Source organism: Mycobacterium sp. IS-836 (assembly GCF_001954275.1).
Lineage (GTDB): Bacteria > Actinomycetota > Actinomycetes > Mycobacteriales > Mycobacteriaceae > Mycobacterium.
The window spans coordinates 1-54233 of the sequence record NZ_MBEU01000026.1 but is presented as its reverse complement, the minus strand read 5'-3'; the positions used below and the strand labels follow the sequence as shown (position 1 = coordinate 54233).

The window sequence follows — 54233 nt, the reverse complement described above, 5'->3', positions numbered from 1 at the left end:
ACGTTGTGGTAGCGCAATGCGACGACCGAGCCGCCCGTCGACTCCGACCACGCCAGCGCGTAATGCTCCTGCGCGGTCTTGCTGGCCGCGTACAGGCTGCGCGGTCGCAGCGCGGCGTCCTCGTCGACCAGCCGCCACCCCAGCTCCTCGCCGCCGACCGGGCAGCGGTGCTCGAAGATCCCGGCGTCCAGGTCCGCGCGCCGCCGCGGCAGCGGGTCGACGGGCCCGTGCTCGGGGCAGTGATAGCGGCCCTGCCCGTAGACCACCATCGACGAGGCCAGCACGAGACGCCGCACGCCCCCGGCGAACATCTGAGCCAACAGCACGGTGGTGGCGAAGTCGTTGTGACCGCCGTAGGCGGGCGCGTCGGCGGCATCCACGCCCGCGCCCACCATCGCGGCCTGGTGGCAGACCAGGTCGACACCGCGCAGGAGCGGGGCCAGCGCGTCGGCATCGCGGACGTCGACCCTTCGGCATCCCGGCGGTAACACCGGGTTCGGCCCATGGGCGGCGGGCAGCAGCGCGTCGACGGCGATCACTTCGTGGCCGGCCGCGCGCAGCGCAGCGTCCACCCGCGATCCGATGAACCCGGCCGCCCCGGTGAGCAACACCCTCACGGCAGCTCCACCGGCAGCGTCACCCCGGCGTGCGCCAGGCAGTGCGTGCAGCCGCGTTCGGCAGTGACCCGGCCGATCGCCGAGGCCACCAGCTTCTTGAACGGCCCGATGTTCTTTTCGAATTGGGCGAACACATCGGTGGCCTTCACGCCCTCGCCCGTCGTGACACCGGCATCCAGATCGGTCACCAAAGCGATTGCCGCATAGCACATTTCGAGTTCCCGAGCCAGCACCGCCTCCGGATATCCGGTCATGTTGACCAGGCCGAAGCCGGCCGAGGCGAACCATCGGCTTTCCGCCCGGGTGGAAAATCGCGGCCCCTGGATCACCACCATGGTCCCGCCGTCGACCACACCGGGCAGGCCGGTGACCGCCGAGCGCAACGTCGGGCAATACGGGTCGGCGAAGTCGACATGGACGGCGCCGGAGTCGAAGTAGGTGTCGGGGCGACCGGTGGTGCGGTCCACCAGCTGGTCGGGCACCACCACGCTGCCGGGCCCGTAGTCGGGGTTCAGGCTGCCGACCGCGCATGGCGCGAAGACCCGCCGCACCCCGAGCTTGCGCAGCGCCCACATGTTGGCCCGGTAGGGGACGGTGTGCGCCGAGTATTCGTGCTTGGCGCCGTGGCGTGGCAGGAATGCGACCTCGTGTCCCGCGACCGCGCCGACCGTGACCGGGGCGCTGGGCTCGCCGTACGGGGTGTCCACGTCGATGTCGCGGACGCCGGACTCGAAGAACGTGTAGAAGCCGCTGCCGCCGATCACTCCGAGCATCCGACCATTGTGGTGCATAGGGCAGGATGCCCTGGTGGCCAGTTTCGCGCAGTGGATCTCGGGGGCTCGGCCGCGAACGCTGCCCAACGCGGTGGCACCGGTGGTCGCGGGCACCGGCGCGGCGGCGTGGCTGCACTCGGCGGTGTGGTGGAAGGCGCTGCTGGCGCTGACCGTCGCGGTCGCGCTGATCATCGGCGTCAACTACGCCAACGACTACTCCGACGGCATCCGCGGCACCGACGACGAGCGGGCCGGCCCGGTGCGGCTGGTCGGCTCGCGGCTGGCCAGCCCGCGGTCGGTGCTGACGGCGGCGGTGACGGGCCTGACCGTCGGCGCGGCGGCCGGCCTGGCGCTGGCGCTGGTGAGCTCGCCGTGGCTGATCGTGGTGGGCGCCGCCTGCATCGCCGGAGCGTGGCTGTACACCGGCGGGTCAAAACCCTACGGGTACTCCGGTTTTGGCGAGGTCGCGGTGTTCGTGTTCTTCGGCCTGGTCGCCGTGCTCGGCACGCAGTACACCCAGGCGTTGCGGGTGGACTGGGTGGGACTGGTGCTGGCGGTGTCGATCGGGGCGCTATCGTCGTCGGTGTTGGTGGCGAACAACCTGCGAGACATTCCGACCGATGCGCAGTCCGGCAAGATCACCCTGGCGGTACGGCTGGGCGATGCCCGCACCCGGCTTCTGTATCAGGCATTGCTGGCGATCGCCGGGGTTATGACCCTGGTGCTGATGCTCGCGACACCGTGGTGCGCAACGGGATTGGCGGCCACGCCGCTGGCCCTGCGCGCCGCGCGGCCGGTCCGATCCGGCCGCGGCGGGCCCGAGCTGATCCCGGTGCTGCGCGACACCGGGCTGGCGATGATCGTGTGGGCGATCGCGGTGGCGGCGTCGTTGGCTGTGCAATCAGGGCTTTGAGTGTGCGCCCAGGGCGCCGCGCGTCGGCGTGTCGCCGCCGTGGATGCACACTCGATGCGAAGCGAGCGGGCCTAGGCGGCCTTGTCGAGCAGCTCCAGGATGGCGGCGCGCAGCTGCGCGGTGTAGACGTGCTCGGTGATCAGGCCGACGGCCGGCTTGTCGCCGCTGCGCATGATGCCCAGTAGGAGATGCGCGCAAGCGATCTCGTTGTCCTTGTGGTGCAACGCTTCTCGCACGGCCAGCTCGACGCATTTCTTCGCGGCGCGGCTGAAGGGGATGTGCCCGCGACGGCGGCGCCGCCGGCCCGAGCGGGGCAGCGCGTTGTCGAACGCGTCGGCGCCGAACGTGCGCGCCACGCTGTCGCGCACCGCGCCCAGGTCGATGCCGATGGCCCGCAGTGCCTCGGCATCCTCGTCGAAGGAATCGTCGGTGCTGGGGGCGGCCTCAAGCAACCGGGCGCGAACGCCGTCGGCGGTCAGGCCGTAGCCGCTCAGCACCCCGGACAGATCGCTGCCCGCGGCCTGCAGGACGCCGAGCAGCAGGTGCTGCGGGGTGATTTCGCGGGTCCGCAGCTCACGGGCCTCCTCCTGGGCGAGCACGACGGCGACCCGGGCTTGACGGGTGAAGCGCTCGAACATGCGTCATCTCCTCCGGTTGTACTTCTGGTGCACGGCCTGCCGGCTCACCCCGAGCGCCTCGGCGATGGCCTGCCAGCTCCAGCCCCGCTCGCGGGCGTTGGCGACGTGGATCGCCTCGAGGCGCTCCTGCAAACGCTGCAGCGCGCGCACCGCGCGCAGGCCTATCGCGGGGTCGGCGTTACTCGCCGCATCGGCGGCCGGCCCCAGGTCGGGCAGGTCGGACAGTTCCGTCATAGACGTCAATGTAACTTGACACAGCGCAGACGTCAATAAAGCTTGACAAAACCGATCCCGGCGCTCATCGATTCCAGCGATCCGATAACAATGAAGGACCGGCGTTGGATCGAGGACTCCCATGAACCAGATCACCACGACCAGTGGGCCCAAGAGCATCGGCTTGCTCAGCGTCGGGGCATACCGGCCCGAGCGCGTCGTCTCCAACGACGAGCTGTGCCGCAACATCGACTCCTCCGACGAGTGGATCCAATCGCGGACGGGAATCAAGACGCGCCGATTCGCCGCCCGCGACGAATCCGCCGCGTCCATGGCGATCGAGGCGGGCCGGCTGGCGATTGCCAACGCTGGACTGGCGCCCAGCGACATCGACGGCGTGATCGTCGCGACCAGCACCCATTTCCTGCAGACCCCGCCCTGTGCCCCGGAGGTCGCGACGGGCCTGGGCGCTGCCGGTGTGCCCGCATTCGACATCGGGGCGGGGTGCGCAGGCTTCGGCTACGCGATCGGCGTTGCGGCCGACATGATTCGGGGTGGCAGCGCCGCCAAGATGCTGGTCATCGGTTCGGAGAAGCTGTCGCCGACGATCGACATGCAGGACCGCAGCAACTGCTTCATCTTCGCCGACGGCGCGGCCGGCGTCGTGGTGGGCGAGACGCCCGTCCAAGGCATCGGACCGACCATCTCGGGCAGCGACGGTGAACAGGTCAAGGCCATCCGCCAGGACATCGACTGGATCGACTACATGGACGAACCGACCGGCCCGCGCCCCTTCCTGCGGCTCGAGGGCAGCGCGGTGTTCCGCTGGGCCGCATTCGAGATGGGCAAGGTCGGCCGACAGGCGATGGACGCGGCGGGAATCCGACCCGACGAGATCGACGTGTTCATCCCGCACCAAGCCAACAGCCGAATCAACGAAGTCCTCGCCAAGAACCTGGACTTGCGCCCGGACGCGGTGATCGCCAACGACATCGAGCACACCGGGAACACGTCCGCGGCGTCCATCCCGTTGGCGATGGCCGAACTCCTGGAGACCGGGGCGGCCAAGGCCGGCGACCTCGCGCTGCTGATCGGCTACGGCGCGGGCCTGTGCTATGCCGCGCAGGTCGTCGTGATGCCCAAGGGCTAACCGCGGGCTCACTCGTCGTGGTCGGCGTCCGCCTCACCGCGCAGCCGGGCCTGCAGCTGTTCTCGCTCGCGGTGGCGGCGTTCGCCCGCGACAGCCAGCGCGGCAGTGGCGCGCCGGCGCAGCGGGGCGAACAGCCAGATGCCCAACGGCATCGCGATGATCAACGCGAACAACGCCGCAACGACGACGGGGAACTGGGTGACCCCGAGCAGACGAGCGATTCCATAGATCGCAGCCGCGACCGCGACCACCAACAGCAACCGCGCGGCCGCGTAAACCAGGACGTCGACGACGACGTGATTTCCGGTGCGCTCGCCCGCACCGGGCCTAGGGTCTTCTGACACAGTGCGAGCCTACGGCGCGGGTATATTCGCTCAAAGGAGGTGTTGAGTGCTCTACCTGCTGCTCGTCCTGGTTTTGGGGACACTGATCTACATTGGCTGGCGCGCGGCGCGGTCCCAGACCCACCGCCCGAAGAGCCGCGTCATCGGACCCGATGACGACCCAGAGTTCTTGCGGCGCTTGGGAAACGACGACAACAACCCTCTGTAGAACCCTCTGTAGCACCCTCCCTAGGCGACGCCCGGGTTGCGCTCGCCGGGGAAGCCATCGGCCACCACGGCCGCCAACTCGGTCAGCGCTTCGCGGGTGGGGCGCCGCAGCTGATCCAGAGCGATCTCCGCGCCCTCTTCCAGATGGGGGTCGAACGGTATCAGCCGCACCGCGCGGCAGCGCCGGGAGAAGTGGTCGACCACCTTGTTCATGTCGACCTTGCCGGTGCGTGACCGCACCGCGTTGATGACCGCGATCGAATTGCGCACCTTCTCCTCGTGACCGTGGGCGTCCAGCCAGTCCAGGGTCGCCGAGGCGGTGCGCGCGCCGTCGATGGATCCCGAGCTGACGACGATCAGCAGGTCGGCCTTGTCCAGCACCGACGACATCACGGAATGCAATAGGCCGGGACCGCAGTCGGTGAGCACCAGGCCGTAGAACCGATCCAGGATGTCCAGGGTGCGGGTGTAGTCGTCGGCGCTGAACGCATCGGAGATCGACGGATCGCTGTCCGACGCAACGATTTCCAGCCCGCTGGGACCCTTCGACGTGTACCGGCGGACGTCGCTGTAGCGCTCGATGGTTCCGGCGTCGTGCAGCAGCTGGCGCACCGTGGCCGACGTCTCCAGCGGGATCTTCTGGCTCAGCGTGCCGTGGTCGGGGTTGGCGTCCACAGCCACCACCCGATCGCCGCGGATCGAGGCGAAGATAGATCCCAGCGTCGCCGTGATCGTGGTTTTGCCCACCCCGCCCTTCAGCGACAGCAGCGCCACCCGATAGGAACCGCGCAACGGCCGGTTGACCTGCGCCACCAGGTTGTTATAGCGGGCGGCCCGCGGGCTCTCCCCCAGGTTGATCAGCTGACCGGACAGCACATACAGCAGCCGGCGCCAGCCCTCCGACGGCGGCGGTTTGACGGGCCGCAGCAGCATGCCGGTGGACAGTTCCGGATAGGGCGTGTGCGGGACATGCTCCGGGCGGTAAGGGGTTTCTTGGCCTGTCAACGGAGGCGCATCGGGCGCGCCGTTGTAGTAGGCACCAAAGGCGGTCGGGTCGACGCGCGGAATACCGGTGACGGGCGTGGGATCCCAGGGCGGCATGCCCGCCGGGGCCGCCGCCGTGGGCGGAGCCGTCTCCTGCCGCTCGGGCGCAGGCACCCGCCGCTCGGTGCGGAACCCGGCGAACGCCCGGGTCGGCGCTTCACCGGAATCCGCCGACGATTCGCCGGCCGGCTGCGCGGACGAGTCCGGGGACCGCAACTCGGTGGTCGGATGTTCGGGCGCCCCCACGCCTGGCTGGTCGGACACGTGCAATCCCCCTTGCTGCAGTTTTATTTGGGTCGGTCGCTAGCTGTCAGCCCACCCCGGCGTAAGAATGCAGGCCCACGGTCACCAGGTTAACGAAGAACAAATTGAAGACCATGGCGACGAAGCCCACCACGTTGATCCACGCCGCCTTTCTGTCCCGCCAGCCCGCGGTCGACCGCGCGTGCAGATACGCCGCGTAGACCACCCACGCGACGAAGGAGACCGTCTCCTTGGGGTCCCAGCCCCAATACCTGCCCCAGGCTTGTTCGGCCCAGATCGCGCCGAAGATGACCCCGAAACCGAACACCGGGAACGCGAAGATCGTTGTGCGATACGCGATGCGGTCCAGGGTCTGGGCGTCGGGGAATCGCCGCACCACGCGTGCCAGCGTGCCTTCGGCCTCGGGGTCACCCAGCCGCGAGGTTCGCAGCAGAAAGAGGATGCTGGCGATGCCGGCAACCAGGAACACGCCGGAACCCAGGCTGACCACCGACACGTGGATGGGCAGCCAGTAGGACTGCAGCGCCGGCATCACCGGGGCGGCGTTGGTGTAGAGCCAGCGCCCGGAAACGGTCAGCAGGATCAGCACCGGCAGCAGCAGGAAAACCCACAGCGGCCGGTACTGCGGGCGGCGCAGTATCACGGCGCCGGCCACCAGGCCGCAGAAGCAGGTCAGGTTGATGAACTCGTACATGTTGCCCCACGGCACCCGCACGGTGGCCAGGCCGCGCAGCACGATGCACGCGAGCAGGAGTCCGATGCCGAGATAGAGCACTGCCAACCCGGCCCGCCCGACGCGTTCGTCGAGCGGCCGCTGGGGGGCGTCGTCCACGATGCCGGGGCTCGCGCTGTCTGCGGCGACCGAACCGGCCAACACCTGCGCGCGGTGGTCCGCGCGGCGGCCGCCGGCTCGGTCGGCTCGGTAGGCCAGCTCGACGGCCAGCAGCAACAACGCGACGACCAGGGCCACCACCGCCGAGGTGAACGCCCAGTCGGAGTAGCGCGCCAGGCCGACGTTGACGTGCAGCGTGTTCATGTGACGTCCACCTGAGAACTCCTTCTGGACGCTGGCTCGCCCAGTCCGTCAAGCAACCGCTGGGTCAATCGCTCGAACTCGTCGCCCCACCCTGAGTTGTCGGTGCGCGCCAGCCCGCCCAATTCGACGTTCACGGTACCGGCCGCGTCGTCGCCGGCCTCAGTGAGCCTGACCCAGACCCGGCGCCGGCGCACCAGCAGCGACACCAACAGCCCGGCCATCATCGAGATGGCGAAAACCAGCACCCATCTCTGGCCTGGGTCGTGGGAGACCTGCAGGTTCACGAATGGCACGGCGCCGTCGAATCGGACGACGGTGCCCGCCGCCGGACCGTGGTCGATCCTGACCTCTTGCCCGGCGCGCAGGTTGACCCTGGCTTCCTTGGTCAGCCGGCCCTGCTGGATCAGCCGCGGGTCGAGGGTGAACAGCGATTGGGGCCGGCCGGTGTCCAGGCCGGTGTCGCCGCGGTAGATGTCGACGGCGACGGCGGGGGCGTTCAGCGCCGGGAACCGCGACGACAACAGCGTGCCGTCCAGCTGCTCGGTCGGCGCCAGCAGGCCCTGGATCGCGATCTCGTGTTGGCGGCGCTCGGCTGGATTGGGGTAGCTGCCGGCGGGCGGGTCGATGCGCACCACGCCCGACGAGAGCAGGGTCAGCGGGTTGTCGGGTCGCCATTGCACGGTCGACGTGCGCGTCTGCCCGTCCGGGAAGGTGACCGTGAAGGTGGGCGCGTAGCCGTGGCCCTGCAGGTACACCCGGTCACCGCCCACCCGCAGCGGGTGGTTGACCTCCAGCCGGTAGGGCCGCCAGCTGTTGGCCGCCAGGTCGCGGCCGGCCTGATAATCGATGTCGGCGGCGAACGAGGTGGCCTGCCCCGACTGCAGGTAGTGCGCCTGAAAGTCGTTGACCCGGATGCACATTGGGTGCAGCGACGTGCCGTCGACGGTGTTGCCGGCGCGGAAAGAGTCGAACGCCGCGGGCGACGCCGAGCAGAAGCCGGGGCCGCCGTCGGCGATGACGATCACGTTGCCCTCGTAGCCGAACAGCTTGCCGACGGCCACCGCGACCAGCAGGCCCAGCAGCGAGAAGTGGAAGACCAGGTTGCCGAATTCGCGCAGATACCCCTTCTCGGCCGACACCTCGACGACTTCGCCTTCATGCCGGATGGCCGTGCGCCAGCCGCGCAGCCGGCGGGCGATGGTGTTCGCCAGCCTGTTCAGCTCCGCGGGCCCGGCGACGATCCGGGTTTCGCCGTGCTTGGGCAGCCGGGCGAGGTTACGTGGGGCCGCAACGGGGGTGGCGCGCAGGCTGCGGGCGTGCTCGATCGTCCGGGGGGTGAGGCAGCCGACCAGCGACACGAACAGCAACACGTAGATGGCGGTGAACCAGAAGCTGGAGAACACGTTGAAGGCCTGCAGCCGATCGAGCCACGGACCGATCACCTTGTGGGTGGCCAGGTACTCGTCGACCTTGCTGGCGTTGAGGTTTCGTTGCGGCAGCAGCGCACCGGGTATCGCGCCGAGCGCGAGCAGGCACAGCAGCACCAGCGCGGTGCCCATCGACGTCAGCGCGCGCCAGGTGTTGCGTGTCCAGGCGAGGAGTTGCCTCAAATCGGCAGCCTCACGTCGGAGACGAACGCGTCGCGCAGCCAGGAGACGAAGTCGTTCCACACCCCGGTGACCAGTAAGGCGCCGACCGCGATCAGCAGCGCGCCGCCGAAGATCTGGATGGCCCGGGTGTGCCGGCGCAGCCAGCCCAGGCCGGCCACCGCCCCCGCCGAGCCGAACGCCAACAAGACGAACGGAATCCCCAGTCCCAGGCAGTAGGCGATCACCAACGCGATGCCGCGCGCCACGTTCGCACCCTCGGTGGCCGAGGCGACGGTGATCACGCCGGTCAGCGTCGGCCCGAGGCACGGCGTCCAGCCGAGCGCGAACACCGCGCCCAGCACCGGCGCTCCGGCCACCGTCGTGAACCGGCGCGGGCTGAACCGGGCCTCGCGCTGCAGCACCGGGACGAGGCCGACGAACACCAGCCCCATGACGATGGTCAGCACGCCCCCAACCCGTTGCAGCGCAAGCTGATTGGTGATCAGCGTGGTGGTCATGCCGAGGACCGCGACGGTGCCGAGCACGAAGACGGCGGTGAACCCGGCCACGAACAGGGCCGCCGACCCGGCGACCCGCCACCGGGCGGCCGGCGGGGCTTTGACGCCGCCGGGCCCAGGCTCTTCGTCCACCCCGACGACCGCGGCCAGGTACGACAGGTAGCCCGGCACCAGCGGGACCACGCACGGCGAGGCGAACGACACCAGCCCCGCCAGCAGGCACACCCCCAGCGCCACCAGCAGCGGCCCGGCGGCGGCGATCTGGGTGAATCCGTTCATCGTTCCTGCGCCACGCGCTGGACCACCGGCCGCAGGTCGTCGGCCAGCAGCTCACGCAGGAACACCGCCGCGACCCGGTGTTGGCGGTCCAGCACCAGAGTGGACGGGATGACGGTGGTGGGGTACTTGCCCCCGAAGGCGATCAAGGTACGCATCGCCGGGTCGTAGATCGACGGGTAGGTCACGTGCCGGTCGTCGACGAAGTCCAGGGCGGCTTGGCGATTGTTGTCGCGCGCGTCGATGCCAAGGAAGGACACCCCGGAGCCGCGGGTGGCGTCGTACACCCGCTGCAGTTGATCGACCTCGGCCCGGCACGGCCCGCACCACTGCCCCCAGACGTTGACGACGACGACGTTGCCGGCGAAGGTTTGGTCGGCCAGCGAGATCGTGTGCGCCGGATCCGCGAGGTCCGGCCCGGTCAGCGGGCCCGGGCGGCCGCGGCTTGCGGGCGGGTCGTAGAAGATGTCGGTCTTACCGCCCGGCGACACGAATTCGAAGGTGCCGCCCTGGGCTACCGCGTCGCGGCCCGAGCAGCCGGCCAGCAGCATGGCGACCAAGCCAGCCACCACCGCCCCGGCCATTGCCAGCCACCGCACGCTCAAGAGCTCTCCGGCTGGAAGTATTCGACGTCGACCAGCCGGTCGCCGTCGTAGACCAGCGTGGTCACCGACGCCAGCCCGCATTCCCGCCGGCGCGGGTCGTGCCAGAGCCGCCTGCCGGTCAGGTGCAGCCGCAGCGTCCACACGGGGAGTTGATGGCTGACGCACACCACCTCGTGGCCGGCGCCCCGGGCCCGCGCCTTGTCCACCGCGGTAGTCATCCGGGCCGCGATCTCGGTGTACGGCTCGCCCCAGGACGGGGTGAACGGGTTGCGCAGCTGCCACCAAAACCGCGGGTCGCGCCAGGCGCCGTCGCCGGGGCCGACGCGCCGTCCTTCGAAGAAGTTGGCCGATTCGATCAGGTCGGGGTCGGTGTCGACGGGCAGGTTGTGCTTCGCGGCGATGGGCGCGGCCGTTTCCTGGGCCCGCTGCAATGGGGAGGAGATCACCGCGACGACGTCGCGGTCGGCCAGCGCGTCGGCGACCGCCTGCGCCTGCGCCCGGCCCGTGTCGGACAGGTGAAATCCGGGCAGCCGGCCATAGAGGACCCCGCTGGGGTTGTACACCTCGCCGTGCCGCACCACATTGACGCGGGTCTGCTCGGCCATCAGGGTCCGTCCTTCCGGGCGGCCGCTTGGGCGGCGGTCGGCAGCGCGGCGGCGATCCGGTCGAACGCGGCGTCGTCCAGAGCCGCCGAGACGAACCACGCCTCGAAGGCACTGCACGGCGGGTAGACGCCGGCGTCCAGCAGGGAGTGGAAGAACGGCGGAAACCGCCAGGTCTGGCTGGCGCGGGCGGACGCGAAATCGGTCACCGGGGTATCGGAGAAGAACACGCTGAGCATGTTGCCGGCCCGCGGAATCTGATGCGGCACACCGGCTTCCGTCAACGCCTCGGAAAGCAGGCCGGCCAGCCGGTCGGCGTTGGCGTCCAGAGTGGCGTAGACCGCGGCGTCGGCGGTGCGCAGCGTGGCCAGCCCGGCGGCCATCGCCACCGGGTTGCCCGACAGCGTGCCGGCCTGATACACCGGTCCCAACGGCGCCAGCCGCTCCATCACCTCGGCCCGCCCGCCGAACGCGGCGGCCGGCAGCCCGCCGCTCATCACCTTGCCGAACGTGAACAGGTCGGCGTCCACGGGATCGATTCCGTACCAACCACTTCGGCTGACCCGAAACCCCGTCATCACCTCGTCGACGATCAGCAACGCACCGTTCTGGGCGGTGATCGCGCGCAGCGCCGCGTTGTAGCCCGGCGCGGGCGGCACGACCCCCATGTTGCCGGGGCTGGCCTCGGTGATCACCGCCGCGATCTGGTCGCCGTGCCGCGCGAACGTGTCGCGCACAACGTCAATGTCGTTGTAGGGCAACACGATTGTGTCGGCCGCGGCGGCGCCGGTGACCCCGGGCGAGGACGGCAGGCCCAGCGTCGCCACCCCGGAGCCAGCGTCGGCGAGCAACGCGTCGACGTGCCCGTGGTAGCAGCCGGAGAACTTGACGATCTTGGCCCTGCCGGTGAAGCCGCGGGCCAGGCGGACCGCGCTCATGGTGGCCTCGGTGCCGGAGTTCACCAGCCGGATCCGCTCGACCGGCGTCACCCGGCCGATGATTTCGGCGGCCAGCTGGGTCTCGGCCGGAGTCGGCGCCCCGAAGGACAGTCCGTTGGCGGCGGCCTTGGCGACGGCGTCGACGACGGCCGGGTGGGCGTGGCCGAGGATCATCGGACCCCACGAGCACACCAGGTCCACGTAGCGGTTGCCGTCGGCGTCGGCGAGCCAGCATCCGCGCGCCTCGGTGATGAAGCGCGGCGTGCCGCCCACCGCCGTGAACGCGCGCACCGGCGAGTTCACCCCGCCGGGAATGACCGCGCACGCATCGTCGAACAGAGCCGCCGAGGTCCTCACAGCCCCTCCAGTCTGAGGGGCGGCCTGGTCAGTGCTGCCCATGGCAACCAGTGTTCCAGCCTCCGCGCGCAGATCAACTACAGGGTGTAAGAGTTGGCTCCGCCACAATCGACTGGTGACTCGGGAGACGGCCGTCGAGATCGCCCGTGGCAGGGTTGCCGCGGTCCGCGACGACCCGGATGCGCGGCTGGCGCTGATGCGCGAGCTCTACGAAGTCCCGCGGCGGGTGGACCGGGGCCACCTGCCGTATCGGCTGGCGGCCTCGGCCTTTATGGGCTGGCAGCTGCGACGCGGGCTGCTCAACCCGCCCGACGGGTCCGCCCCGGGCAGCCCCTGGTGGCGCGCGATGAACGAACGCCTGCTGTGCGACGGCTGGGAAGCCCGCGCCCTGGCGTTCGGGCATGCCGGCGATCCCAGCTCCCCCGCGGTCGCCGCAACACTCGAGTTCATCCGGCGCCCGTCCGCGCGGCGCTGGTACCGGGCACACAACATCAGCGTCGTCAGCGCCTACCTCGACCACCGGGATCTCGCGTCGCGCGAGTCCCGCGTGGAACGCTTCTTCATCAACCTGGTGCTGATGCGGGTCCTCTACGCCCACGCGCTGGTCGCCGCGCCCCGGCTCGCGCTCGGCTGGCTGGCGTTCGCGGGTCGGCCCCTCGGGGATCCGCGATTGGGCATGACCGGCATCTTCCTGTCGCTGTCGCGGGTGCTGCCCGACCGCTACCCGCTCGGCGACGACCTGGCTCCCTATCTGCGGGCCGAACACGGAGTGGCGCATCTGCTCGACGTCGGGGTCATCCAGCCCCGCGTCGAGCCCCTCTACGACTGGTCCGCCGGCGCCCTCGCCATTCCGGGGCTGCGGCGGCTGCTGACCGACGGGACGCCGTGCTACGCCTGGCCCGCGGACGACCGGCAGCCATGGCATCCGCCGCCGTCGCGGCCGGCTCGGTTGGCGCGCACGCTGGTGCCCGCGCCGCGCCGCATGGGTTGAAGTCGGCCGTCGGGGGCGGGTTGGATGGTGGCATGCAATTGCCACAGCGGCTCGCCCGCTTCAACCGTCACGTAACCAACCCCATTCAGCGGATGTGGGCCGGCTGGCTGCCGCCGTTCGCGATCGTCGAGCATGTCGGACGGCGCTCCGGAAAGCCTTACCGCACACCGGTGAATGCGTTCTACACCAGCGTCGACGGCAAGCCCGGGGTAGCGATCGTGCTGACCTACGGCCCGGATCGCGACTGGCTGAAGAACCTCGACGCGGCCGGAGGCGGCCGGATGCGCCGCAATGCCAAGACTTTCGGCATCACCGACCCGCGAGTCGTCAGCAAGGCCGAGGCGGCCCCGCACGTGGAGGGCGCATGGCGGGCCGCTTTCGCCAGGCTGCCGTTCGAGCAGGCGGTGCTGCTCACGAAGACTGACTGACGGGACCGACTAACGGGACCGACCGAGCTATTGCGCTGCGCGCGCGGCGATTCGGCCGCGGGCCCGGGCGGCGATGTACAGGCCGATGACCACCGCCCACGACAGCAGCGACAGCCAGAGCTGACTGCGCGCCGAGCGGTCGAACGCCATCTGCACCAGCACCGCGGTGATCCCGGCGAGGGTGAAAACCGATAGCACCGGGAAGAGCCACATCTTCACCCGCAGCTTTTCCGGCGGTGTCCGGCGGCGCAGGATGATCTGTGACAGCGCGATCAGCCAGTAGACGAACAAGATGACGGCGCCCGACGAGTTGAGCAGGAACAGAAACACCGTGCCGGGCGCCAGCCACGCCATCACGACGCAGCCGAATCCGATGGCCGACGAAAACAGGATGGCGAGGTGCGGCACGCCACGCCGGCTCAGCCTGACCAGTCGAGCCGGCGCCTCATGCCGGTCGGCGAGGACGAACAGCATCCGCGACGCCGTGTAGAGGCCCGAGTTGAGGCACGACAGCACGGCGGTGAGCACCACCGCGTTCATCACCTGACCCGCGGCGGGCAGACCCATGCGTTTGAGCGCGGCGACATACGGCGAGGCGCCCACCTCGACCGAATTCCACGGCAGGATCACGACAAGAAGAAAGACCGAGCCGACGAAGAAGACCGCGATGCGCGCGACGACCGATCGCGTCGCCCGCTGGACGGCGAGCTCGGGATCGCGGCTTTCGGCGGCGGCGACGGTGACGATCTCGGCGCCGACCATCGAGAAGATCACCACCACGATGGCTGCGAAGACCGCGCCCACGCCCTTCGGGAAGAATCCGCCGCGCGACGTGAGGTTGGAGAAGTCGGCGTGGTGGCCGGGGAGGAATCCCAGCGCGAACACAGTGCCGACGACGAGGAACACCGCGATCGTCGCGACTTTGATTCCGGCGAACCAGAATTCGAATTCGCCGAAGGACGTCACCGAAAACAAGTTCGTCGCCGTCATCAGCAGCATCAGGCACAGCGACAACAGCCACAGCGGCGCGTGAAACCAGTAGCCCAGCACCTTCCCGCCGGCGACCGCCTCGAAGCCGACGACGATCACCCAGAAGTACCAATACAGCCAGGCGACCGAAAAACCCGCCCAGCCGCCCAGCGCCCGCCCCGCGTAGTCGGCGAACGATCCGGTCGACGGGTTCGCGGCGGCCATCTCCCCCAGCATGCGCATCACCAGAACGATCAGCAGACCGCACAACGCATACGTCAGGAACGCGGCGGGCCCCGTATCGCGGATCACCACGCCCGACCCGACGAACAGCCCGGCGCCGATCACCCCGCCGAGCGCGATCATGCTGAGCTGCCGTTGCGACAACCCTTGGCGCAGTTGCGTTGTGCTGGCCATGGTTAACCACAGCACATCGGTGGGCAGGGCGGCAATCGGGCCGGCCGGCGACGCGTCAATGGGGTTCGTCGTCGTCTTGGCCGCGGAGGAATCGTTCAGGGTGATGAAACGCGTTGGTTCGGGGCTGGCCACGATCGAGGTGTGCCGGCGGTAGCCATTCCGTGCAGCCCCTGGCGTTGGTGCGGGTGGTCCAGCCCTTTTCGACGAGCCGGTTATCGGGTCCGCAGGCCAAGGTGAGGTCATCGATGTCGGTGCGACGCGTTCTGGCCCAGCCGCGGACATGATGCACCTGGCTGTGGTAGGCCGGTGCGTCGCAGCCCGGCCTCGTGCACCCACGATCCCTGGCGTACAACATGATTCGCTGCGCCGGGGAGGCCAACCGCTTGGCGTGGTAAAGCGCCAGCGGTTTGGCGTTATCGAAGAGCGCCAAGTAGTGATGGGCGTGGCCGGCCCAGCGGATCACATCCGACATCGGCACCAGGGTTCCCCCACCGGTGAGCGCCTTGCCCGCGGCTGCCTCCAGTTCCTGCAGCGTGGCGGTCACGACGATCGACACCGGCAGCCCATTGTGCTGGCCCAGCTCGCCCGAGGCGAACAGGGCGCGCAGCGCGGCCAGCAAGGCGTCATGGTTGCGTTGGGCTTGGGACCGGCTCTCGCGGCGCACCGCATCCTCGTCGGGTTCCTGGTCGACGACAGGGATTTCGTCTTCGGGGTTGCAGGTGCCCGGAGCGGCCAGCTTGGCCAGCATGGCCTCGATGGCCGCCCGCAATTCCGGGGTGACCATGCCGCTGAGGCGCGACATCCCGTCGTATTCCTGCTTGCCCAAGGTGATGCCGCGCTTGCGGGCGCGTTCGGCCTCGCTGAACTCCCCGTCGGGGTGCAGCCAGTCCATGATGCGCTGGGCGTATCGGGCCAACTCATCGGGGCGATAGTCGCCGGCCTTGGCCGCCAGATCGGCATCGGCGGCCTCGCGGGTGCACACGTCCACCTCGGCGGGCAAGTGGGCGAAGAAGTCGCGGATCACCCGCACGTGTCCGTCGCCGATCAGCCCCGCCCGCTGGGCGATCGCGGTGGCATTCAATCGCGGCGCCAACGGCTCCCCGGTCAACGCCCGCCGCGGCCCGAGATCTTGGGCTTCCGCGATGCGCCGGGCCGCCTCGGCCTTGGTGATGCGCAGCCGGTCTGCCAGCGCCGAGCGCAGCGTGCCGCCCAATTCTTCCGGGCCGGCTTGGGCGCCGACTTGGTTGATCAGCGTGTGCTGCGGGGCCCGCAGCCGCCGCACCACCCGCTCCAGACGCCCGACGGCGCGCAACACCTCCGGGCTGGTGAACGCGTCAAAGGATAACTCGCACAAGCGATCCAGGTCGGCATCAAGCGCGTCGAAGACCTCGACGATCTCCTCACGCGTGCTCGAACCCATACCGGCATCCTAGGAACGCCCACCGACAAGAAACGCCGTCCTGGGACCACTGAAACCAAAGTGACACAAGGGATTACAACAATATCTACGGCGAACCGAAATCCCGGCGATGCGCCCCCGCCCTGTGGACAAACCCGCGACTGTGGATTGTTCGTCGCCGCACAGACGGGCCGACGGTCCCTTGTCCGCCACCGCGAAACCCGCGCGGCGCGAGGCGGGCTCAGAAATGCAAGTCGCGCTCGCGGATCAGCGCGGTGGCGAGCACGCTGATCGCCGCCGTCGCAACGAGATACCCGCATGCCAACCACGGCTTGCCACCGGCCGCCGCGATCAGCGCGGTGAGGATCATCGGGGTGACCCCGGAGGCGTAGATGCCGGACACCTGGTAGACGAACGACAAACCGGTGTAGCGAGTGCGCGTCGGATACAGCGCGGAGTACAGCGTGCCCTGCGCGCCGTAGAGCAGCGCGTGCACCACACCGAAAACCACGACCATCGCCAGCCCGAACCAGAGCAGGTTCTTGGTGCCGAACAAGGCGAACGCGGGAAAGGCCGCCAGGCCGTAGCAGATCACGCCGGCGAGATACACCCGCCGCGCGCCGTAGCGGTCGGTCAGAACCCCCGATACGGGTAGCAGCACCGCCATCAGCAGGGCCGCGATGGTCACCACGACCAGGACCGACACCCGGTGCAACCCCAACGCGCCGGTGGCGTAGCTGATCGCGAATACGCCCCAGGTGTTGAACGCCGAACCCTCCGCCCAGCGCGACAACAACCCGAGCACGGTGTTGCGCCGAGACCGCGGTTCGCGGACGATCTCGCGGATCGGCACGCTGGATGCGGCCTCGGCCTCGGCCAGCTCGCGGAAAGCCGGGGTTTCCTCGACGCGCAACCGCACCACGATCCCGATCACGACCAGCACCAAGCTCAGCAGGAACCCGATCCGCCAGCCGTAGGCGAGGAACCGGGCCGAACCCAACACGATCTGCAGGTACGCGAATATGCCTGTGCCCAAAGCCAATCCGAGCGCCAGGCCGACCTGGGGAACCGCGCCGAAGCGGCCGCGCCGGTGCCCCGGGCTGTGTTCGACGGCCAGCAGCACCGCGCCGGCCCACTCGCCGCCGAGCGCGAAGCCCTGCAGGATGCGCAGCACCAACAGCAGGATCGGTGCCCAGGCGCCGATCTGCGCCGCGGTGGGCAGCACCCCGATCAACGCCGTCGCGCCGCCCATGATCAGCATGGTCAACGCCAGGCTGCGCTTCCGGCCGATCCGGTCGCCGATGTGGCCGAACACCAGCCCGCCGATCGGGCGCATGACGAACCCGACGGCGAACGTCGCGAACGCCAGCAGGGTGCCGACCAGGGAGCTGGCGTCGGGAAAGAAGACCTTGTTGAAGACCAGGCCGGCCGCGGTGGCGTAGAGGAAGAAGTCGTACCACTCGACGGTGGTGCCCAGCAGGCTTGCCGCGATGACCATGCGCAGCCGCCGTCGTCGCTGGACGTCGGATTCGTCGTGACTTACCGGCGCGGCGATCCCCGCGTCGGGCAACGTGGTTGCCATCGCTAGTGCGCCGATGCGATCGCGAACGGCGTCGTCGCGGCCGGCCGTGACTGTCGGCTGGGATGCTTCCACATGCCCATCCGCTCCAGCAGCGGCAGCACGCCCTCGCCGAACCAGTAGGCCTCTTCCAGGTGCGGATAGCCCGACAGGATGAAGTGGCTGATGCCCAGCTGCGCGTACTCGGCCAGCCGTTCGGCGACCTCGGCGTGCGACCCGACCAGGGCGGTGCCCGCTCCGCCGCGGACCAGCCCCACCCCGGCCCACAGGTTGGGCCCGACTAACAGCCGGTTGGTGCTGCCGCCGTGCAAGTCCAGCATCCGGCGCTGACCCTCGGATTCGCTGCGCGCCAGGCTGGCCTGCACCCGTTCGACGTCCGCCGGGTCGACGGCCGCCAACAGCCGGTCGGCCTCAGCCCACGCTTGCTCGGAGGTGGGACGGCTGATCACGTGAATTCGCAAGCCGTACCGCAGAACCCGGCCGGCATCGACGGCCAGCCCCCGAATCCAGTCCAGCTTCTGCGCGACCGCCGCGGGCGGCTCACCCCAGGTGAGATAGACGTCGGAGTACTTGGCCGCCACCGGCCCGGCGGATCCCGACGATCCGCCGAAGAACACCGCGGGTATCGGGTTGGGTGGGTTGTTCAGCTGCGCGCCCTCGACGCGGATGTGGTCGCCGGCGAAGCTCACCGGCTCGGTCGAGGTCCACAGCTGGCGCACCACATGCAGGAACTCGGCGGTGCGGGCATACCGCGACTGCTTGTCCAGGAAATCCCCGTACGCGCGCTGCTCGTGCGGTTCGCCACCGGTGACGACGTTGAGCAGCAGCCGTCCATCCGAGTGCCGCTGGAAGGTCCCGGCCATCTGCGCGGCCAGGGTCGGGCTGAGCAGCCCGGGACGGAACGCCACCAGGAACTTCAGCGCGTCGGTGCCCTCGATCAACGTCGCCGTCGTCAACCACGCGTCCTCACACCACAATCCGGTGGGCGTAAGCACCGCCTCGAAGCCGTTGTCCTCGGCGGCCGCGCAAATCTGGTGCAGGTAACGCAGCGTCGCAGGCCTGTCGCCGTGCATCGCGGTGCCGTGCCCGCCCGCGACCAGATTTCGGGAATCGCCGTAGGTCGGCAGAAACCAGTGAAATGCCAGGCTCATTCAATCCTCTTTCGGTCAGCCGTCGGCCCATGCACGAAAGCTTCATCGTGTAAAACCTCGGCGGGCCATGCGAGGGTTGAAACCGCGGAGATCGCAAGTGGCGGTGGCGCAAGTCGGCACAAAGTCAGCAGGGAAGGTAACCGCTTCGTGTCCGAGTGATCACACGAGATCACACAATGCTTCCAATACGGCGTGGCTCGGCCGGTAATACCCGCTCAGCGCGGCATCATTGCGACCATGCCTCACCTGACCCGTCGCGCCATCTTGCGAATGGGCGTCGGAGCCAGCGCGGGAGCCGCCGGAGTGTGGGCTTTGAGCGCCCTGCTGGATCCGCTCGAGCCGCAAGCCGCGATGTTGCCGCAAGCTCCCGCGCCGTTCGAGCCGTCGGCGGCGGGCAGCACCCTGTCAAACAAGCTCACCGGCTCGTTCATCTCTGCGGCCCGCGGCGGCGTCAAGACGAATTGGGTGATCGCCCTGCCGCCCGGCCAGAACTCCCAGACCGGATCCCTGCGCCCGGTGATCGCCCTGCACGGCAAGGACGGCAACGCGAACATGGTGCTGGACTGCGGGGCCGAGAAAGCGCTCGCGCAATTGGTCAAGGAGGGCAAGCCGCCGTTCGCCGTGGTGGGTGTCGACGGCGGCAGCAACAGCTATTGGCACCGCAGGGCCGACGGCACCGACGCCGGCGCGATGGTGCTCGACGAGCTGCTGCCGATGCTGTCCTCGATGGGTTTCGACACCTCCCGGGTGGGCTTCATGGGCTGGTCGATGGGCGGCTACGGCGCGCTGCACCTGGGCGCCAAGCTGGGGCCGTCGCGGACCGCCGGGATCTGCGCGATCAGCCCCGCGCTGTACACCTCGTACACCGGAAGCGCTCCCGGGGCGTTCGACAGTTACGACGACTGGGTGCAAAACAACGTGGTGGGGCTGCCGGCGCTGTCGCAGATCCCGCTGCGCGTCGACTGCGGCACCGGCGACCGCTTCTACTTCGCCACTCGTCAATTCGTCAACCAGCTGAAAAAGCCTCCCGCGGGCGGCTTTTCGGACGGGGGGCACGACATGGACTACTGGCGCGCGCAATTGCCTGGCGAACTAGCCTGGATGGCGACCTAGCCGAGACCGATGACGACCCCGCGGAACTCACCCCCACCCCGCCAAGTGGAGCGGGCGGTGAAGCGGACCGGATTTCGCCCGGACATCGAGGGTCTGCGCGCCGTCGCGGTGCTAGCCGTCGTGCTGTACCACGCCGACATACCCGGTGTCACCGGCGGCTACATCGGCGTGGACGTTTTCTTCGTCATCTCCGGATTCCTCATCACCGGGATCCTGTGGCGCGAGGTAACGACCGAAAACACCATCCGGCTCGGCCGCTTCTACGGTGCACGCGCGCGGCGGCTGCTGCCCGCCGCGGCCACCGCCGGCATCGCCACCGCCATCGGCGCGGCCATCGTATTGCCGCCATTGCAGGCGCGAAGCGTCTTCGTCGACGGCGTCGCGAGCGCCCTCTACGTCGGCAACTACCGGTTCGCCCGGCAGGGCACCGACTACCTGGCCTCGAACCTGCCGCCCTCGCCGTTCGAGCACTACTGGTCACTGGGCGTCGAGGAGCAGTTCTACCTGGTGTGGCCGATGCTGCTCATCGGCACCGCGTGGCTCGTCCGGCGGGCACCACTGTTGCGCCGCCGCGCCTCCGAAGCCACGCCCTACGGGCTGGTGCTCGCGGTGGTGGCCGCGGCGTCGCTGGCGGCGGCCGTGCTGTGGACCCGCACGTCACCCGCGTGGGCGTTCTTCTCGCTGCCCACCCGAGCCTGGGAGCTGGCCGTCGGCGGGCTGGTGGCGTTGACGGTCGGGCAATGGCGCCGGCTGCCGCTGCTGCCCGCGACGATCGTCGGATGCGGCGGCCTGGCCCTGATCGTGCTGACCTGCACCCAACTGGGCCCACATACCCCGTACCCGGGCACCGCGGCGCTGCTGCCCGTCCTGGGCACCGCGCTGGTGATCGGCGGCGGCTGCGTCACCGGCAGCCTGGGGGCCGGCCGTGTGCTGTGCCGGCCCGCGATGCGGGCGATCGGCCGGATTTCGTACTCGTGGTACCTGTGGCACTGGCCGGTGCTGCTGCTGATGCCGCCGCTGCTGGGCATGCCCGCGGGACTGCCGGCCAGGCTGAGCGCGACCGTCGTCTCGGCCGGGCTCGCCGTGATCACCCTGCACCTGGTCGAAAATCCCGGCCGGTTCGCGGCCGCCCTGCGCCGATCGGCGAGGAAGAGCCTGCTGGTGGCGGGCGGCGCCAGCGCCGTCACGGCGTGCGCGTGCCTGCTGCTACTGAACGTCATCCCGGTGCCGGTGGGTCACGGCACGGCCGCCCCGAAAGCGAACATCGTCGCGCTGCCCCCGGCGCCGGCGCCCGACGTCAGCCCGCAGGAAGCCGCGGTGCGCCAGGCCTTCGCGCAGGCGCGCGACGCGGTCGCCGCGTCCGCGGACCTGCGCGCCGTCCCGTCCAACCTGGACCCGTCGCTTGCCGACGCCCCGGCCGACAAGGCGGCGGTGTTCGTCAACGGCTGCACGCGATCCTGGCGTGACGTCGGGCAAGCCGAGTGCGCGGGCGGCGACGCGGCCGCGCCGACGACGGTGGCGCTGGTCGGGGATTCGCACGCCGCCATGTGGTACCCGGCGTTCCAACAGGTCGCCGAGCAACGGCACTGGCGGCTCGAGACGCTCGCCAAGGTGACCTGCCCGCTGCAGGATCTGCGCATCGTCAGCCCATATCTGGGCCGCGAGTACACCGAGTGCGAGCAGTGGCGCGGCGAGATCATGGCACGGTTGCAGGCCGAACGCCCGCGCCTGGTGGTGCTGAGCATGAGCCGGCGCTATGGCGCGGACTTCGGTTTCACGTCGTATGACGCGGGGTGGGTCGACACGTTGGGCCGCACCGTCAACCAGTTGCGCAACGCCGGCTCGACCGTCCTGGTCCTGGGGCCGGTCGCGGACCCGCGTTCCTCGGCGCCCGCCTGCCTGTCCGCGCATCTCGACGACGCCAGCGCGTGCGCGCCACCGCGTTTGGTCGCGGTCAACGGCGACGGCATCGCCGCCGAGCAAAAGGCGACGACCGGCGCCGGTGGCCATTACGCCGACCTGAGCGACCTGTTCTGCACCCCGGCCCGCTGCCCGATGATCGTCGGCAACACGTTGGTGTTCCGCGACGACAACCACGTGACGACCGAATACGCGCAGCTGTTGACACCTTTGATGGGCGCGCTGGCCGACCGGGCGGTGGCCAATGGATGAGCCGCCAATGAACTTCTCATCGCAGTCGAACGTCGTATCAGTGAAGGGTTTTGGAGGTTTGGGGAGATGACTCCGCTGCTGCTGGTTTGCATAGCCGTTGCCACACCGGTCGTGGGAATCGGCCTGACGCACCTGCAATCGCGTCTGGAGCAATGGGACTACGACCGGCACGCAGAGGACTGAAGTCCGCGCCGCCGTATCCCGAACACCTTGTGCGGCAGGCGGTTTCGGCCGCCAGCCCGTCAATCACCTCGACAACTGCATGCGAATGAGCGGTGCGATCTTGTCCGCCAGGTACTGGTGCCCCGCGTCGTTGGGGTGCACGCCGTCGGGCCCGATCAGGTCGGGCCGGTCGACGAACCAGCGGTCACCGAGCGGATCGACGAACGCCGCACCCGCCGCGCGTGCCACGCCGTTGAGCACGTCGCGGATCATCAGCACGGAGCCCGGCACGTCGGCGGTCGGCCACGGCGGCCCGATCACCAGTAACCGCGCGTGCGGCGCAAAGCGGCGCGCCAGGACGAAGGCGTTGCGGGCCCGCTCGGTCAGCAGGCCGGGATCGACGTCCTGGTCGTTGCGCGAGCCGAAGAACACGACCAGCGTGTCGTCGGGCTTGACCGCCCTGGCGGTCAGGTCCTCGAAGACACTGCCATGGTCGCCGGGGACGGCGTAGCCGGCTTTGCCCTCGGCCGCGACGTCGGGGGCGATCCGCAGTCCGCGCGCGCCAAGCGCCTGCCACGCGTGAGCGGTCCATGAATTCGGGCCCAGGCCGCCCTCGTCGGTGCCGGTGGTATAGGAGTCGCCGATCACCGCGACGCGGTTGAGTCGTGAATCAACGCTCAGCACGCCGTAGGCGCGTACGCGTGGCGGGCACGCCACGTCCGCGAAGCCCACGCCGGCCAGCAGAGCCAGACTAATGACGAACGTCGTCAGACGACTCACCACTACCTCCCCTTGAACGGCGTCCTCGTGCGCCGCATCCAGCAACGGAATCGTACGAGGAAACCGACGCGAAGCGGCGTCAACCCGCTGGTTAGCGGTCGCGATTCGAGCTGAGGCCCCTAGAATCCCGGCTGGCCGCTACCGTGGCCGTATTCGAGAGCGTATGGGGCACAGCACCATTGGCGCATCGTGGCAATTGTCACACGGCGCGGGCCGGCACCGCTTCCAGCCCACCGTCGATCTGGTGGAGTTTGGCGGTTGGTTGCTCGGCGGGCTCGGGTTTGGTGTCCACGGCCCGGACGTCGACCATCTTGCGCATCCATCGGCGGGCGGGTTCTTCGACGAAGTGATACATCAGGGCCGAAATGCCCACGGCTATCGCGAACAGGCCGATGACGTTCCATTTCCACGGATTGTCCTGCGGCACGAGAGCGAATTGCTCGACCGTCCACCCCCACGACGTGTGCACCAGCTCATGCACCATGTACAGGCAGAACGAGATCTGCCCGCCGTACACCATCACCCGCGTCGACAGCAGCTTCGGCAGGCTGCCCAGGCCGATCGCCAGCGTGATCACCAGCGGCACGAACAGCACGTCGACCACCCCGCCGCTGTCGTTCTCCACGATCCCGCTGATCGGGTGTGCGGAAAACCAGTACAGGACGCCCACCATGGCGGCCAGGAGAAGCAGGGAGACATACCCAGCGATGCGCCGACCACGGTCGGTCAGCCGCAACCGGCGCACGGCGGCGCACGCCAGCGCGCCGGCGGTGAACTGAGTCACGATGCGCGGCAACCAGCTCCACGGCGTGTAGAAGTGGCCGCTGGTCAGCAACATCACCACCGGCGGCAACGACGCCGCGAACGCCAGCAGCATCAGGCTGCGCGCCCTCGTCGCCTGCTTCATCCGCAAGATCACCAGCACGAGGACACCGAACAGCAGGTAGGCCAGCCATTCCGCGCTGATCGACCAGGCCGGACCGTCCCAGCTGGAGTCGTCGAAGAACGGCACGAACCACAGCTGCACCAGCAGAACCTGGCGCACGTAGCTGATCGCGGTGAGCTGAGCCGCGTCCGGCGACGGGACGTGCCCGACGTGCAAGGTGAAGATCACCCACAGCGCGGCCAGGTGCAGGGTGACCAGATACACCGGCCAAACCCTGGCCAGCCGCAGCCACAGGAAGTGCAGGGTGGCGCGCGGCGAAAACGAGCGGCCCATGCGGTCGAGGTAATTCCAGGTCAGGACGAAGCCGCTGAGGATGAAGAAGAGGTCGACGCCCTGCGCGCCGCAGTTGAGCACCGGGGCGAGAGCGTCGCGGAAATCTTGCGAGGCGTCGCTGAGCATCGGGCGAAAGTGAAACAGCACCACCCATACCGCTGCGACGATGCGGAGTCCCGTCAGGGCCCTGATCTCGCCCCTGATCTCTGCGCCGCGCACGATGCTCTTTCCGTTGCGAGTCTGCTGTTTCGTTCGCCTGCTACTGCGGCTGACCGGGCGATTTCGCCCTTTTATTAGCCCCCCGACTGGCAACCGGCAGCTATGGCAGCGTAGCAGCGGGATCGCCGCGATGGCGGGACAGGACGTGGTGTGGCTGGCGGCGGAACGGTATCGAATTGGGGCCGCGCCGGGTGCCAATTGCCGGAAATCGCCGTTTTCGGCGTTGCCAGGTTCTCCGAAACCGCCCGCCGGGCCCGTTATTTAGCAAAGAGTTAGACGCGGCTTTCGGTCTCCTTAGATTCTGCTGGTTTGGTTGGGGAACAGGGATAGTCGCGCTGCGTCCTTCGCAACGCCACGGGGAATGGGGCCGCTCATGACTCCACAGGGAAGCTGCACCTTTGACTGCGGTGGCGCCCAGATTCGGGCCCACTGCCGCTCCCTGGCGACGGTGGTGACCATCCGGGGGGAAATCGACGCCGTCAATGCCGATCGGGCGAGCAAGTACATCCGACGTTTCGTCGTCGGGCAAAATCCCGTGGTGCTAGATCTCAGTGACGTGACGCATTTTGCTCCGGCCGGCATCACGCTCTTGCAGATGCTCGACGAGGATTGCGACGCGGCCGGGACGGAGTGGACGTTGGTCGCGAGCCCGGCGGTAATCGACCTGCTGGGCGACGGCTGGGATGTGACGCGCTCGCTGCACGAGGCGCTGCACAATTTGGCCGATGCGATCGTCAACCGGCGTCAGCTAGTGCTGCCGCTGATCAAGAAGACGGCCTAGCGCCCCGCTCACGCCGCAGCCTGGCCAGTCCTATCACCGCCAGCACGCCGGCGGTGGTCAGCAGGACCAGGGTCAGCAGCAGCGCCTGAGGGTCGTAAACCAACGACGTGGTGAACGGCTGCCCCTCCGCGATGGGCGCGACGGCCACGGTGTGGCGCGCGTGCGACCAGCTCACCGCCGCGCCCGCGAGCGCGGCCACGGCCAGGACCAGTTCAAGCGGGGCCCGGTAGCGGGCGATCACAGCGCTGAGCCGGGTTCGTCGTCGCGATCGATGTCGCTGATGTCCGATCGGGCAGGCTCGACGCGCTCCTGGACCAGCGGGGTGAGGGCGGCCCGGAGGTGACGATGACGCCGCGCCCACGCCTGTGCGGTGCGCCCCCCGGTGAGCTTGAGGCCGATGCCCACCCGGCGCCGCGGCACGCCGACCAACTCGCCGAGCGCTCGCGACGACTGCCACTTCGCCAGCTCCTTGCCGGACGCTTCGTGATGCTCGGGTTCGGGATACACCTTGACGATTTCGCGGACCAGGATGGTTTCGGTGCCCTGGCGCAGGGCGTCTTCGGTCAGTTCGACCGAGACATGGATGCGCGCCGCCTTCACCTGCAACGCGACGAATGCCGACACCAGCACCAAGAAGATCGCCGGGACGACAAAGGACACCGGGGCACCGCTCCAGAGTTCGATCAGGAGCATGGCGCCCGCCGCCGCCGGGCCCCACGCCACCCACCACCAGCTGGCACCGGGTTCGTAGAACAACGGCTTCGGGTCGCTACCCCTCGCTGGTGTCTGTGATGTCAAAGCAAACCCATCCCGTTCCCACTTACGAAAGCCAACCGGCGGCGTCCGCGGCCCAGTACGTCAGCACGATATCCGCTCCCGCGCGCCGGATGCTGGTCAGTGACTCCAGGGCCGCGGCGCGCTCGTCGATCCAGTTGTTGGCGGCCGCAGCGCAAATCATCGCGTACTCCCCCGACACTTGATACGCGGCCACCGGCACCGGCGAGACGTCGGCCGCGGCGGCCAGCACGTCGAGATAGCCCATCGCGGGCTTGACCATCACGATGTCGGCGCCCTCGTCGAGGTCCAGCTCGATCTCGCGCAGCGCCTCGCGCAGGTTGCCCGGCTCCTGCTGGTAGGTGCGCCGGTCCCCGGACAGGCTGGAACTCACCGCCTCGCGGAACGGCCCGTAGAACGCCGAGGCGAACTTCGCGGCGTAGGCCAGGATCACCACGTCAGTGTGGCCCGCGGCGTCCAGGCCGTCGCGGATGGCGCCTACCTGTCCGTCCATCATTCCGCTCGGACCCACGACGTGGGCACCCGATTCCGCTTGTGCCACAGCCAGTTCGACGTAGCGGGCCAGGGTGGCGTCGTTGTCGACCCGGCCGCGCTCGTCGAGGACACCGCAGTGCCCGTGGTCGGTGAACTCGTCCAGGCAGGTGTCGGCCATCAACACGGTGGCGTCACCGAGATCTTTGGCGAGGTCGCGCAGCGCGACGTTGAGGATGCCGTCGGGGTCGGTGCCGGCCGAGCCGGCCGCGTCCTTGTCCTGTTCGCGGGGAACCCCGAACAGCATCAGTCCGCCCACCCCGGCCGCGACGGCATCTTGTGCGGCCCTGCGCAGCGAATCCCGGCTATGCTGAACAACTTTCGGCATGGACGCGATGCCGTGCGGTTCGTCGATACCGTCGGCGACGAACATCGGCAGCACCAAATGCCTTGGCTCCAAGGATGTTTGCGCCACCAAGCGTCGCAACGCGGGGGTGGAGCGGAGCCGGCGCGGGCGCTGCCGCGGGAAGGCCATTGGCTAGCGCCTGCGGCTCTTCTTGCGCGGCGGTGGCAGCGCGCCCTCGGCACGCAACCGCGCGGCGTGTTCGGCCAGCGCGTCGACCAATGGGCCGATCGCGGCGGTGTCGGGCTGGACATCCACCCGCAAGCCGAATTCGGCGGCGGTCTCGGCGGTTTTGGGGCCGATGCAGGCGATGATGGTGCGCGCGTGCGGCTTACCCGCGATGCCGACCAGGTTTCGCACGGTGGAGCTGGACGTGAAGCACACCGCGTCGAAGCCGCCGGTCTTGATCATCTCGCGGGTGGCCGCCGGCGGCGGCGCGGCGCGCACCGTCCGGTAGGCGGTGACGTCCTCGATCTCCCAGCCGCGCTCCCGCAGTCCCTCGGCCAGCGTCTCGGTGGCGATGTCGGCACGCGGCAGCAGGACACGGTTCACCGGGTCGAAAACGCTGTCGTAGGGCGGGAAGTCGTCCAACAGGCCGAGCGACGATTGCTCCCCGGCCGGCACCAGTTCGGGGCTGATCCCGAAGGCCCGGACACGGTCGGCCGTCGACTCGCCGACGCAGGCGATCTTGACCCCGGAGAACGCTCGGGCGTCCAGACCGAACTCACCGAACTTCTCCCACACCGCGCGCACCGCGTTGGTGGAGGTGAAAACGACCCACTGGAAGCGGCCGTCGACCAGACCCTTGACGGCGCGCTCCATCTGCGCGGGGCTGCGGGGCGGCTCCACGGCGATCGTCGGCACCTCGATCGGCAGCGCGCCGTACGAGGTCAGCCGCTCGCTCATCTCGCCCGCCTGGTCCTTGGTGCGCGGCACCAGGACGGTCCAGCCGTACAGTGCGCGGCTCTCCCACCAGTTCAGCTTGGCCCGGCTGCTCACCGTCTTGCCGATGGTCACCACCAGCGGTCCGGTCAGCGGACCCGCGGGGTCGGTGGCGCCCAGCACGGCCGAGTCGGTCAACCCGTGCAGCGTCGTTTCCACCGAGCGCTGCTGGCAGGTCGTGCCCTGGGCGGTGACCACGCACGGCGTGGTCTCGGCGAGCTCGTGCTCGATCAGGGTGCGCGCCGCATCGGCCAGATGTGAGGCGGTGGCCTGCAGGATCAGTGGCCCGGGAGCCGCGGCCAGCGCCTCCCAGTCGACGTCGCCACGGACGTCGGCCACGGTGTGCGCCGAGCCGAGCGGCAGTCCGGCGTACGTCGGGACCGCGCTGGTGGCGGCCAGGCCCGGCACGATCTCGAGGTGCAGGTGGCTGCGCGCGACGGCGTTCACCTCCGTGATGACCGCGTCGACGGTCAGCGGGTCGCCCGCCACCAGCCGCACCACGTCGACGCCCGAACGGGCCTCGGCGGTAAGCATCTTGGCGACTTCGGCGGGCTCGCCCAGCGCCGGGCGGACGTCGGGACCACCCGGCAGCACCGTTGGCGCGCCCTGCCCCGGGTCCGCGCCGGCGGCCTCGTCGGCCTTGCCGGGTGCCGGATCGGCGGGCGCCGGGCCGGACACCGGCGGCAGGTCCTGGCCAATCAGCGCCAGCACCGCCTCGGGCACGTCGGGATCGGTGAACACCAGTGCCGCGTTCGCCAGTACCGTGGCGGCCCGCGTGGTCAGCAGTCCGGGGTCGCCTGGACCGGAGCCCACGAACGTGATGCGGCCCGGCCTCGGCTTACGCCCTCGCGTCGTCATTGTCGCTCCCACTCAAATTCCTCGCGCGGGGTCTTGCCGCGCTCCCCTCATCAGCTCTCGGGCGCCCAGCTCGAACAGCTCCGCGGCCACCGAGAGCCCCAGCTCCCGTGCCCGACCGGAGGTGCCGATGCCGGACGCGCGGATCACGTCGGATCCGTCCAGCGCCGCCACACAGCCACGCAGCGACAGCTCTTCGAAGACGCGGTTTTCGTCGTCGATGGACTCGACCACTTCCGCGATCGCTCCCACCGGCGCCGAGCACCCGGCTTCCAGTTCGGCCAGCAGGGCTCGCTCCGCGGTGACCGCCGCGCGTGTGTCGGCATCGTCCAATTCCGCCAGCACCGCCGCTAACTCGTCATCGGCGCGGCACTCCACGGCGAGCGCGCCCTGAGCCGGTGCTGGCAACATTTGCACCGGCTCTAGCGTCTCGGTGACATCGCCGAGGCGGCCCAACCGGGCCAGACCGGCCCGGGCCACGACGACGGCGTCAAGATCACCACTACTTACCCTGTTCAACCTGGTATCTAGGTTGCCTCGTAGGGGGCGGATTTCCAAACCGAGACCCAATGCTCTAAGCTGTGCGGCCCGCCGCGGGGAGGACGTGCCCACCAGCGAACCGGTCGGCAACTCGGCGAGCACCAGTCCGTCGCGTGCCACCACCGCGTCGCGGGGGTCGTTCCGTGGGGGTATCGCGGCCACCACGAACCTGGGATCCTCGGCCGTCGGCAAATCCTTGTGCGAGTGCACGGCAGCGTCGACGCGCCCGTCGTCGATGGCCTCACGCAGCGCGGTGGTGAAGGCGCCGACGCCGAGACTTTCGATGGGCGCCGAGGACCGGTCGCCCGCGGTGCTGATCGTCACCAACTCCGCGGGGTGGCCCTTGGCGATCAGGGCGTCCCTGATGCCGGCGGCCTGAGTGGTGGCCAGCAGACTGCCCCGCGTGCCGATCCGGATCACGTGTGCCAATCGGCTACTCGGCAGGCTGCTGCGGGGTGCCGGCATCGAATCCGGTTGACACCACTGGCAATTCGCCCGCTGCGACGGCGTCGACAGCGGTCTGGTCGAGTTCGAACAGCTCTCGCAGCGCCTCGGCGTAGCTGTCACCGCCGGGGGCGCTGGCGAGTTGTTTGATGCGCACAGTCGGCGCATGCAGCAGCTTGTCGACCACCCGGCGCACCGTGCGGGCGACTTCTTCGCGCTGGGCGCTTTCCAGGCCGGGCAGCCGGTTTTCCAGCCGCAGCAGCTCGGCCTCGACGACGTCGGCGGCTCGCTGGCGCAGCGCCGTCACCGTCGGGGTGACCTCCGCCATCCGCTGCCCCGCCAGGTAGGCGGCGACTTCGGCCGCCACGATGTGCCGGGCCGCGTCGACGTCGGCCGCCGCCGCGTGGGCGGAAGGTTCGTGCTGGACGCGCTCGACGTCGACGACCCAGACGCCGGGCAGTCCGGCTACCGCGGGATCGACGTCACGCGGCATACCGAGGTCGCAGATCACCAGCGGGTGGGTTGTCTCATCGACAATCGAGCGGCGGGCGGCGGCAAGCGCGTGGTGCACGTCGGCCAGCGAAACCACCGGGCTGACCGCCCCGGTACAGCTGACGACGACGTCGGCCTCCGCCAGGGCGCCGGGCAGCCGGTCGAGGGGTAGCGCCTCGGCCTTGGCGCCGGATTCGCGGATCTTGCGCACCAACCGCTGCGCCCGCGACAACGACCTGTTCACCACCAGGATGTGCCCGATGCCGGCGCGGGCCAGGTGGGCCGACGACAGGGCGCCCATCGCCCCCGCGCCGATCACGACGGCGGTCTTGCCGGTCAGTCCGCCCAGGTTGCGTTCGGCCATGCCCAGCGCGACCGAGACCACCGAGGCGCCGGCCGCGTCGATGGCGGTTTCGGAATGCACCCGCTTGCCGACCGACAGGGCCCGCTGCGCCAGCTCGTGCAGCACCCGCCCGACGGTGCGGTTGGTCTCGGCGGTGGCGTAGGCGCGGCGGACCTGGCCGAGCACCTGTTGCTCGCCGACGACGGCGGAATCCAGGCCGCTGGCAACGGCGAACAGGTGCTCTACGGCGGCCTCGCTGTAGCGCACGTAGGCGTACTTGGTCAGGTCGCCCATCGACATGCCGGAGTATTCGGACAGCACCTGCCCGATGACCGCCAACCCGCCGTGGAAAGCGTCCACCACCGCGTAGACCTCGACCCGGTTGCATGTCGACAGCACCATGGCCTCGGTCACCAGGGGGGACTGCAACACCCGATCGACGATCTTGATCTGGTCGGCATCGTCGATGCTGAGTTGTTCCAGGACGGAAACCGGCGCACTGCGGTGCGAAACTCCGAAAAGCAGGATGCTCACGGCAGCATCACCTGGCCAGCTCCCTTGCTTCCTCCAGTAACTGAACTGGTGTCCACGGTAAACGTTTATCAGGTGGGCTACCAAATAATCGCCCGGCGCCTAAGGCCGGGCGGCCCGCATCCTCACCGGGCTAGATCGGCACGAAGTCTGGGCTCATCGATCTCCCAGTAGCTGTGTTCGCTGCCGTCCAGCAAGATCACCGGCAAACGATCGCCGAACTCGGCGCGCAGCTCGGGCCTCCCGGCCGACGCCGCGGCGTCGACGTCGGTCGTCGAAAGGTCGAAGCCCAGCTCACCAGCCAGTTCCGCGAGCCTGGCGTGTACCCGCGCGCAGATGCTGCACCCGTGGCGGGTCAGCAGTTCCACCTGCGGCCGAGGTGCGGGCTCGGACATGGACACCAGTGTGGCACCGGCCCCGGCGGTGAATTGTGGAGGCGCCCGCAGATGATTAGGTTTCGGCTGTGGCCGCTGACGACAATCTGCGTGTAGATCCCCAGGTGATGCGGGGATTCGCGCAAAGCCTGAGCGGCGCCGCCGAGGATCTGCGGAGCCGGCTGGCCGAACTCGACGGTCAGGTCGGCGAGATGCTCGGGGGCTGGCGCGGCGCGTCCGGCGACGCCTACGGCTCGGCTTGGCAGATGTGGCACCGCGGCGCCACCGAGGTGGAGCTGGGCTTGTCGATGCTGGCAAAGGCGGTTGCCCAGGCCGGCGCGGGTTATCAGCAGAACGAGGTCGGCTCGGCGCAGGCGTTGCGGGCGGTGCGCAATGGCTGACGCGTTTCAGGTGGATCCCGACGCGCTGGCCGACGCGGTCGAGCGGATGTCTGAGTTTCAGCGCTACGCCGAAAGCATGCTGTCCGAAATCGATTCTCTGGTAGGCAATTTGCACGCGACCTGGACGGGTGAAGGCGCGACGGCTCACGCCGAGGCGCACCGGCACTGGGCGCATGGCGAGGCGGTGATGCGCGAGGCGCTGGCTCAACTGCGAGCGGCCGCGCATACCGCGCACGGCAACTACACCGGCGCCATGGCCAAGAATTTGAGCATGTGGTCGTGAGCTAATGGCGCCGCTGGCGGTTGACACCGCGGCCCTCGATAACGCAGGTGCCGAGGTGGTGACGGCAGGCGAGGGTCTGGGCTCGGTGATCTCGACGTTGACGGCGGTGCTGTCCGGGTGCGCAGGGATGGCCGGCGACGATCCCGCCGGCGCGGCGCTCGGCCGCAGCTACGACAGTTCGGCGGCCAAGCTCGTCCAGGCCATGGTGGTCACGCGAAACGGCTTGTGCGGTCTGGGTGTTGGCGTGCGGATGTCGGCGCACAATTACTCGCTGGCCGAAGCGCAGTCGGACGTTTCCGGCCATGGCAGCCCGCTTCCGGCGCCGCGACCGACGGGGCCGATCTCGGCGGGCTCCCCGCCCTCGTCGGTCGGAACCGGCGACGGCCCCCCGGCGGGCTGGGGATGGGTGGCCCCGTTCATCGGGATGATCTGGCCGAGCGCGGATTCGGGGAAGTTGCGCGCCGCGGCCGCAGCGTGGAGTGCGGCGGGCACGCAGTTCGCGGTCGCCGAAATCCTCGGGACCGGCGGGCCCATGGGAGCCATTCGCGGCCAACAGATCCCGGAGGGCGCGGCCATTGATCGCGCGTTCACCGAGGCCTACAGCAGCACCACCGGCATCGTGCAGCAGTCCCAGAAGATCGCCGCCCAACTCAGCGATTATGCGGCGAAGGTCGATCAGGTGCACGCGGCGATCCTGGATCTGCTGGCCCGCATCTGTGATCCGATGACCGGGATCAAAGAGGTCTGGGACATTCTCACCGACGAAGACGAAGACGAGATCAAAAAGATCGCCGACGACATTCGCACGGTGGTGGACCGGTTCACCGCGGAGGTCGATGCGCTGCGCGCCGAGATCGCGGCCACCGTGCGTGAGGCGGAAACGATCCTTACGACGATGGGCGACTACGCCTCGCGGGAGTGGGATCAGTTCCTGCACGGCACCGACGTCGGCCGAGCCATCAACCAAGTGGGGCAGTACGCCAAAGGCGTGTATTCGGAGGCCGGCGGATTCGTCAAGGGGCTCTACGACATCAGTCAACTGCGACTGCTGTTCGACCCGGTGGGCTATGCCAGAGACATGGGCGGGATGGTCCAGGGCTCTCTGCCGCTCGTCGGATTGGGCCCTGACCGTGGGCCTGGCGTCGTGGAGTCGTGGAAGCAGCTCGGTAAGGGCCTTGCGCATTGGGACGAATGGAAAACCAATCCCGCGGAAGCGGCCGGCAAATCCGTGTTCGACCTCGTGACGTTGGCCCTCCCGGGGGGGCCGCTCTCGAAGATTGGCAAGGTGGGCCACGGCGCTCTTGATGCGCTAGGACGCTTAAAACCGGGAGAGCTTCCGAAACCCCCGTCCATCAAGCCGCCCACGGTTGAGCCGCCACGGGTTGAGCCGCCAACCCCCAAGCCGCCAGAGCCGGGCCCGAAGCCGCCGGAACCTGGTCGCCCCGCCCCCGCTCCGCCGGGCAAGCCGACACCGCCGCCTCCCGGATCTCCGCTACCGCACGGCCCGACGGAATCCCGCCCGCCTGTCGAGCCGCCGCATGGGGGTGAGCCGCCGAAACCGACTTCGCCGCCGCACGAGTCCCCCACGCAGGTGTCGGCACCCGCAGAGGGCAAGCCACCGCCCCACGGGTCCGGCGCGGCGCCGGCGGCCGCGCCGGCAGAACGCACGCCGCCCCACCCACCGCCGCACGAGCGCGTCCCTGCCGCAGTGTCAGCCCCGGCAGCCGGAGCTCCGGCCGAATCGGTTCCGAGCGCGGCGTCGGCGTCCGCGCCCGCGACTTCTGCGCCTTCGCTGCCCGAGCCGCATCTGTCGTCGCCATCTTCTGCCCCGGCGGGGGGCCTTCCCGCCGAAGCGCCACCGCCATTTGGAGGGACACCCCACGGCGGAGAACCGGGCGCGACGCCGGGCGGTGGAACACCGGGCGGCGGGGAACCTGGCGGTCACCCGGGCGGCGCGAAACCCGGCGACGGCACGCCCCACGGTCCGCACGGGTCCGGGGACGGCGACGGCAAAGGACCGCACGGGCCCGGTGGTGGCGAAAGCCCGCCTGGCGATGATCACCCGCCCGCGGGAGATGACAGCCCCACGCCGGGTGACGCGGCCCCAGACCGGCCTGAATTCAATTTGGAGAACCCGCTCGACCACATGAGCGATCGGCTCCGAGCGCTATCCGAACAACACCTGACGGGAAGCGGCGAAACCGTCCTCGGACCATTTACACCCCCAGGGGGCGGCCTGTCCTACACCGACTTCGCAAAACTACATCGGGCCAGCTACTTCGATATCGGTGACGCATGGTATGCGGCAACCCCCACAGAACGGCTCGCTGCGAACCAGCATGTACTTGACGTGGCCATCGCGAACGGGGACAAGATCACCCTGTCAGTACCGTTCGATATGGTGAATCCAAACTCGTTTACTGGCGCCGAGATTAGGTACCTCGAGTTGCACGGGTATCGCCAAATAAATGACACTACATGGGTTCCACCTGGCGGGAAGATTGGAAAATGAAAACGCTCTTAGAGTACTTTCTGAAATACTTTGATGCGCTATATCTCGATCCCCGCTATCGTATTACCGATTCGGTTACGAGCGGTGTGGCAACGATCAATGCATCGCTGACCATCACAGGCCCGATCCTCAGTTGGCAGCTGTCCAACGATAAAGGCCAGTTTCTACTTGCTGTAGCACCTACAGCGCTGGCAACGCCAGATAACTGGTTCACCGTATCGCTTATCAGACAGTACTTAAATGGGCAGGACGAGATCGAGTATTCGTCCGCAGCCGACGAGATCACGTGGTTCCACCAGAAAGCTGAACGCGTCGAGGAACTATTTTCAGACGCCTCCAACATCGAAGCCATTTGCGAGACGCTTAGAACGCTCCGCCGCTCCAATGCCGATAGGTACTGGACACGCTGGCGCGAGGAGCAAGGGCTTTCTTAGCTCCCGTTCTGATTGGAATCAGAGGTCATCCGCAGCCGTGCGCGATGAACGTTTCACCGCCCGTTCAACGGGGATGCGCAATGGAACTTTGGCTGCGAATAAGCTGCGTATCTATCCATCACGCAGAGCTAATTGACGGGCCGTGCACAAACCACTTCCCTTCAAACACCAACGATGCCATCACCCCACAGCCGAACGCGGCTGCCGACGGTGACGAACGTGACGGTGGCGTCACGCTGGAGCCCGAACGTGACGCTAGCGTCACGTTCGGCGACGCAACCCACACAACCTCCACACATCTGCCGGATAGGGTTGAGATCTGCCAGCGATGTAGGAGGGTTGGCGATGACTTCCCCTGAGTCCGGCGGCGCGGAACCAACCGCTCCCGTCGACTTGCAGACGCTGGCCGCCAACGCCAGCGCCGCGCGTGCGCTCGAGGGCCTGGAGGAGGCCGCCGAGGACGGGCACCCGCAGCCGCCGATCGACCTGACCGCCGCCGCATTTTTCGACGTCGACAACACGTTGGTACAGGGTTCGTCGGCCGTGCACTTCGGTCGCGGGCTGGCCGCTCGCAACTATTTCACTTATCGCGATGTGCTCGGATTCATCTACGCCCAGGCCAAGTTTCAGTTGCTCGGCAAGGAGAACAGCGACGACGTCGCCGCGGGACGCCGGAAGGCGCTCGCCTTCATCGAGGGCCGGTCGGTTTCGGAGCTGGAGCGTCTCGGCGAGGAGATCTACGACGAGATCATCGCCGACAAGATCTGGGCCGGCACCCGTGAGCTCACCCAAATGCATCTCGATGCTGGCCAGCAGGTCTGGCTGATCACCGCCACGCCCTACGAACTCGCCGCGACCATCGCGCGGCGGCTCGGCTTGACCGGCGCCCTGGGGACCGTCGCCGAGTCGGTCGACGGGGTGTTCACCGGGCGGCTGGTCGGCGAGATCCTGCACGGTACGGGTAAGGCGCACGCGGTCCGGTCGCTGGCGATCCGGGAGGGGCTCAACCTCAAACGCTGCACCGCCTATTCCGACAGCTACAACGACGTCCCCATGCTGTCGTTGGTTGGTACGGCGGTGGCCATCAACCCCGATGCCCGGCTGCGTGCGCTGGCGCGCGAGCGGGGCTGGGAGATTCGCGACTTCCGCACCGCACGCAAGGCGGCCCGGATCGGGGTGCCGTCGGCCTTGGCGCTGGGTGCGGCCGGCGGTGCGCTGGCCGCGTTGGCGTCGCGACGCCAATCACGCTGATAAGCTGCGCCGCTGAGCAGCTATTCGAACAGAGAGCAAAGGGCATGACAGTCCCCAAAGAGGCCGAAGGCATCATCGGCAGCCACTACCGGGCACCGGACTACTTCCAGGTCGGACGCGAGAAGATCCGCGAGTTCGCCCTCGCGGTGAAAGACGACCACCCCGCGCACTTCAACGAGTCCGACGCCGCCGAGGCCGGCTATCCCGAGTTGGTCGCGCCCCTGACGTTCCTGGCGATCGCGGGACGGCGTGTACAGCTGGAGATCTTCACCAAGTTCAGCATCCCGATCAACATCGCCCGGGTCCTGCACCGCGACCAGAAGTTCATTTTCCACCGGCCGATCCTGGCCCAGGACAAGCTGTACTTCGACACCTATCTAGACTCGGTAATCGAGTCCCACGGCGCGGTGATCAGTGAAATCCGCAGCGAAGTCACAGACGCCGAGGGCAAACCGGTGGTCACCAGCGTTGTCACAATGTTGGGAGAAGCCGCACACCAAGATGCCGACGCCGCGACGACCGCCGCAGCAATTGCATCCATATCTGCTGGAAAGTAGGGTCAATTCAATGACGTCACAGGGTGAAACGGGTGGCACCCAGCTGAAGCCCCCGGTCGAAGATGTCCGATCCCATTACGACAAATCGAACGAGTTCTTCAAGCTTTGGCTCGACCCGTCGATGACTTACAGCTGCGCCTACTTCGATGAGCGCCCGAACATGACGTTGGAAGAGGCTCAGTACGCCAAGCGCAAACTCTCGCTGGACAAGCTCAACCTCGAGCCCGGCATGACGCTCCTCGACATCGGGTGCGGCTGGGGCTCCACCATGCGGCACGCGCTGCAGGAGTACGACGTCAACGTGATCGGCCTAACGCTGAGCGAGAACCAGTACGCCCACGACAAGGCGAAGTTCGACGAGATCGACACCCCCCGCCGCAAAGAGGTGCGGATCCAGGGCTGGGAAGAGTTCGACGAGCCGATCGACCGGATCGTGTCACTCGGTGCGTTCGAGCATTTCGCCGACGGCGCCGGCGACGCCGGCTTCGAGCGCTACGACGCCTTCTTCAAGAAGTTCTACAGTCTGACGCCCGACGACGGCCGAATGCTGTTGCACTCGATCATCATTCCGGACAAAGACGAAGCCGAGGAGCGCGGCCTGGAAACGCCGATGAGCCTGCTGCGCTTCATCAAATTCATCCTGACCGAGATCTTCCCGGGCGGCAGGCTGCCCCGGATCTCGCAGGTCGACCACTACTCGTCCAACGCCGGCTGGAAGGTCGAGCGCTACCACCGGATCGGCCACAACTACGTGCCGACCCTGAACGCCTGGGCCGACGCGCTCGAAGCGAACAAGGACAAGGCGATCGAGCTCAAGGGGCAGGAGACCTACGACATCTACATGCACTACCTGCGTGGGTGCTCGGACCTCTTCCGCGACCACTACACCGACGTCTGCCAGTTCACTCTGGTCAAGTAGCCGTCGAGCGCAAAGCGCCCCGGTGCCCTTGGCGCCGGGGCGCTTTCGCGTAAGCGGGCCGAAACTCAGCCCAAGAAGATGTTGCGACGGCCGGCGAGCAGCCGGTACAGCGTCTGTTGGATCGTCTCGCGCACCTGATCGGTCAGCTCGAAGGTGACCATCGGGTCCTCGGCGTCGGACGCGGCGTAGTCGTTGGTGTAGATCGGCTCGCCGAACGCGATTCGCCACTTGGACGGCAGTGGCACCAGGCCCGCAGGCCCGGCCAACGGAAACAGCGGAGTGATCGGGAAGTAGGGCAGGCCGAACAGCCGCGCCAGCAGCTTGACGTCGGTCAGCATCGGGTAGATCTCTTCGGAACCGATGATCGAGCAGGGAATGATCGGCGCCTTGGTGCGCAGCGCGGCCGTAACGAAGCCGCCGCGCCCGAAACGCTGCAACCGGTAGCGGTCCTCGAATCGCTTGCCGAGGCCCTTGTAGCCCTCCGGGAACACGGCGGTGAGCTCGCCCGCGGCGAGCAACCGGTGCGCATCGCTCGCGCAGGCCATGGTGTGGCCCGCCTTGCGGGCGGTTTCGCCGATCACCGGCAGATCGAAGACCATGTCGGCGGCCAGCAGCCGCAGGTCCCGCTCCGCCGGGTGCTCGTCATGAACGGCCACCGACAGCATCAGCCCGTCGAACGGCAGCACCCCGGCGTGATTGGCCACCACCAGCGCCGCGCCCTCGCTGGGCAGGTTTTCGATGCCGCTGACTTCGACCCGGAACCAGGACCTGAAGAAGAACCTCAGCAAAGGCCGGACGACCGCGCTGTTGAAGTGGGGATCGAAGCCGAATTCGTCGACCGTGTAGTCACCCGTCAACCGTTGCCGGAGGAATCCGGCGACGGCGGCGACGCGCTGCGCGAGCTCGTTGAGCGGTGCCTCCGCTGCCGATGGCGCGCCGGCGACACGGCGGTGCTCATCGATTTCCCGGACGACGGCGGCGATCTGCTCGGCCGACGCCCGACCCCGCGGATCGGTAAGCAATGAGGGATGCTGTCGAGACGACTCCGCCCGCTGATCGGCTCTGCGCCGCGCCGCTACCCGACCCCGATTGGTGTGCAGTGGAATGACATTCGCTCTGGTTTCACCCGCCACGATATCTACCTGACCCCACCCCATGGAATTGGATTTCGGCTACCCCAGCGCTGCGCTAAGGCAATGGCGCGACCCTCCAAGGAGCGTACCCGATCTGGATCGATTATGGGAGTGAGCGCGCGGCCGCGAACGTAGTCGTCGAACGCCTCGGCCGTCGACCATTTGGGCTGGTAACCGAGCTCGGTACGCATCCTGGTGGTGTCCATGACGCGCCCGTAGCTCAGGTAGTTGAATTGCTCACGGCTGATCTCCGTATAGCGATTAGCCCGTCTCAGCGAATCCAGCGCCCAGACGCCGAAGCCGGGTACGGGGAAGGGAATTCGGCCGGCCCGCCGGATCGCCTGCGACAGCATGAGGATGCCGTCGGCACCGACGTTGAACGTGCCGGCCTTGCCGGCCATCGCCGCGCGCTCCAGCGCGCCCAGGGCGTCCTGCTCGTGCAGCAACTGCAATCGCGCGTCGCGGCCGAACATCGTCGGCACCAAAGGCCCAGCTAGATAGCGCGACAGCGTGGTGTCCATCGCGGGGCCGATCATGTTGGCCAGCCGCAGGATGGTCACCGCGATATCGGGGCGGCGGCGGCCCAAGCCGCGCGCGTACCCCTCGATGTCGAGGCTGTCCTTCGCGAAACCGCCGCGGATGGGTCGACGGCTGCCGCTGTCCTCGGTGAACATCACCGGATCGTGCGCGCTCGACCCGTACACCTCCGACGTCGACTTCAGCACGACGCGACGCACCGAGGGAGCTTTCTGGCAGGCCGCGAACAGTTGCATCGCGCCCATCACGTTGAGTTCCTTGAGGGCCGCGCTACCGCCGGATCGGGGCGCATACGACGCGGCTGCGGCGTGCACCACCGTATCGACGTCGCCGTTTCGAATCACCTTGGCGATAAACGGATTACGAATATCTGCGCGGACGAACTCGGCGCGGCCCATCCGGCGCAGCATGTCCTTGCTCGGCGCGATCGCGTCCACCGCGATCACCCCATTGATCAGCGGGTTCTGCGCCAGGCGAGCGGTCAGGTAGCCGCCCAGAAACCGGCATGCACCGGTAACCAGCACAACCTTGGGGTAGTGCATGGTGTCGGTCGCGGTGCCGCCCGTCGCGCCACCATCTCCGCTCGGCGAATCCACCCGAACAGCCTAACGGCCAAGAGAGACAGCGGCGTTACGGCCGCATGACGGTCGGCGCGGGTGGGATGGAACCGGGCGGGGCTTACTTGCCAAGTTTTCTGCGCTGCACCCGGGTGCGGCGCAGCAGCTTGCGGTGCTTTTTCTTCGACATGCGCTTGCGCCGCTTCTTGATTACTGAACCCATGAACTCCGCTATCTGACCCGTGACCGGCTTGGAAAGGACCCGGCCACTTTACCCGGCCGCCGGTATGGAACACCAAACCGGCGACCGCGTGACCGCACGCCAAATCACGCCCCTCGCCATGGTGCGGATCCGACCGCGCGCCGAAAACCTCGGTCTTGCGGCGGGTTTCAGCTCAGCCCGCGTCGAAGTACGAAGTCTCCAACATGTCGTGGACAGCCTTCGCATGCACCCGGAAGGACCGCCCAACCCGAACCGCTGGCAGCTCGCCGTTGTGCACCAGCCGGTAAACCGTCATTTTGGATACCCGCATCAGGGCAGCCACCTCGGCGACGGTCAGAAATTGTGTTCTGGCCTGCTGGCCATCGACTGCACCGGTGTCCCGCTTGCCAGCGGAATCTCGCGCCGATGGCCCGTTCGTAGACGTCATCGCAACCCAATCGTGTCAGGCCCGCGCAATGCCAGCGGCTTCCCCTCCGCTGGCACCCACACGTGCATACAGAAAGGAGAATAGCGGGACTAGTGGGGTTACTGGTACTGGTGGGGGACAATCAGTTCAAAATTCTTGAATTATTCTGATGTAATTCTTAGCTGCTCAGAGCGCTTTTTGGCGGCCTGAACGGCCGCGTCGACCGCCGCCCGCAATCCGCCTCGCTCGAGTTCGCGCAGCGCAGCGGCGGTCGTCCCGCCGGGCGAGGTGATGGTCGCGCGTAGTTGCGCCGCGGTGGCGTCCGAGCCGGCCCCCAGGGCCTCGCCTTCGCCGGGCCGGCGGTCTTGATCCATCCGTTCCAGCAGCATCGCCGCCGACCCCGCCATGGTCTGGGCGGTCAGATCGGTGGCCACCTGGCGGCTCAGCCCCGCCGCGACCCCGGCGTCGACCAGGGCCTCGACCATCAAGAAGAAGTAGGCCGGGCCGGATCCGGACAGGGCGGTGACCGCGTCCATCTGCGACTCGGGAACGGTCAGCACACCGCCGACCGCGTCGAACAGAGCCGAAACCTCCTCGAGCTGCGGCGCCGTGACGAAACGACCGGTGGCCAGCGCGGTCACGCCGGCACCCACCAGGGCCGCCGCGTTCGGCATCGCCCGCACCACCGGCGTTCCCGCCGGCAGCTTCGACTCGAAGTAACCGATCGTGATCCCCGCCGCAACGGTGACGAACACCTGCTCGGCTGTGTCGTTTTCCGCGGCGGCGGCCGCCCGGCCCAGCTCCCCCATCACCGACTCGACGTCGGCGGGCTTCACCGCGACGACGACGAATGTCGCGTTCTCGACCGCCTCGGTCGGCGAGGTCACCAGTACCGAATAGGTGTCCGCGAGGTACTTGGCGCGTTCGGGCACTCGCTCGGCGACCACCAGGTCTTTGACCCGGCGCCCCGCGCGCAGCAGACCCGACAGCAAGGCCTCGCCGATACTGCCGCCACCGATGATCGCGATTCTTGCCATGCCGGAAAGCATCGCAGACACCGGCTACCCAGCGGCGGGCACCATCGCGAGTTGGCGCGCTTGCACGACGATCCGACCCAAGCTGTCGACGACGGTGTGGTCCTCGTCGAACCAGTCATGCCCGATCTCCGTGCACGTCGCGATGATTCGCAGCCAGCCGTCGGCGGGCAGGCTCCGCAGAAACGCGGTGAGCTGAACCGTGGGGGCCCAGCCGGTGCGTTCCACGGCGAAGGTCACCGGCGCCGACAGGTCCCCACACATGAGCGCAAACAGCGCGTCGGGTGCCACACCGCGGGGGCGCGCCCACATCTGAATCACCGGAGGGCGGCCGTCGGTGCTCGGCGCCAGCGTCGACAGCACCGGCCGCACGTCGCAGCCCTCGCCGAGATGGACCAGGCCGGCCAGCGGGTGTCCGGGTCCGATCGGCGCGACGTCGTCGGGCGGCTCCGGCGCCATCAGATCGACCACCGGATTCGCCGACAGCAGCGGGGCGGCCTGGCCGCCGGGCGGGAAATGCTCCGGCTCCCCCAGGTTGACCACCGCGTGCACCGCGGTCCGGCTGCCCTGAACCAGCTCCACGTCGACCACGCTGATCCGGCGGCCGCGCTTGCGGATCGACGTCACCAGCTGCATCACCCCGGGATCGGGGGCCGACAGGAAGCTCGCCGCCACGGCGACCGGTTGTAAGACCGGTCCATCCGGTCGGCCGCCGCAGACTGTGCGGGCGGCGTTGGCGCACAGCGCCAGCATGGCGCCGCCGTGGACCTTGGGCCCGATGGTCCAGTGCTTGTTGAGCTCGCCTTCGTACACACCCGGGTCGATCTCCCGCAGCGTCATGGCGTCGGTGAACAGCGCGTTCATGGTCTCCTGAGAACTCTCGTCGGTCACCGCATCAGATGCGTGCGCGCGAACTGCAGCGATTCGGTCAGCATGGCCTCGCGCTCGTAGGCCGAACGCGCCCCGGACGTGGACACCTCGAGGATGACATGGCCCGCGAAACGCCCGCCGGCCAGCGTCTGGCAGACCTCGGCGGTGGGTTGCGTTCCGCGCCCCGGCACCAGATGTTCGTCGGCGGGCAGGCCGCTGCCGTCGCACAGGTGCAGGTGCACCAGCCCCGCACCCATGCGCCGCGCCATCTCCAGCGAGTCGGTGCCCGCGGTCGAGGTATGCGACAGATCCAGCGTGTAGTGCGCGTGGTCGCCGTCCAGCGGGTCGTAGGACGGAGCGAACGCCGAAATCGCCGGGCCCGGGCCACCTCCGCGCCTGCGCATCCGCTCGCGCGACTGGTCGGCCCCGAAGAACCGGTCCGCCCGGAACGGGAACATGTTTTCCACGGCGACCATCACGTCGCTGGCCGCCTCCAGTTCCGCGACCTGGTCGCTGAAACCCTCGGCGTAGCGCCGTTGCCAGCGAAACGGCGGATGCACGACAACGGTCTGTGCGCCCAACTGCTCGGCGGCCTTCACGCTGCGTTCCAGCTTGTGAATCGGGTTGGCCCCCCACACCCGCTGCGAGATCAGCAAGCAGGGCGCGTGCACCGACAGCACCGGGACGCGATACCGCTTGGAAAGCTTCTTGACGGCATCGATGTCCTGGCTGACCGATTCGCTCCACACCATCAGCTCGACGCCGTCGTAACCGAGCCTGGCCGCATACTCGAACGCGGCCTCGGCCCTCAATGGATAGACCGAGGCCGTGGACAGGCCGACTTTGATTGCTGGGCGCACTATCTGGGGATGGCGCCTAGCCCGATTGCAGGGAAAGTGCCAACGGTCCCAGGGTGATCAGCGCTCCCACCGCGACCGCGATCAGCGTGCTGCCGATGTCCTCGGTTTTGCGCACCACCCGCACCCCGGCCACCAAGCCCAGGATGACCAGCACCGACAGCACCAGCGCGACCAGGCTGTTCCACCGCCAGAGTTGGTCGAAGGCGATGAACAGCAGGCCACCGAACGCCACGGCGAAGATGCACTGCAAAACGATCAGGCCACCGCGCCAGAGGTTCGCGAGCCTCTCGTGCGCGGGGTGAGCGCCCTCGTCGGCATGGTCGATGTCGAGGTGGTCCTCTTCGTCGGCCAGCGAGTCCGCCGACGCCCGCTCGCCGCTGCGCCGCCGCGCCAGCTCGTCGGCGAGGGTCTGCCCGCCGAACAGCGTCGAGTCCGAAGCCTGCAGGTAGGACCGCACGTAGGCGGAGTCCTCGGTCGCGAGCTCGGCTTCGCGCACTTCGGAATCCATCACGTCGACCGGAATGTCGGCGTATTGGTCCAGCGGATCCGGGCTCATGTCCTCGGCACCGGATTGCTCGGCCTCGCCTGCGTCGACGTGGCGCACTGGCCGCGGATACTCGCTGCGCTCGGGCCCGGCCGCGCGTTGCGGCTGCGGTGGGGACTTGGGCCAGCGCGGCTCGGGTTCGGACCAGTACGCGGTTGTGGGCCGCTCGTCGGTGACCTCGTGAGCGGCGGCCGCGTCCGCCACCGGTTCGGCGCGGTCGGCGACCTGGGTCGTCCCGTTGGTCCCGTGGTCGATCTCGTCGTCGTCCTGGATGACGGGGATCTCGCCGGTCAGCTCGGCGACGGTGACGGCATCGCTATCGCCGCGCCGACGGCGGCGCCGGCGGGTGAGCTCCGGGGCGCCAATGGTTCCGTTCCTGGCCAGCAGTTCGGCCACCGAGATGGGCCGAGTGCCGGGGCTCTCGGTGTCTGGGTGTGGTCCGGTCATGGTTTGTCGCCTCTCGATCGGTTCGCATTCCGATCAACCTTCTTGCCTCCAGCATCGCGCACGGAGGTCTCGACGAGGGCCGTTCCGTCGGCTTCGCTGTCGAGTTTGCGCAAGATGAGACCCTCCCGTAATGCCCACGGGCAGATATCCACCGTTTCGATCGACAGCGCTCGCATGCTCGCCTCCGCCACCAGGGCGCCCGCCACGATCTGCGGGGCCCGCTCGGCGCTGACTCCTTCCAGTTCAGCTCGGTCAGCGGTGGTCATCCTAGAGATGAAAGATATGAGTTGCCTGAGGCCGTTGGACGTCAGCGTCCGCTTCACCCGGGGTCCGGCCGCCGACGGGGCCGCGCCGGTCAGCCGCGCCAGCGAGCGGAACGTCTTCGAGGTTGCGACGGCCAGGTCCGGGGCGCCGGCGTCGAGAACGGTGGCACTGGCGTCGGCCAGCTCGGCATCCAGCCAATCGCGCAGCATCGCCACCCGGCGCCGGCCGGGCGGGTCCTCGGCCAGCCACTCGCGGGTCAGCCGACCGGCGCCCAGCGGCAGGGACAACGCGATCTCGGGCTCCTCGTCGACGCCGCTGGACAGTTCCAGCGAGCCGCCGCCGATGTCGAGGTTGACGATCCGCCCCGCGCTCCACCCGTACCACCGCCGCACCGCCAGGAAGGTCAGCCGCGACTCGTCGACGCCGCGTAGCACCTCCAGCTCGACTCCGGTCTCCTTGCGCACCCGGGCCAGCACGTCGTCGGAATTCTCGGCGTCGCGCACCGCGGAAGTGGCAAAGGCCATCAGCTCCTCGCAGCCGGAGCTGTCGGCGATCTTGGCGAATTCGTCGATGGTGGAAATCAGTTTTTCGGCGCCGCGTTTGGTGATCTTGCCGGAACTGTCGAGGGATTCCGAAAGCCGCAGCGTTGCCTTCGTTGAACTCATGGGCGTGGGATGTCCACCGCGGTGGGCATCGACCACCAGCAGATGGACCGTGTTGCTACCCACGTCGAGCACGCCCAATCGCACATGAACAACCTAATCGGTGCGGCGGCGTGGGGCCTCTCGCGCCCCGCTGTGTCCGGGGCCGCGAGCCGCCCGAGTGTCGGCGGGTCAGCGAACACGAATTGTGGTCTAACGTTGAGTGCGTGGCGAATTCGCATCTCGAGCCGGGGCAAGAAGTCGAATTGGATTTCGCCCGCGAATGGGTGGAGTTCTATGACCCGGATAACCCCGAGCACCTGATTGCGGCCGATCTCACATGGCTGCTGTCCCGCTGGACGTGTGTATTCGGCACGCCGGCCTGCCGCGGCACCGTCGAAGGCCGTCCCGACGACGGGTGCTGTTCGCACGGTGCGTTCCTGTGCGATGACGACGACCGCGCCCGCTTGGACGACGCGGTGAAAAAGCTCACGGCCGACGACTGGCAATTCCGCGAAAAGGGGTTGGGCCGCAAGGGCTACCTGGAGCTCGACGAGCATGAGGGCCAACCGCAATACCGCACCCGCAAACACAAGGACGCGTGCATTTTCTTGAACCGGCCCGGCTTCGCCGGCGGCCCCGGCTGCGCGCTGCACAGCAAGGCCCTCAAGCTGGGCGTGCCGCCGCTGACGATGAAGCCCGACGTGTGCTGGCAGCTGCCGATCCGGCGCAGCCAGGAGTGGGTTACCCGGCCCGACGGCAGCGAGATCCTCAAGACCACCGTCACCGAGTTCGATCGGCGCGGCTGGGGATCCGGTGGCGCCGACTTGCATTGGTACTGCACGGGCGACCCGGCCACCCACATCGGCGCCAAACAGGTCTGGGAAAGCCTCGCCGACGAGCTCACCGAACTGCTCGGCGCCAAGGCCTATGCGGAACTGGCGGCGATGTGCAAGCGCCGCAGCAAGTTAGGCCTCATCGCGGTGCACCCGGCGACCCGGCTCGCCGAGTAGCGTTCACGTCGCTCGTTTCTTGTTGTAGGACAACACCATTCGCATCGCGCTGGCTTGCAGGTACGTCTCGACGGCTGTGGCGCCGGCCGCCGCGTCGCGCGCCAGCACCGCCTCGGTGATCGCCCGCAGGTCGGCCACCACCGGGCCGGCGTCGTCGTAGGCCCCGGTCAGCTCGTGCTCGCGGCCGCCGAAGGCGTGCTCGACCCAGCGGTACATCAACCCCAGGGCGCGGTTGCCGGTGCTGTGGATGAGCACCCGGAAGTAGGCGAGGTCGGCGGCCTGGCGCGTTGCGGCGCTATCGGCCTCGGCCACCGCGGCCAGCGCGGCACGTAACGCGTCGGCGTCCTCGGGCGCGTGCCGTTGCGCCGCCAGGCGTCCGATCAACGGGCCCAGCGCCGCGCGGATCTCCAGCAGCTCGACCAGGAACTCCGGGCCCAGTTTGCGGACCAGCGCCTCGACGACGGCGGGATGGGTCAGCCCCTCGGGGTCGCGCACCACGTTGCCGCTGCCGTGCCGAGCCTCGATCAGCCCCATCTGCTGCAGCCGGGCCAGGCCCTGGCGCAGCGAGGTGCGGTTGACGTCGAGCTGCTCGGCCAGCTCCCGTTCCGGCGGCAGCGTCGAACCGGGCGGGAAGACGCCGTCGAGGATCGCGTCGGCGATCGACGCCGCGATCTGTTCGTCCACCCGCTGGCGGTCGGGAGGCTGCAACGCACTAGACTGGTTCATTGGCTCAACCAATATACAACCGACGGGCAGGTGAAGCGGTGAACGACGACTGGCGATCCGCCGCGTTCCCGCGCTGGCGCGGCAAGCCCGGGCGCCTCGAAGTCTGGTACGCCACGTTGTCGGATCCGCTGACGCGCGCGGCCCTGTGGATCCACTGCGAGACGGTCGCGCCCCTGCCGGGCCCCCGGGCGCCCTACGCGCACGGCTGGGCGACCTGGTTCCCGCCCGACGGCCCGCCGCGCACCGAGCGGTTCGGTCCCGAGCCCGCCCGGCCTGGGACCGACACGGCCTGGTTCACCGCTGCCGGCGCGCGGGTGGGGCCCGACGAGCTGACCGGGCACGCGGGATCGCTCGGATGGGACCTGCGCTGGCGCGACGACGGCGCGCCGCTGTGGACGTTTCCCCGCGCGGCGTGGGAGCGCGAGCTGCTGCCGGGCGCCCAGGTGGTCCTCGCCCCGACCGCCGACTTCACCGGCTCGCTCAGTGTCGGCGATGCCGCCCACCGCGTCGACGGCTGGCGCGGCGGCGTCGCCCACATCTACGGGCACGGCAACGCCAAACGCTGGGGATGGATCCACGCCGATCTCGGGGGCGGCGACATCCTCGAGGCGGTCACCGCGGTCTCGCACAAGCCGGGATTGCGCAGGCTCGCACCGATGGCGTTCGTCCGCTTCCGCATTGACGGAAAGGATTGGCCCGCAAGCCCTTTGCCGTCGTTACGGATGCGGACCACGCTCGGCTTGCGGCACTGGCAGTTGGAGGGACGCATCGGCGGCCGCCGGGTGCTGATCCGCGTCGACCAGCCGCCGGAGAAGTGCGTGAGTCTGCACTACACCGACCCCGACGGCGGCACCGCGGTGTGCACCAACACCGAGCAGGCCGACGTCCACGTCGAGATCGACGACCGGCACTGGTCGGTGCTCGCAACCGGACATGCCGAAGTCGGCCTGCGCGGCGCCGAGGCGCCCGTCGTCAATGAAAGGACACCACAATGAGTTTCGTGCTTGACCCGCCGCTGCTGGTCGCCGCCGGAGTGCTGATCGAACGCAACGTGCCCAGCGATCGCCGCGACGTCGCCGAGGCCGGCGTGCTCGGCGTCTTCTTCGGCGGCTCGTTCGGGCTCTACAACAACGTGCCTGGACTCGGCATCCTGTGGCGACCGTTCCGCGCCCGCAATGGCCGCGACTTCATGTGGAACAGCGGGGTTTTCGGCGTGAATACCGCCGAGGCACGCTGGCCGCTGCACGCGGCGGCCGGGGCGATCTTCGCCACATACCCGTTCTTCATCAAGCTCGGCCGACGGCTCGGCCGTCTGATATGAACCGTCTTGCCGCGTCGTTCGGCACCGCGTTGCTCCCCGAAGAGCACGGCGGGCCGCCACCGGCGCAGCTGGCCGATCGCGTCGCCCGCTACCTCGCGCGGCTGCCGGCGACGTCACGGCTGGCGCTGCGCGCCGGGCTGGCGTCCGTGGGGGCGGCGAGCTACCTGACCACCGGCCGATCGCTGGCGCGGCTTGGTCCCGACCAACGGGATCGGGTGCTGCGCCGGGTCGCCGCCCTCAACCCCGATGCGACCGTGGCCGTCGAGGCCATGAAGGCAATCGTGTTGCTGGCCAACGGCGCCGACACCTATGCGCCGGAATTGCTCGCCCGCGCCCAGCGGCACGACGTGGCGCGCCCCGATGCGCCGTTGACGGTCATCCCATCCACCGAGAGCCCCTCCGTCGTCACCACCGGCGCCGTGGTCATCGGGTCCGGCGCCGGCGGCGCGATGGTGGCCCGCACGCTGGCCCGCGCCGGCATCGACACCGTGGTGCTCGAAGAGGGACGCCGCTGGACGGTCGAGGAGTTCCGTTCCACTCACCCGATCGATCGCTACGCCGGGCTGTACCGCGGCGCCGGGGCCACCGTCGCGCTGGGACGCCCGTCCGTGGTGCTGCCGATCGGGCGGGCGGTCGGCGGCACCACCGTCGTGAATTCCGGCACCTGCTACCGGCCGCCGTTGACCGTGCAGCGGCGCTGGCGCGACGAATTCGGGCTGGGCCTGGCCGACCCCGACCGGCTGGGCGCCCACCTCGACGACGTCGAGCACACGCTGCGGGTCGCGCCGGTACCGCTACAGATCATGGGCCGCAATGGGCGCCTGCTGCTCGATGCCGCTTCGTCGCTGGGCTGGCGGGCGGCGCCCATTCCGCGCAACGCGCCGGGGTGCGAGGGCTGTTGCCAGTGCGCGATCGGTTGTCCGCGCAACGCCAAGTTCGGTGTACACCTCAACGCGCTGCCCCAGGCCTGCGCGGCGGGCGCGCGGATCATCTCGCACGCGCGCGCCGAGCGCGTGCTGCACGAGGGCGGGCGCGCCCGCGGGGTGCGCGCCCGTCGTCCCGACGGAACCGCGGTTGACATCCTTGCGGACACCGTCATTGTCGCCGCCGGGGCCACCGAGACACCAATGTTGTTGCGGCGCAGCGGTCTTGGCGCGCATCCGCGCCTCGGCCGTAACCTTGCGCTGCATCCGGCGACGATGCTCGCCGGGCGCTTCGACGACGACGTGGTCGCGTGGCACGGCGTGCTGCAGAGCGCCGCCGTCCACGAGTTCCACGAGTCGGATGGCGTGCTGATTGAAGCGACGTCCACGCCGCCCGGCATGGGCTCGATGGTCTTTCCGGGATATGGCGCCGAGCTGCTCGGGTGGCTCGACCGGGCGCCCCAGGTCGCCACGTTCGGCGCCATGATCGCCGATCGCGGTGTCGGCTCGGTGCATTCGCCGCGGGGCGAAACGCTGGTGCGCTACAACATCACCCGGGACGACATCGCCAAGGTGGTGGTCGCGGTCGAGGCCATGGGGCGGCTGCTGTTCGCCGCCGGCGCCGTCGAGGTGCTGACGGGTTTGCCCGGCGCGACGACGGTCACGTCGCTGCCCGCGCTGCAGGACGCGCTGCGGCGCAGCAACCCCCGGAGCCTGCACCTTGCCGCGTTCCATCCGACGGGCACCGCCGCCGCGGGCGCCGATTCGCAACGGTGTCCGGTCGACGAGACCGGACGGCTGCGCGGAGTCGACGGCGTCTGGGTGGCCGATGCGTCGATCCTGCCCAGCTGCCCGGAGGTGAACCCGCAGGTGTCGATCATGGCGCTGGCGCTGGCCGTCGCCGACGAGGTCGTCGGTAATCGAGTGTGCGCCTAGGGCTAGCCCTCGAGCTTGTAGCCCAATCCCCGCACCGTCACCAGGTGCACCGGGTTGGCCGGGTCGGCCTCGATCTTCGACCGCAGCCGCTTGACGTGGACGTCGAGCGTCTTGGTGTCGCCGACGTAGTCCGCGCCCCACACACGATCGATGAGCTGCCCGCGGGTCAGCACCCGGCCGCTGTTGCGCATCAGGTATTCCAGCAAGTCGAATTCCTTGAGCGGCAACGTGATTGTGTCACCGTTGACGGACACGACATGCCGCTCGACATCCATGCGCACCGGGCCGGATTCCAGCACGCCGTCGCTGATTTCGGAGTCGTCGTCACCGCCGCGGCGCAGCACCGCACGGATCCGGGCGATCAACTCGCGGGCCGAGTACGGCTTTGTCACATAGTCGTCCGCGCCCAGTTCCAGCCCGACAACCTTGTCGATCTCGCTGTCGCGAGCGGTCACCATGATCACGGGCACGCTGGAACGGGCACGCAGCTGCTTGCACACATCGGTGCCGGAAATCCCCGGCAGCATCAAATCGAGCAGCACGATGTCGGCGCCGGCCCGCTCGAACTCGGCGAGCGCCGCCTGCCCGTCGGTCACTACCGTGGCCTCGAAGCCCTCCTTACGCAGGAGAAATGCCAGCGGATCGGCAAGTGACTCCTCGTCTTCGACGATCAGCACACTGGTCATCTACTTAGCTCTTCCTCTCGTTGGGACCGATGGGGCCGCACCTCACGGCCCCTCGGTTGCTCTGGTGGGTCGTCGTCGTCCCGATAGGCCGGGATGGACAAGGTGAACGTCGAGCCGGTGCCCGGCTTGCTCCACACGCCGATGCTGCCGTTGTGATTGGCCGCGACGTGTTTGACGATGGCCAGCCCCAGCCCGCTGCCGCCGGTGGCCCGCGAACGCGCCTTGTCGCCCCGGAAGAAGCGCTCGAAGACTCGTTCCTGGTCTTCGAGCGCGATGCCGATGCCCCGGTCGGTAACGGCGATCTCGATGTTGTCCCCGCGGCGGCGGCGACTGATCGACACCGGCGAGCCCGGCGCGGAATACGCGATCGCATTGGAGACCAGGTTGGCCAGCGCGGTCACCAGCAGGGTTTCATCGCCCAGCACGCGCAACCCGCTGGGCGCGTCGGTGCGGACCTGGATCTGCGCATTGTCGGCGGCCACCTTGTGGCGTGAAATCGCTTCGGACACAACGGTATCGACGTCAACTTCGGTGACGTTGGGCAACCGCTCGGCGCCCTGCAGCCGGGACAGCTCGATCAGCTCGGCGACCATGTCGCCCAGCCGGTTGGCCTCGATCAGCACCTTCTCGGCAAACCGGCGAACGGTGTCGGAGTCATCCGACGAAGCCAGCAAGGCCTCCGCAAGCACGGCCATGGCGCCGACCGGGGTCTTGAGCTCGTGGCTGACGTTGGCGACGAAGTCGCGCCGCGTGGCCTCCATGCGGGCGTAGTCCGACTGGTCGTGAACGAAGACCACGGCGAACCGGCGGTCCTCGTCGCTGAGCAGCCGGGCCTGCCCGTGCACCGCGAGCCCGGAGCGGCCATTGTTCTGGCGTTTGGCGGGCTGCATGTCGAACTCGGCGTCGAGACCACTCAGCGCCTGCTGCGCCGCCTGCCAGGCCTGGTCGTCGAGCTGACGATCCCGCACCAGACCCAATTCCGTGGCGCGCTCGTTGAGATAGACGACGTCGCGATGGGAATCCACCACCGCCACGCCCAGCGGCATCAGCGTCACGATCCGCTGCAGCATCTGCGCGACGGTGATTCCTGTCCATTCTGTGGCCACCCGCTGGCGGCGTTGCACCATCCGAGGCGACAGCCGGGTGCCGACCGCAACACCTGCGGCCAGCGCCAGCACGGACAAGACCCCGGCCAGCAACAGCGCCGAGAACACAGTCACATAGAAAATCCTACAAATCTTCCTTAACGCCGCCCTAGCGGAGCGAGGCCAAAATCGGACAAGTCACATCCTGAGCTACAGGTGTTCGGCTCCCGTTTACGCCCTGTTTGGCAAACGGGGCCGTAAAGCACACTATCGGCACGTCAGCCGCGGGCAACGAAGAAACGGGCAAAAACTAGCGACGGCCTTGGCTGGCTACCGCGGCGGCACCGGCGGCCGCTGCCTCGGGGTCCAGATACGTACCGCCGGGCACCGTCGGGCGCAGCGCGTCATCCAGGTCGTAGCGCAGCGGAATGCCGGTCGGGATGTTCAGCCCGACGATCTCCTCGTCGGACATCCCATCGAGGTGTTTGACCAGGGCGCGCAGCGAGTTGCCGTGCGCGACGATCAGCACGGTCTTGCCGGTCCGCAGATCCGGGACGATCACGTCGGTGAAATACGGCAGAAACCGCGCCACGACGTCGGCCAGGCACTCGGTCAGCGGACCGCCGCCGATGTCGGCGTAGCGGGGGTCGGTGTCCTGGCTGAACTCGCTGCCCCGTTCGATCGGCGGCGGCGGCGTGTCGTAGCTGCGCCGCCAGGCCATGAACTGTTCTTCGCCGTAGCGGGCCTGGGTCTCGGCCTTGTTCAGACCTTGCAGCGCGCCGTAGTGGCGCTCGTTGAGCCGCCAGCTGCGCCGCACTGGAATCCAGAGCCGGTCGGCGGTGTCCAGCGCGAGATGCGCGGTGGTGATCGCGCGACGCAGCAGCGAGGTGTAGAGCACATCGGGCAACAGGTTGTGCTCGGCCAGCAGCTCGCCGCTCCGGATCGCCTCGGTCCGGCCTTTGGCGGTCAGGTCGACGTCGACCCAACCGGTGAACTGATTGCTCGCGTTCCATTCGCTTTCGCCGTGGCGCAACAGCACCAAGGTCGCGGTGTCACCCATGGGCGCTAGTCTCTCACGCGGCTTTTAGTCGTCTTCGTCGTCGATCAGGTGGGCGAAGGCCTGCAGGTTCTTCAGCGACTCACCGCGCGACACTCGCCACTCCCACTCCTTTTGGATCGACGAGCGAAAACCCAACTCCAGCAACGTATTAAAGTCCGAATCCACCGCCTCGAGTACCTGTCCGAGCACCCGGTCGATCTCGTCGGCATCCACCGAGGCCAACGACATCCGGCCCACCAGGTAGATGTCGCCGACGTTGTCCAGCGTGTAGGCCACCCCGTAGAGCCGCCGGTTGCGCTTGAGCAAAAACCGGTAGACGCCCTCGTGGTTCTCGTCGGGCTTGCGGCACACGAACGCCTCGACGCGCACCGAGTGCTCGCCGATGCTCAGGATGGTGTTGGTCTTGAGCTTGCGCTCGCCGGGCAGCTCGACCACCAGGCCCGGCAATCCGCCATGTGCCCCAGGGAATTCCGAGTAGGTCAATCCACTGGCCTGGAGGGCGTGCTCGATCACCGCCTGCACAGTGGAGTTCACGCGCCCACCCCGCGCCGCGAGGTCCAGCGGCGCGGCTTGCGCGCCGCCACCCGGTCCCGCACCCGGCGCTGGCGCCCCGCGGCGAAGTCGCCGATCGCGCGCCGGTAGCTGTCCAGCAGCGCGTCGGTGGTGTTCTCCCACGAGAACGTCGCCGCGTGGGCCGCGGCGGCGCGGCTCATCGCGCGCCCGGCCGGCTCGTCGCGCAGGCGCAGCAGGCCGTCGATGGCCGCCGCCCAGCGGTCGACGTCGTGGCCGGACACCAGGGCGCCGGTGACCCCGTCGCGCACCGCCACCGGCAATCCGCCGACCGCTGCCGCCACGACCGGCGTCTCGCAGGCCTGCGCTTCGACGGCGACCAAGCCGAACGACTCCGAATAGCTCGGCACCGCAACGAGATCGGCAGCCTGGAACAGGGTGGCCAG

General features: G+C 68.7%; 58 protein-coding genes and 1 pseudogene. 19 read left to right on the top strand and 40 right to left on the bottom strand.

Going from position 1 to position 54233, the window contains the following annotated elements; all coding sequences use genetic code 11:
* Both A5747_RS09340 and A5747_RS09335 read right to left on the bottom strand, forming a co-directional pair.
* The coding region (locus tag A5747_RS09340) for an NAD(P)-dependent oxidoreductase (protein ID WP_142245502.1) at positions 1–617 on the bottom strand (617 nt) is incomplete at its 3' end.
* Positions 614–1390, bottom strand: a complete 777-nt coding sequence (locus A5747_RS09335) for an S-methyl-5'-thioadenosine phosphorylase (RefSeq protein ID WP_233147996.1) — start codon at positions 1388–1390, stop codon at positions 614–616. The genes A5747_RS09335 and A5747_RS09340, both read right to left, overlap by 4 nt.
* 34 nt (positions 1391–1424) lie before the next feature.
* Between A5747_RS09335 and A5747_RS09330 the strand changes: the two genes are divergently transcribed.
* Positions 1425–2303, top strand: coding sequence for a 1,4-dihydroxy-2-naphthoate polyprenyltransferase (locus A5747_RS09330; RefSeq protein ID WP_076123528.1), 879 nt, complete (start codon positions 1425–1427; stop codon positions 2301–2303).
* Between the two features lie 71 nt (positions 2304–2374).
* Here A5747_RS09330 and A5747_RS09325 read toward each other — a convergent pair whose 3' ends face one another.
* Positions 2375–2941: a Clp protease N-terminal domain-containing protein gene (locus tag A5747_RS09325; protein ID WP_076123527.1), complete on the bottom strand. Its 567-nt coding sequence runs from the start codon at positions 2939–2941 to the stop codon at positions 2375–2377.
* A 3-nt stretch (positions 2942–2944) separates the two neighbouring features.
* Positions 2945–3175, bottom strand: a complete 231-nt coding sequence (locus A5747_RS09320; protein WP_076123526.1) for a helix-turn-helix domain-containing protein — start codon at positions 3173–3175, stop codon at positions 2945–2947.
* A gap of 121 nt (positions 3176–3296) precedes the next feature.
* On the opposite strand from A5747_RS09320, the gene A5747_RS09315 reads away from it, so the two are divergent.
* Positions 3297–4304 carry a beta-ketoacyl-ACP synthase III gene (locus A5747_RS09315; protein ID WP_076123525.1) on the top strand — a complete coding sequence of 336 codons (1008 nt, stop codon included), beginning with the start codon at positions 3297–3299 and terminating at the stop codon, positions 4302–4304.
* 8 nt (positions 4305–4312) lie between these two features.
* Here the strand turns inward: A5747_RS09315 and A5747_RS09310 are convergent, their stop codons facing one another.
* A complete protein-coding gene (locus A5747_RS09310; protein WP_076123524.1) occupies positions 4313–4648 on the bottom strand; it encodes a DUF4229 domain-containing protein in 336 nt (111 codons plus the stop codon).
* A gap of 46 nt (positions 4649–4694) precedes the next feature.
* On the opposite strand from A5747_RS09310, the gene A5747_RS24780 reads away from it, so the two are divergent.
* The gene (locus tag A5747_RS24780) at positions 4695–4856 is read left to right on the top strand and encodes a hypothetical protein (RefSeq protein ID WP_139329607.1); all 162 of its coding nucleotides are present in this window, start codon (positions 4695–4697) and stop codon (positions 4854–4856) included.
* Between the two features lie 20 nt (positions 4857–4876).
* Here A5747_RS24780 and A5747_RS09305 read toward each other — a convergent pair whose 3' ends face one another.
* The 7 genes from A5747_RS09305 to hemL form a co-directional block, all read right to left on the bottom strand.
* Positions 4877–6115: a MinD/ParA family protein gene (locus A5747_RS09305; protein WP_233147998.1), complete on the bottom strand. Its 1239-nt coding sequence runs from the start codon at positions 6113–6115 to the stop codon at positions 4877–4879.
* A 94-nt stretch (positions 6116–6209) separates the two neighbouring features.
* A complete protein-coding gene (gene ccsB, locus A5747_RS09300) occupies positions 6210–7199 on the bottom strand; it encodes a c-type cytochrome biogenesis protein CcsB (RefSeq protein ID WP_076123522.1) in 990 nt (329 codons plus the stop codon).
* Positions 7196–8758, bottom strand: coding sequence for a cytochrome c biogenesis protein ResB (locus A5747_RS09295; RefSeq protein ID WP_076123539.1), 1563 nt, complete (start codon positions 8756–8758; stop codon positions 7196–7198). Before A5747_RS09295 ends, ccsB begins: the two co-directional genes overlap by 4 nt.
* Positions 8759–8805: 47 nt before the next feature.
* A complete protein-coding gene (locus A5747_RS09290) occupies positions 8806–9585 on the bottom strand; it encodes a cytochrome c biogenesis CcdA family protein (protein ID WP_076123521.1) in 780 nt (259 codons plus the stop codon).
* Positions 9582–10166 (bottom strand): TlpA disulfide reductase family protein, encoded by a 585-nt coding sequence (locus A5747_RS09285; RefSeq protein WP_076123538.1) that lies wholly within the window; start codon positions 10164–10166, stop codon positions 9582–9584. Before A5747_RS09285 ends, A5747_RS09290 begins: the two co-directional genes overlap by 4 nt.
* Positions 10167–10183: 17 nt before the next feature.
* Complete coding sequence (locus A5747_RS09280; protein WP_076123520.1) at positions 10184–10792, bottom strand: histidine phosphatase family protein; 609 nt, start codon at positions 10790–10792, stop codon at positions 10184–10186.
* Positions 10792–12126 (bottom strand): glutamate-1-semialdehyde 2,1-aminomutase, encoded by a 1335-nt coding sequence (gene hemL / locus A5747_RS09275; RefSeq protein WP_076123519.1) that lies wholly within the window; start codon positions 12124–12126, stop codon positions 10792–10794. The genes A5747_RS09280 and hemL overlap by 1 nt, the downstream gene beginning before the upstream one ends.
* Before the next feature lie 73 nt (positions 12127–12199).
* Here hemL and A5747_RS09270 point away from each other — a divergent pair, with 73 nt between their 5' ends.
* The gene (locus A5747_RS09270) at positions 12200–13075 is read left to right on the top strand and encodes a hypothetical protein (RefSeq protein ID WP_369805037.1); all 876 of its coding nucleotides are present in this window, start codon (positions 12200–12202) and stop codon (positions 13073–13075) included.
* Between the two features lie 32 nt (positions 13076–13107).
* Complete coding sequence (locus A5747_RS09265; RefSeq protein ID WP_076062783.1) at positions 13108–13503, top strand: nitroreductase family deazaflavin-dependent oxidoreductase; 396 nt, start codon at positions 13108–13110, stop codon at positions 13501–13503.
* A gap of 27 nt (positions 13504–13530) precedes the next feature.
* Here A5747_RS09265 and A5747_RS09260 read toward each other — a convergent pair whose 3' ends face one another.
* The 4 genes from A5747_RS09260 to A5747_RS09245 all read right to left on the bottom strand — a co-directional run bounded on the left by A5747_RS09260 (position 13531) and on the right by A5747_RS09245 (position 19018).
* Positions 13531–14889 (bottom strand): amino acid permease, encoded by a 1359-nt coding sequence (locus A5747_RS09260; protein WP_076123536.1) that lies wholly within the window; start codon positions 14887–14889, stop codon positions 13531–13533.
* Positions 14890–14944: 55 nt separating this feature from the next.
* Entirely contained in the window at positions 14945–16309 is a 1365-nt protein-coding gene (locus tag A5747_RS09255; protein WP_076123518.1) for an HNH endonuclease signature motif containing protein, read from the bottom strand.
* Between the two features lie 220 nt (positions 16310–16529).
* On the bottom strand, positions 16530–17870 hold the full coding sequence (locus A5747_RS09250) for an MFS transporter (protein ID WP_076123517.1): 1341 nt from the start codon (positions 17868–17870) through the stop codon (positions 16530–16532).
* Between the two features lie 2 nt (positions 17871–17872).
* Positions 17873–19018, bottom strand: coding sequence for an LLM class flavin-dependent oxidoreductase (locus A5747_RS09245; protein WP_076123516.1), 1146 nt, complete (start codon positions 19016–19018; stop codon positions 17873–17875).
* 237 nt (positions 19019–19255) lie between these two features.
* On the opposite strand from A5747_RS09245, the gene A5747_RS09240 reads away from it, so the two are divergent.
* Together A5747_RS09240 and A5747_RS09235 are read left to right on the top strand one after the other, a co-directional pair.
* Positions 19256–20131, top strand: a complete 876-nt coding sequence (locus A5747_RS09240; protein ID WP_083667279.1) for an esterase family protein — start codon at positions 19256–19258, stop codon at positions 20129–20131.
* A gap of 45 nt (positions 20132–20176) precedes the next feature.
* Complete coding sequence (locus A5747_RS09235) at positions 20177–22303, top strand: acyltransferase family protein (protein WP_076123514.1); 2127 nt, start codon at positions 20177–20179, stop codon at positions 22301–22303.
* 246 nt (positions 22304–22549) lie between these two features.
* Here the strand turns inward: A5747_RS09235 and A5747_RS09230 are convergent, their stop codons facing one another.
* Complete coding sequence (locus A5747_RS09230) at positions 22550–23245, bottom strand: GDSL lipase (RefSeq protein ID WP_076123535.1); 696 nt, start codon at positions 23243–23245, stop codon at positions 22550–22552.
* Between the two features lie 199 nt (positions 23246–23444).
* Positions 23445–24683 carry an acyltransferase gene (locus A5747_RS09225; protein WP_076123513.1) on the bottom strand — a complete coding sequence of 413 codons (1239 nt, stop codon included), beginning with the start codon at positions 24681–24683 and terminating at the stop codon, positions 23445–23447.
* A gap of 373 nt (positions 24684–25056) precedes the next feature.
* Between A5747_RS09225 and A5747_RS09220 the strand changes: the two genes are divergently transcribed.
* Positions 25057–25464, top strand: coding sequence for an STAS domain-containing protein (locus tag A5747_RS09220; protein WP_076123534.1), 408 nt, complete (start codon positions 25057–25059; stop codon positions 25462–25464).
* Here the strand turns inward: A5747_RS09220 and A5747_RS09215 are convergent.
* The 7 genes and pseudogenes from A5747_RS09215 to A5747_RS09185 form a co-directional block, all read right to left on the bottom strand.
* Positions 25448–25705 (bottom strand): hypothetical protein, encoded by a 258-nt coding sequence (locus A5747_RS09215; RefSeq protein ID WP_076123512.1) that lies wholly within the window; start codon positions 25703–25705, stop codon positions 25448–25450. The genes A5747_RS09220 and A5747_RS09215 overlap by 17 nt on opposite strands.
* Positions 25702–26220 (bottom strand): DUF3093 domain-containing protein, encoded by a 519-nt coding sequence (locus A5747_RS09210; RefSeq protein WP_076123511.1) that lies wholly within the window; start codon positions 26218–26220, stop codon positions 25702–25704. Before A5747_RS09210 ends, A5747_RS09215 begins: the two co-directional genes overlap by 4 nt.
* Positions 26221–26284: 64 nt before the next feature.
* The gene (gene hemB, locus A5747_RS09205; RefSeq protein WP_076123510.1) at positions 26285–27265 is read right to left on the bottom strand and encodes a porphobilinogen synthase; all 981 of its coding nucleotides are present in this window, start codon (positions 27263–27265) and stop codon (positions 26285–26287) included.
* Between the two features lie 3 nt (positions 27266–27268).
* Positions 27269–28933: a uroporphyrinogen-III synthase gene (locus A5747_RS09200; RefSeq protein ID WP_076123509.1), complete on the bottom strand. Its 1665-nt coding sequence runs from the start codon at positions 28931–28933 to the stop codon at positions 27269–27271.
* 12 nt (positions 28934–28945) lie between these two features.
* Entirely contained in the window at positions 28946–29890 is a 945-nt protein-coding gene (gene hemC, locus A5747_RS09195) for a hydroxymethylbilane synthase (protein WP_076123533.1), read from the bottom strand.
* A 13-nt stretch (positions 29891–29903) separates the two neighbouring features.
* Complete coding sequence (locus A5747_RS09190) at positions 29904–31283, bottom strand: glutamyl-tRNA reductase (protein WP_076123508.1); 1380 nt, start codon at positions 31281–31283, stop codon at positions 29904–29906.
* Between the two features lie 7 nt (positions 31284–31290).
* Positions 31291–31675 (bottom strand): annotated as a pseudogene (locus A5747_RS09185) (glutaredoxin family protein).
* A gap of 68 nt (positions 31676–31743) precedes the next feature.
* On the opposite strand from A5747_RS09185, the gene A5747_RS09180 reads away from it, so the two are divergent.
* The 7 genes from A5747_RS09180 (at position 31744) to cmaA2 (ending at position 38011) form a co-directional block, all read left to right on the top strand.
* Positions 31744–32055 carry a WXG100 family type VII secretion target gene (locus A5747_RS09180; RefSeq protein ID WP_076123506.1) on the top strand — a complete coding sequence of 104 codons (312 nt, stop codon included), beginning with the start codon at positions 31744–31746 and terminating at the stop codon, positions 32053–32055.
* Positions 32048–32338, top strand: coding sequence for a WXG100 family type VII secretion target (locus tag A5747_RS09175; protein WP_076123505.1), 291 nt, complete (start codon positions 32048–32050; stop codon positions 32336–32338). Before A5747_RS09180 ends, A5747_RS09175 begins: the two co-directional genes overlap by 8 nt.
* Before the next feature lie 4 nt (positions 32339–32342).
* Positions 32343–34850, top strand: a complete 2508-nt coding sequence (locus A5747_RS25440; protein WP_076123504.1) for a hypothetical protein — start codon at positions 32343–32345, stop codon at positions 34848–34850.
* The gene (locus tag A5747_RS09165) at positions 34817–35284 is read left to right on the top strand and encodes a hypothetical protein (protein ID WP_233147994.1); all 468 of its coding nucleotides are present in this window, start codon (positions 34817–34819) and stop codon (positions 35282–35284) included. The genes A5747_RS25440 and A5747_RS09165 overlap by 34 nt, the downstream gene beginning before the upstream one ends.
* Positions 35285–35629: 345 nt before the next feature.
* Positions 35630–36535 carry an HAD family phosphatase gene (locus A5747_RS09160; protein WP_076123502.1) on the top strand — a complete coding sequence of 302 codons (906 nt, stop codon included), beginning with the start codon at positions 35630–35632 and terminating at the stop codon, positions 36533–36535.
* A 44-nt stretch (positions 36536–36579) separates the two neighbouring features.
* Complete coding sequence (locus tag A5747_RS09155) at positions 36580–37092, top strand: MaoC family dehydratase N-terminal domain-containing protein (protein ID WP_076123501.1); 513 nt, start codon at positions 36580–36582, stop codon at positions 37090–37092.
* Positions 37093–37102: 10 nt separating this feature from the next.
* Entirely contained in the window at positions 37103–38011 is a 909-nt protein-coding gene (gene cmaA2, locus A5747_RS09150) for a cyclopropane mycolic acid synthase CmaA2 (protein ID WP_076123500.1), read from the top strand.
* A gap of 65 nt (positions 38012–38076) precedes the next feature.
* Here the strand turns inward: cmaA2 and A5747_RS09145 are convergent, their stop codons facing one another.
* The 9 genes from A5747_RS09145 to A5747_RS09105 all read right to left on the bottom strand — a co-directional run bounded on the left by A5747_RS09145 (position 38077) and on the right by A5747_RS09105 (position 45635).
* Positions 38077–39168 (bottom strand): lysophospholipid acyltransferase family protein, encoded by a 1092-nt coding sequence (locus A5747_RS09145; protein ID WP_139333222.1) that lies wholly within the window; start codon positions 39166–39168, stop codon positions 38077–38079.
* Complete coding sequence (locus tag A5747_RS09140; RefSeq protein ID WP_076123531.1) at positions 39150–40223, bottom strand: SDR family oxidoreductase; 1074 nt, start codon at positions 40221–40223, stop codon at positions 39150–39152. The genes A5747_RS09145 and A5747_RS09140 overlap by 19 nt, the downstream gene beginning before the upstream one ends.
* A 136-nt stretch (positions 40224–40359) precedes the next feature.
* The gene (locus A5747_RS09135; RefSeq protein WP_003402602.1) at positions 40360–40461 is read right to left on the bottom strand and encodes a 30S ribosomal protein bS22; all 102 of its coding nucleotides are present in this window, start codon (positions 40459–40461) and stop codon (positions 40360–40362) included.
* Between the two features lie 172 nt (positions 40462–40633).
* Positions 40634–40888 (bottom strand): cell division/environmental response transcriptional regulator, encoded by a 255-nt coding sequence (locus tag A5747_RS09130; protein ID WP_076062519.1) that lies wholly within the window; start codon positions 40886–40888, stop codon positions 40634–40636.
* Between the two features lie 140 nt (positions 40889–41028).
* Entirely contained in the window at positions 41029–41904 is an 876-nt protein-coding gene (gene proC, locus A5747_RS09125) for a pyrroline-5-carboxylate reductase (RefSeq protein WP_198938156.1), read from the bottom strand.
* 24 nt (positions 41905–41928) lie between these two features.
* On the bottom strand, positions 41929–42765 hold the full coding sequence (locus A5747_RS09120; RefSeq protein WP_076123530.1) for a thioesterase family protein: 837 nt from the start codon (positions 42763–42765) through the stop codon (positions 41929–41931).
* A gap of 23 nt (positions 42766–42788) precedes the next feature.
* Positions 42789–43631, bottom strand: coding sequence for a sugar phosphate isomerase/epimerase (locus A5747_RS09115; protein WP_076123498.1), 843 nt, complete (start codon positions 43629–43631; stop codon positions 42789–42791).
* A gap of 16 nt (positions 43632–43647) precedes the next feature.
* Positions 43648–44622: a hypothetical protein gene (locus A5747_RS09110; protein ID WP_076123497.1), complete on the bottom strand. Its 975-nt coding sequence runs from the start codon at positions 44620–44622 to the stop codon at positions 43648–43650.
* Positions 44619–45635, bottom strand: a complete 1017-nt coding sequence (locus tag A5747_RS09105) for a Ppx/GppA phosphatase family protein (RefSeq protein ID WP_076123496.1) — start codon at positions 45633–45635, stop codon at positions 44619–44621. The genes A5747_RS09110 and A5747_RS09105 overlap by 4 nt, the downstream gene beginning before the upstream one ends.
* Before the next feature lie 119 nt (positions 45636–45754).
* Here A5747_RS09105 and A5747_RS09100 point away from each other — a divergent pair, with 119 nt between their 5' ends.
* Entirely contained in the window at positions 45755–46540 is a 786-nt protein-coding gene (locus A5747_RS09100; protein ID WP_076062527.1) for a hypothetical protein, read from the top strand.
* Positions 46541–46543: 3 nt separating this feature from the next.
* On the opposite strand, the gene A5747_RS09095 is transcribed toward A5747_RS09100, so the two are convergent.
* Positions 46544–47266: a FadR/GntR family transcriptional regulator gene (locus A5747_RS09095; RefSeq protein ID WP_076123495.1), complete on the bottom strand. Its 723-nt coding sequence runs from the start codon at positions 47264–47266 to the stop codon at positions 46544–46546.
* A 38-nt stretch (positions 47267–47304) separates the two neighbouring features.
* Here A5747_RS09095 and A5747_RS09090 point away from each other — a divergent pair, with 38 nt between their 5' ends.
* The 3 genes from A5747_RS09090 to A5747_RS09080 are packed head-to-tail and all read left to right on the top strand — an operon-like array spanning position 47305 to position 50446.
* On the top strand, positions 47305–48261 hold the full coding sequence (locus A5747_RS09090) for a hypothetical protein (protein ID WP_076123494.1): 957 nt from the start codon (positions 47305–47307) through the stop codon (positions 48259–48261).
* Entirely contained in the window at positions 48258–48587 is a 330-nt protein-coding gene (locus A5747_RS09085; RefSeq protein ID WP_076123493.1) for a hypothetical protein, read from the top strand. Before A5747_RS09090 ends, A5747_RS09085 begins: the two co-directional genes overlap by 4 nt.
* Complete coding sequence (locus A5747_RS09080; RefSeq protein ID WP_076123492.1) at positions 48584–50446, top strand: GMC family oxidoreductase N-terminal domain-containing protein; 1863 nt, start codon at positions 48584–48586, stop codon at positions 50444–50446. Before A5747_RS09085 ends, A5747_RS09080 begins: the two co-directional genes overlap by 4 nt.
* A gap of 2 nt (positions 50447–50448) precedes the next feature.
* On the opposite strand, the gene regX is transcribed toward A5747_RS09080, so the two are convergent.
* From regX to A5747_RS09055, 5 genes are all read right to left on the bottom strand, one after another.
* Positions 50449–51132, bottom strand: a complete 684-nt coding sequence (gene regX / locus A5747_RS09075) for a two-component sensory transduction protein RegX (protein ID WP_076123491.1) — start codon at positions 51130–51132, stop codon at positions 50449–50451.
* The gene (locus tag A5747_RS09070; RefSeq protein ID WP_142245497.1) at positions 51129–52352 is read right to left on the bottom strand and encodes a cell wall metabolism sensor histidine kinase WalK; all 1224 of its coding nucleotides are present in this window, start codon (positions 52350–52352) and stop codon (positions 51129–51131) included. The genes regX and A5747_RS09070 overlap by 4 nt, the downstream gene beginning before the upstream one ends.
* Positions 52353–52527: 175 nt before the next feature.
* Complete coding sequence (locus A5747_RS09065; protein WP_076123489.1) at positions 52528–53277, bottom strand: phosphoglyceromutase; 750 nt, start codon at positions 53275–53277, stop codon at positions 52528–52530.
* 24 nt (positions 53278–53301) lie between these two features.
* Positions 53302–53811: a YbjN domain-containing protein gene (locus A5747_RS09060; protein ID WP_076062540.1), complete on the bottom strand. Its 510-nt coding sequence runs from the start codon at positions 53809–53811 to the stop codon at positions 53302–53304.
* On the bottom strand, positions 53808–54233 hold a 426-nt coding region (locus tag A5747_RS09055), incomplete at its 5' end, for a glycosyltransferase (RefSeq protein ID WP_142245496.1). The genes A5747_RS09055 and A5747_RS09060, both read right to left, overlap by 4 nt.

What these genes read in the sequence shown, in the direction of transcription:
- A5747_RS09250 (WP_076123517.1), bottom strand. Translation starts at nt 17,870, where the DNA reads ATGGCAACCACGTTGCCCGACGCGGGGATCGCCGCGCCGGTAAGTCAC.
- ccsB (WP_076123522.1), bottom strand. Translation starts at nt 7,199, where the DNA reads ATGAACACGCTGCACGTCAACGTCGGCCTGGCGCGCTACTCCGACTGG.
- A5747_RS09245 (WP_076123516.1), bottom strand. Translation starts at nt 19,018, where the DNA reads ATGAGCCTGGCATTTCACTGGTTTCTGCCGACCTACGGCGATTCCCGA.
- A5747_RS25440 (WP_076123504.1), top strand. Translation starts at nt 32,343, where the DNA reads ATGGCGCCGCTGGCGGTTGACACCGCGGCCCTCGATAACGCAGGTGCC.
- A5747_RS09255 (WP_076123518.1), bottom strand. Translation starts at nt 16,309, where the DNA reads ATGGGTTCGAGCACGCGTGAGGAGATCGTCGAGGTCTTCGACGCGCTT.
- A5747_RS09080 (WP_076123492.1), top strand. Translation starts at nt 48,584, where the DNA reads ATGAACCGTCTTGCCGCGTCGTTCGGCACCGCGTTGCTCCCCGAAGAG.
- A5747_RS09265 (WP_076062783.1), top strand. Translation starts at nt 13,108, where the DNA reads ATGCAATTGCCACAGCGGCTCGCCCGCTTCAACCGTCACGTAACCAAC.
- A5747_RS09155 (WP_076123501.1), top strand. Translation starts at nt 36,580, where the DNA reads ATGACAGTCCCCAAAGAGGCCGAAGGCATCATCGGCAGCCACTACCGG.
- A5747_RS09200 (WP_076123509.1), bottom strand. Translation starts at nt 28,933, where the DNA reads ATGACGACGCGAGGGCGTAAGCCGAGGCCGGGCCGCATCACGTTCGTG.
- proC (WP_198938156.1), bottom strand. Translation starts at nt 41,904, where the DNA reads ATGGCAAGAATCGCGATCATCGGTGGCGGCAGTATCGGCGAGGCCTTG.
- A5747_RS09120 (WP_076123530.1), bottom strand. Translation starts at nt 42,765, where the DNA reads ATGAACGCGCTGTTCACCGACGCCATGACGCTGCGGGAGATCGACCCG.
- A5747_RS09335 (WP_233147996.1), bottom strand. Translation starts at nt 1,390, where the DNA reads ATGCTCGGAGTGATCGGCGGCAGCGGCTTCTACACGTTCTTCGAGTCC.
- A5747_RS09165 (WP_233147994.1), top strand. Translation starts at nt 34,817, where the DNA reads ATGGGTTCCACCTGGCGGGAAGATTGGAAAATGAAAACGCTCTTAGAG.
- A5747_RS09065 (WP_076123489.1), bottom strand. Translation starts at nt 53,277, where the DNA reads ATGGGTGACACCGCGACCTTGGTGCTGTTGCGCCACGGCGAAAGCGAA.
- A5747_RS09085 (WP_076123493.1), top strand. Translation starts at nt 48,258, where the DNA reads ATGAGTTTCGTGCTTGACCCGCCGCTGCTGGTCGCCGCCGGAGTGCTG.
- A5747_RS09135 (WP_003402602.1), bottom strand. Translation starts at nt 40,461, where the DNA reads ATGGGTTCAGTAATCAAGAAGCGGCGCAAGCGCATGTCGAAGAAAAAG.
- A5747_RS09095 (WP_076123495.1), bottom strand. Translation starts at nt 47,266, where the DNA reads ATGAACCAGTCTAGTGCGTTGCAGCCTCCCGACCGCCAGCGGGTGGAC.
- A5747_RS09220 (WP_076123534.1), top strand. Translation starts at nt 25,057, where the DNA reads ATGACTCCACAGGGAAGCTGCACCTTTGACTGCGGTGGCGCCCAGATT.
- A5747_RS09290 (WP_076123521.1), bottom strand. Translation starts at nt 9,585, where the DNA reads ATGAACGGATTCACCCAGATCGCCGCCGCCGGGCCGCTGCTGGTGGCG.
- hemL (WP_076123519.1), bottom strand. Translation starts at nt 12,126, where the DNA reads ATGGGCAGCACTGACCAGGCCGCCCCTCAGACTGGAGGGGCTGTGAGG.
- A5747_RS09285 (WP_076123538.1), bottom strand. Translation starts at nt 10,166, where the DNA reads ATGGCCGGGGCGGTGGTGGCTGGCTTGGTCGCCATGCTGCTGGCCGGC.
- A5747_RS09160 (WP_076123502.1), top strand. Translation starts at nt 35,630, where the DNA reads ATGACTTCCCCTGAGTCCGGCGGCGCGGAACCAACCGCTCCCGTCGAC.
- regX (WP_076123491.1), bottom strand. Translation starts at nt 51,132, where the DNA reads ATGACCAGTGTGCTGATCGTCGAAGACGAGGAGTCACTTGCCGATCCG.
- A5747_RS09295 (WP_076123539.1), bottom strand. Translation starts at nt 8,758, where the DNA reads ATGGGCACCGCGCTGGTGCTGCTGTGCCTGCTCGCGCTCGGCGCGATA.
- A5747_RS09175 (WP_076123505.1), top strand. Translation starts at nt 32,048, where the DNA reads ATGGCTGACGCGTTTCAGGTGGATCCCGACGCGCTGGCCGACGCGGTC.
- A5747_RS09130 (WP_076062519.1), bottom strand. Translation starts at nt 40,888, where the DNA reads ATGACGTCTACGAACGGGCCATCGGCGCGAGATTCCGCTGGCAAGCGG.
- hemB (WP_076123510.1), bottom strand. Translation starts at nt 27,265, where the DNA reads ATGGCCTTCCCGCGGCAGCGCCCGCGCCGGCTCCGCTCCACCCCCGCG.
- A5747_RS09315 (WP_076123525.1), top strand. Translation starts at nt 3,297, where the DNA reads ATGAACCAGATCACCACGACCAGTGGGCCCAAGAGCATCGGCTTGCTC.
- A5747_RS09110 (WP_076123497.1), bottom strand. Translation starts at nt 44,622, where the DNA reads ATGACCGGACCACACCCAGACACCGAGAGCCCCGGCACTCGGCCCATC.
- A5747_RS09145 (WP_139333222.1), bottom strand. Translation starts at nt 39,168, where the DNA reads ATGGGGTGGGGTCAGGTAGATATCGTGGCGGGTGAAACCAGAGCGAAT.
- A5747_RS09240 (WP_083667279.1), top strand. Translation starts at nt 19,256, where the DNA reads ATGCCTCACCTGACCCGTCGCGCCATCTTGCGAATGGGCGTCGGAGCC.
- A5747_RS09325 (WP_076123527.1), bottom strand. Translation starts at nt 2,941, where the DNA reads ATGTTCGAGCGCTTCACCCGTCAAGCCCGGGTCGCCGTCGTGCTCGCC.
- A5747_RS09320 (WP_076123526.1), bottom strand. Translation starts at nt 3,175, where the DNA reads ATGACGGAACTGTCCGACCTGCCCGACCTGGGGCCGGCCGCCGATGCG.
- A5747_RS09260 (WP_076123536.1), bottom strand. Translation starts at nt 14,889, where the DNA reads ATGGCCAGCACAACGCAACTGCGCCAAGGGTTGTCGCAACGGCAGCTC.
- A5747_RS09140 (WP_076123531.1), bottom strand. Translation starts at nt 40,223, where the DNA reads ATGCACTACCCCAAGGTTGTGCTGGTTACCGGTGCATGCCGGTTTCTG.
- A5747_RS09280 (WP_076123520.1), bottom strand. Translation starts at nt 10,792, where the DNA reads ATGGCCGAGCAGACCCGCGTCAATGTGGTGCGGCACGGCGAGGTGTAC.
- cmaA2 (WP_076123500.1), top strand. Translation starts at nt 37,103, where the DNA reads ATGACGTCACAGGGTGAAACGGGTGGCACCCAGCTGAAGCCCCCGGTC.